At 40.8% G+C, this 57,671-nt stretch carries 55 protein-coding genes and 1 tRNA gene (2 of these 56 cut by a window edge); 19 read left to right on the top strand and 37 right to left on the bottom strand.

The features are described from left to right. From H9X96_RS09415 to H9X96_RS09395, 5 genes are all read left to right on the top strand, one after another. Positions 1-66, top strand: the 3' portion of a protein-coding gene (locus tag H9X96_RS09415) for a 3'-5' exonuclease (RefSeq protein ID WP_187666043.1). It extends 480 nt beyond the left edge of the window; the window shows 66 of its 546 coding nt (coding positions 481-546); its start codon lies beyond the left edge, outside the window; its stop codon occupies positions 64-66. Positions 67-138: 72 nt separating this feature from the next. Further along, a complete protein-coding gene (locus H9X96_RS09410; RefSeq protein ID WP_187666042.1) occupies positions 139-783 on the top strand; it encodes a hypothetical protein in 645 nt (214 codons plus the stop codon). Between the two features lie 154 nt (positions 784-937). Then, the gene (locus H9X96_RS09405; protein ID WP_187666322.1) at positions 938-1,288 is read left to right on the top strand and encodes an NAD(P)H-dependent oxidoreductase; all 351 of its coding nucleotides are present in this window, start codon (positions 938-940) and stop codon (positions 1,286-1,288) included. A gap of 131 nt (positions 1,289-1,419) precedes the next feature. Then, positions 1,420-2,310 carry a pirin family protein gene (locus H9X96_RS09400; RefSeq protein ID WP_187666041.1) on the top strand — a complete coding sequence of 297 codons (891 nt, stop codon included), beginning with the start codon at positions 1,420-1,422 and terminating at the stop codon, positions 2,308-2,310. A gap of 16 nt (positions 2,311-2,326) precedes the next feature. Beyond that, positions 2,327-2,608 (top strand): GNAT family N-acetyltransferase, encoded by a 282-nt coding sequence (locus H9X96_RS09395; protein WP_187666040.1) that lies wholly within the window; start codon positions 2,327-2,329, stop codon positions 2,606-2,608. Positions 2,609-2,689: 81 nt separating this feature from the next. On the opposite strand, the gene H9X96_RS09390 is transcribed toward H9X96_RS09395, so the two are convergent. From H9X96_RS09390 to H9X96_RS09360, 7 genes are all read right to left on the bottom strand, one after another. Further along, positions 2,690-3,970 carry an acetyl-CoA hydrolase/transferase family protein gene (locus tag H9X96_RS09390; RefSeq protein WP_187666039.1) on the bottom strand — a complete coding sequence of 427 codons (1,281 nt, stop codon included), beginning with the start codon at positions 3,968-3,970 and terminating at the stop codon, positions 2,690-2,692. 137 nt (positions 3,971-4,107) lie between these two features. Then, positions 4,108-4,932: a sterol desaturase family protein gene (locus H9X96_RS09385; protein ID WP_255431065.1), complete on the bottom strand. Its 825-nt coding sequence runs from the start codon at positions 4,930-4,932 to the stop codon at positions 4,108-4,110. A 76-nt stretch (positions 4,933-5,008) separates the two neighbouring features. Continuing rightward, positions 5,009-5,803 (bottom strand): DUF4249 domain-containing protein, encoded by a 795-nt coding sequence (locus H9X96_RS09380; RefSeq protein WP_187666037.1) that lies wholly within the window; start codon positions 5,801-5,803, stop codon positions 5,009-5,011. Positions 5,804-5,824: 21 nt separating this feature from the next. Next, complete coding sequence (locus H9X96_RS09375; protein ID WP_187666036.1) at positions 5,825-8,470, bottom strand: TonB-dependent receptor; 2,646 nt, start codon at positions 8,468-8,470, stop codon at positions 5,825-5,827. 106 nt (positions 8,471-8,576) lie between these two features. Then, positions 8,577-9,581 (bottom strand): FecR family protein, encoded by a 1,005-nt coding sequence (locus H9X96_RS09370; protein ID WP_187666035.1) that lies wholly within the window; start codon positions 9,579-9,581, stop codon positions 8,577-8,579. A 35-nt stretch (positions 9,582-9,616) separates the two neighbouring features. Continuing rightward, entirely contained in the window at positions 9,617-10,225 is a 609-nt protein-coding gene (locus H9X96_RS09365) for an RNA polymerase sigma factor (protein WP_187666034.1), read from the bottom strand. Between the two features lie 64 nt (positions 10,226-10,289). Further along, the gene (locus tag H9X96_RS09360) at positions 10,290-11,420 is read right to left on the bottom strand and encodes a metallophosphoesterase (RefSeq protein WP_187666033.1); all 1,131 of its coding nucleotides are present in this window, start codon (positions 11,418-11,420) and stop codon (positions 10,290-10,292) included. A 221-nt stretch (positions 11,421-11,641) separates the two neighbouring features. Between H9X96_RS09360 and H9X96_RS09355 the strand changes: the two genes are divergently transcribed. After that, the gene (locus H9X96_RS09355; RefSeq protein ID WP_187666032.1) at positions 11,642-12,100 is read left to right on the top strand and encodes a GyrI-like domain-containing protein; all 459 of its coding nucleotides are present in this window, start codon (positions 11,642-11,644) and stop codon (positions 12,098-12,100) included. A 67-nt stretch (positions 12,101-12,167) separates the two neighbouring features. Continuing rightward, positions 12,168-14,210, top strand: coding sequence for a M13 family metallopeptidase (locus H9X96_RS09350; RefSeq protein WP_187666031.1), 2,043 nt, complete (start codon positions 12,168-12,170; stop codon positions 14,208-14,210). A gap of 110 nt (positions 14,211-14,320) precedes the next feature. On the opposite strand, the gene H9X96_RS09345 is transcribed toward H9X96_RS09350, so the two are convergent. The 4 genes from H9X96_RS09345 to recJ form a co-directional block, all read right to left on the bottom strand. Next, a complete protein-coding gene (locus tag H9X96_RS09345; protein WP_187666030.1) occupies positions 14,321-14,749 on the bottom strand; it encodes a CBS domain-containing protein in 429 nt (142 codons plus the stop codon). Between the two features lie 75 nt (positions 14,750-14,824). Continuing rightward, positions 14,825-16,336 (bottom strand): GH3 auxin-responsive promoter family protein, encoded by a 1,512-nt coding sequence (locus H9X96_RS09340; protein ID WP_187666029.1) that lies wholly within the window; start codon positions 16,334-16,336, stop codon positions 14,825-14,827. Between the two features lie 20 nt (positions 16,337-16,356). Then, positions 16,357-17,091 carry an LPS export ABC transporter ATP-binding protein gene (gene lptB / locus H9X96_RS09335; protein ID WP_062546839.1) on the bottom strand — a complete coding sequence of 245 codons (735 nt, stop codon included), beginning with the start codon at positions 17,089-17,091 and terminating at the stop codon, positions 16,357-16,359. Positions 17,092-17,132: 41 nt separating this feature from the next. Then, entirely contained in the window at positions 17,133-18,833 is a 1,701-nt protein-coding gene (recJ, locus tag H9X96_RS09330) for a single-stranded-DNA-specific exonuclease RecJ (protein ID WP_187666028.1), read from the bottom strand. 174 nt (positions 18,834-19,007) lie between these two features. On the opposite strand from recJ, the gene H9X96_RS09325 reads away from it, so the two are divergent. After that, positions 19,008-19,772, top strand: coding sequence for an MBL fold metallo-hydrolase (locus tag H9X96_RS09325; protein ID WP_187666027.1), 765 nt, complete (start codon positions 19,008-19,010; stop codon positions 19,770-19,772). On the opposite strand, the gene H9X96_RS09320 is transcribed toward H9X96_RS09325, so the two are convergent. The 5 genes from H9X96_RS09320 to H9X96_RS09300 form a co-directional block, all read right to left on the bottom strand. Then, positions 19,759-20,175: a response regulator gene (locus H9X96_RS09320; RefSeq protein WP_187666026.1), complete on the bottom strand. Its 417-nt coding sequence runs from the start codon at positions 20,173-20,175 to the stop codon at positions 19,759-19,761. The genes H9X96_RS09325 and H9X96_RS09320 overlap by 14 nt on opposite strands. A 143-nt stretch (positions 20,176-20,318) precedes the next feature. Beyond that, on the bottom strand, positions 20,319-20,909 hold the full coding sequence (locus H9X96_RS09315) for a YceI family protein (RefSeq protein WP_187666025.1): 591 nt from the start codon (positions 20,907-20,909) through the stop codon (positions 20,319-20,321). Between the two features lie 95 nt (positions 20,910-21,004). Then, on the bottom strand, positions 21,005-23,884 hold the full coding sequence (gcvP, locus tag H9X96_RS09310) for an aminomethyl-transferring glycine dehydrogenase (RefSeq protein WP_187666024.1): 2,880 nt from the start codon (positions 23,882-23,884) through the stop codon (positions 21,005-21,007). A 75-nt stretch (positions 23,885-23,959) separates the two neighbouring features. Continuing rightward, positions 23,960-24,532, bottom strand: coding sequence for a hypothetical protein (locus H9X96_RS09305; protein ID WP_187666023.1), 573 nt, complete (start codon positions 24,530-24,532; stop codon positions 23,960-23,962). Between the two features lie 12 nt (positions 24,533-24,544). After that, positions 24,545-25,264: a pyridoxine 5'-phosphate synthase gene (locus H9X96_RS09300; protein ID WP_187666022.1), complete on the bottom strand. Its 720-nt coding sequence runs from the start codon at positions 25,262-25,264 to the stop codon at positions 24,545-24,547. A gap of 70 nt (positions 25,265-25,334) precedes the next feature. Between H9X96_RS09300 and H9X96_RS09295 the strand changes: the two genes are divergently transcribed. Continuing rightward, positions 25,335-26,936, top strand: coding sequence for a mechanosensitive ion channel family protein (locus tag H9X96_RS09295; protein ID WP_187666021.1), 1,602 nt, complete (start codon positions 25,335-25,337; stop codon positions 26,934-26,936). A gap of 70 nt (positions 26,937-27,006) precedes the next feature. Here the strand turns inward: H9X96_RS09295 and ahcY are convergent, their stop codons facing one another. Then, positions 27,007-28,323 carry an adenosylhomocysteinase gene (gene ahcY / locus H9X96_RS09290; RefSeq protein ID WP_187666020.1) on the bottom strand — a complete coding sequence of 439 codons (1,317 nt, stop codon included), beginning with the start codon at positions 28,321-28,323 and terminating at the stop codon, positions 27,007-27,009. A gap of 582 nt (positions 28,324-28,905) precedes the next feature. On the opposite strand from ahcY, the gene H9X96_RS09285 reads away from it, so the two are divergent. Next, positions 28,906-31,290: a TonB-dependent receptor gene (locus H9X96_RS09285; protein ID WP_187666019.1), complete on the top strand. Its 2,385-nt coding sequence runs from the start codon at positions 28,906-28,908 to the stop codon at positions 31,288-31,290. Between the two features lie 227 nt (positions 31,291-31,517). Here the strand turns inward: H9X96_RS09285 and H9X96_RS09280 are convergent, their stop codons facing one another. Together H9X96_RS09280 and H9X96_RS09275 are read right to left on the bottom strand one after the other, a co-directional pair. Continuing rightward, the gene (locus H9X96_RS09280) at positions 31,518-32,438 is read right to left on the bottom strand and encodes a cation diffusion facilitator family transporter (RefSeq protein ID WP_255431064.1); all 921 of its coding nucleotides are present in this window, start codon (positions 32,436-32,438) and stop codon (positions 31,518-31,520) included. Between the two features lie 34 nt (positions 32,439-32,472). Next, entirely contained in the window at positions 32,473-32,874 is a 402-nt protein-coding gene (locus tag H9X96_RS09275; protein ID WP_187666018.1) for a hypothetical protein, read from the bottom strand. A 399-nt stretch (positions 32,875-33,273) separates the two neighbouring features. On the opposite strand from H9X96_RS09275, the gene H9X96_RS09270 reads away from it, so the two are divergent. Both H9X96_RS09270 and H9X96_RS09265 read left to right on the top strand, forming a co-directional pair. Then, a complete protein-coding gene (locus H9X96_RS09270; protein WP_187666017.1) occupies positions 33,274-33,609 on the top strand; it encodes a hypothetical protein in 336 nt (111 codons plus the stop codon). Positions 33,610-33,652: 43 nt separating this feature from the next. Beyond that, on the top strand, positions 33,653-34,018 hold the full coding sequence (locus H9X96_RS09265; protein ID WP_187666016.1) for a transposase: 366 nt from the start codon (positions 33,653-33,655) through the stop codon (positions 34,016-34,018). Between the two features lie 189 nt (positions 34,019-34,207). Here H9X96_RS09265 and H9X96_RS09260 read toward each other — a convergent pair whose 3' ends face one another. Then, entirely contained in the window at positions 34,208-35,176 is a 969-nt protein-coding gene (locus H9X96_RS09260) for an IS110 family transposase (protein ID WP_187666015.1), read from the bottom strand. Between the two features lie 102 nt (positions 35,177-35,278). Between H9X96_RS09260 and H9X96_RS09255 the strand changes: the two genes are divergently transcribed. Continuing rightward, positions 35,279-36,193: a transposase gene (locus tag H9X96_RS09255; protein WP_222943864.1), complete on the top strand. Its 915-nt coding sequence runs from the start codon at positions 35,279-35,281 to the stop codon at positions 36,191-36,193. A gap of 114 nt (positions 36,194-36,307) precedes the next feature. Here H9X96_RS09255 and H9X96_RS09250 read toward each other — a convergent pair. Continuing rightward, positions 36,308-36,381, bottom strand: a tRNA-Asn gene (locus tag H9X96_RS09250). A 327-nt stretch (positions 36,382-36,708) separates the two neighbouring features. On the opposite strand from H9X96_RS09250, the gene H9X96_RS09245 reads away from it, so the two are divergent. Continuing rightward, on the top strand, positions 36,709-37,119 hold the full coding sequence (locus H9X96_RS09245) for a BrxA/BrxB family bacilliredoxin (RefSeq protein WP_187666014.1): 411 nt from the start codon (positions 36,709-36,711) through the stop codon (positions 37,117-37,119). A 104-nt stretch (positions 37,120-37,223) separates the two neighbouring features. On the opposite strand, the gene cdaA is transcribed toward H9X96_RS09245, so the two are convergent. Both cdaA and folP read right to left on the bottom strand, forming a co-directional pair. Next, complete coding sequence (gene cdaA / locus H9X96_RS09240) at positions 37,224-38,015, bottom strand: diadenylate cyclase CdaA (protein ID WP_062546853.1); 792 nt, start codon at positions 38,013-38,015, stop codon at positions 37,224-37,226. A 46-nt stretch (positions 38,016-38,061) separates the two neighbouring features. Continuing rightward, the gene (folP, locus tag H9X96_RS09235; RefSeq protein ID WP_187666013.1) at positions 38,062-38,919 is read right to left on the bottom strand and encodes a dihydropteroate synthase; all 858 of its coding nucleotides are present in this window, start codon (positions 38,917-38,919) and stop codon (positions 38,062-38,064) included. A 56-nt stretch (positions 38,920-38,975) separates the two neighbouring features. Between folP and H9X96_RS09230 the strand changes: the two genes are divergently transcribed. From H9X96_RS09230 to H9X96_RS09215, 4 genes are read left to right on the top strand one after another with little or no spacing between them, the layout of a single operon-like run. Next, positions 38,976-39,518 (top strand): DUF1599 domain-containing protein, encoded by a 543-nt coding sequence (locus tag H9X96_RS09230; RefSeq protein WP_187666012.1) that lies wholly within the window; start codon positions 38,976-38,978, stop codon positions 39,516-39,518. Next, positions 39,518-40,669 (top strand): BT_3928 family protein, encoded by a 1,152-nt coding sequence (locus tag H9X96_RS09225; RefSeq protein WP_187666011.1) that lies wholly within the window; start codon positions 39,518-39,520, stop codon positions 40,667-40,669. Before H9X96_RS09230 ends, H9X96_RS09225 begins: the two co-directional genes overlap by 1 nt. Positions 40,670-40,672: 3 nt before the next feature. Continuing rightward, positions 40,673-41,731: an ABC transporter permease gene (locus H9X96_RS09220; RefSeq protein ID WP_187666010.1), complete on the top strand. Its 1,059-nt coding sequence runs from the start codon at positions 40,673-40,675 to the stop codon at positions 41,729-41,731. Positions 41,732-41,733: 2 nt separating this feature from the next. Beyond that, the gene (locus H9X96_RS09215; protein WP_187666009.1) at positions 41,734-42,240 is read left to right on the top strand and encodes a shikimate kinase; all 507 of its coding nucleotides are present in this window, start codon (positions 41,734-41,736) and stop codon (positions 42,238-42,240) included. A gap of 6 nt (positions 42,241-42,246) precedes the next feature. Here the strand turns inward: H9X96_RS09215 and H9X96_RS09210 are convergent, their stop codons facing one another. Beyond that, positions 42,247-42,645 (bottom strand): acyl-CoA thioesterase, encoded by a 399-nt coding sequence (locus H9X96_RS09210; RefSeq protein ID WP_062546859.1) that lies wholly within the window; start codon positions 42,643-42,645, stop codon positions 42,247-42,249. Positions 42,646-42,735: 90 nt separating this feature from the next. Next, positions 42,736-43,185 (bottom strand): DoxX family protein, encoded by a 450-nt coding sequence (locus H9X96_RS09205; RefSeq protein ID WP_187666008.1) that lies wholly within the window; start codon positions 43,183-43,185, stop codon positions 42,736-42,738. 808 nt (positions 43,186-43,993) lie between these two features. Here H9X96_RS09205 and H9X96_RS09200 point away from each other — a divergent pair. Next, positions 43,994-44,653, top strand: coding sequence for a TetR/AcrR family transcriptional regulator (locus H9X96_RS09200; protein WP_187666007.1), 660 nt, complete (start codon positions 43,994-43,996; stop codon positions 44,651-44,653). Here the strand turns inward: H9X96_RS09200 and H9X96_RS09195 are convergent. From H9X96_RS09195 to H9X96_RS09140, 12 genes are all read right to left on the bottom strand, one after another. Then, complete coding sequence (locus H9X96_RS09195; RefSeq protein WP_255431063.1) at positions 44,646-45,377, bottom strand: tRNA pseudouridine(38-40) synthase TruA; 732 nt, start codon at positions 45,375-45,377, stop codon at positions 44,646-44,648. The genes H9X96_RS09200 and H9X96_RS09195 overlap by 8 nt on opposite strands. A 73-nt stretch (positions 45,378-45,450) precedes the next feature. Next, positions 45,451-47,415, bottom strand: a complete 1,965-nt coding sequence (locus H9X96_RS09190; protein WP_187666005.1) for a beta-N-acetylhexosaminidase — start codon at positions 47,413-47,415, stop codon at positions 45,451-45,453. A gap of 79 nt (positions 47,416-47,494) precedes the next feature. Further along, a complete protein-coding gene (gene dacB, locus H9X96_RS09185; protein WP_187666004.1) occupies positions 47,495-48,910 on the bottom strand; it encodes a D-alanyl-D-alanine carboxypeptidase/D-alanyl-D-alanine-endopeptidase in 1,416 nt (471 codons plus the stop codon). A 92-nt stretch (positions 48,911-49,002) separates the two neighbouring features. Next, on the bottom strand, positions 49,003-49,995 hold the full coding sequence (locus H9X96_RS09180) for an aspartate-semialdehyde dehydrogenase (RefSeq protein WP_187666003.1): 993 nt from the start codon (positions 49,993-49,995) through the stop codon (positions 49,003-49,005). Positions 49,996-50,286: 291 nt separating this feature from the next. After that, positions 50,287-51,159, bottom strand: coding sequence for a sugar phosphate isomerase/epimerase (locus H9X96_RS09175; protein ID WP_187666002.1), 873 nt, complete (start codon positions 51,157-51,159; stop codon positions 50,287-50,289). A gap of 10 nt (positions 51,160-51,169) precedes the next feature. Further along, positions 51,170-52,051, bottom strand: a complete 882-nt coding sequence (locus tag H9X96_RS09170; protein ID WP_187666001.1) for a hydroxypyruvate isomerase family protein — start codon at positions 52,049-52,051, stop codon at positions 51,170-51,172. Further along, complete coding sequence (locus tag H9X96_RS09165; RefSeq protein WP_187666000.1) at positions 52,051-53,289, bottom strand: nucleoside permease; 1,239 nt, start codon at positions 53,287-53,289, stop codon at positions 52,051-52,053. The genes H9X96_RS09170 and H9X96_RS09165 overlap by 1 nt, the downstream gene beginning before the upstream one ends. Before the next feature lie 56 nt (positions 53,290-53,345). Next, entirely contained in the window at positions 53,346-54,041 is a 696-nt protein-coding gene (locus H9X96_RS09160) for a DUF1080 domain-containing protein (protein ID WP_187665999.1), read from the bottom strand. A 35-nt stretch (positions 54,042-54,076) separates the two neighbouring features. Next, positions 54,077-55,522 carry a Gfo/Idh/MocA family protein gene (locus H9X96_RS09155; RefSeq protein WP_187665998.1) on the bottom strand — a complete coding sequence of 482 codons (1,446 nt, stop codon included), beginning with the start codon at positions 55,520-55,522 and terminating at the stop codon, positions 54,077-54,079. A gap of 27 nt (positions 55,523-55,549) precedes the next feature. Next, complete coding sequence (locus H9X96_RS09150) at positions 55,550-55,939, bottom strand: c-type cytochrome (protein ID WP_187665997.1); 390 nt, start codon at positions 55,937-55,939, stop codon at positions 55,550-55,552. Positions 55,940-55,959: 20 nt separating this feature from the next. After that, the gene (locus H9X96_RS09145; protein ID WP_187665996.1) at positions 55,960-57,012 is read right to left on the bottom strand and encodes a sugar phosphate isomerase/epimerase; all 1,053 of its coding nucleotides are present in this window, start codon (positions 57,010-57,012) and stop codon (positions 55,960-55,962) included. A gap of 5 nt (positions 57,013-57,017) precedes the next feature. Further along, on the bottom strand, positions 57,018-57,671 hold the 3' portion of the coding sequence (locus H9X96_RS09140; RefSeq protein WP_187665995.1) for a Gfo/Idh/MocA family protein. 507 nt of this gene lie beyond the right edge of the window; only the last 654 of its 1,161 coding nucleotides appear in the window; its start codon lies beyond the right edge, outside the window — the gene reads right to left on this strand; its stop codon occupies positions 57,018-57,020.

The raw sequence follows: 57,671 nt of genomic DNA, 5'->3' as shown, positions 1-57,671 counted from the left end.
ACCCATCACCGCGGCGTTGATGATGCAAATAATATCGCCAAAATACTACACTGGATTTTAAGTTAAACCCATCCTTACTTATCAAGAAATCAGTTTTAATTATGGATTTGCCGTTAATTTGCATCTTCTTATTAAATTATGAAATATAGCCTCTTCCTTTTTATCGCTTTCCTCTTCCATTTCTCTGCATTCGGACAAGCCAAAAAAATTCAGCCACTACATCAGTTTATGCAGGCAAACGCAGATTCCACCTTGGTTTTAGAGTTTACCAGCAGTTGGCTTCATTTCCCGGCGTATTACCTGCTCAGTAGAAAAGACAATATCATCAGCTGCTATACCTATGAATTAACTGAAAAACCTGGTGCTTTTGGACCTACGCCAGCAAAGATCTCTGAGGCGATGTTTAAGCTGCAAATGAAAATACTTTCCGAACCAATGGATGTCAATTACTATTTTAGGAGTTACCTGGGAAGGCTTGCAGAACGAAAGGAGTTCTGGAATCAGATATCCTCGCTTCAGCCATGGCAGCTAAAAGATGATGCTATGGAAGGCGATCGTTGTCCGGCAGCTCCCCATACCAAAGCTGAGCGCGGTGCTCCGGTGGTTTATGATGGAGCTGGGATACAACTCTACCTGATCACAAAAGCGGAAATCAAAATACTTGATTTTGATGCGCCTCAATTTTATGAAGAAAGTTGTCCGGGAAGACCAAGCAGAATTGCAATCAACAAAATGGCTACCTTATTTAAAGCTCATTTCTTACCGGAAACAACTAAACGCTGATGATGTGCATTGGTGGCTTCGATGATTCATCCTGGTGATTTACGCTATCCTGAGCAGCTTTATCTGCGCTCATCCCCAAAATCACGACAGTCCTGTACTTTATCTTTTTTATTGTGATTAATTCCGTTGATTTACTGTAGGGCACAATAGAGGGATTTATAAAAGTGATGGCCGTTCTGCAGAAAATCCAGCCATTAACTATGGTACAGGTGGATTGTTAATCGGTAAAAATTACTTGTTAACGACTTCCTGGAATGCGCCAAAAGAAGCTTTTACAACTCCCGGTGAATTTTTTGACCAAAAAAGTGTAGATGATGGGCCATTATTTGGATTCCATCGCATGAATGCTTTTACAGGGATGAAACCAATGCCAAGCCTGCATTTTCACGATGTGGAGAAGAATGCGGATGTGGAAAAGGACCTGAAAAGATACCGCGCACATTTATCCGTACTTTTTTTTCCGGAGGTTACTGCAGAGACTGAATCTCAAATTCATTCATTTTAGAACGAAGTGCCCGACTTGTAAAGGCCCATTTCCACCGCGAAATGGGCCTTTTCTTAGTGATAGGTTAAAATTTAATTATTTCTTTATTTGGCACCCTTTTAATGGTAACTTAGGATAACAGATAATTCCTTATGTCGAATATTAAACTGATTATTGAAGAGAGAGCAAGTAATATTGGCAATTTTATGGTCGGTAGATTGTTGCCATTCCGGGAAAAAAGAATGGTAGGCCCATTTGCTTTTATTGACCACATGGGGCCTGTTTGCTTAAGTGATCATGAAAACCTTGACGTTCCTCCACATCCACATATCGGTCTTTCTACGCTGACCTATCTTTTTGAAGGCAGTATTATGCATAAAGACAGTCTGGCAAATGAAATAGAGATTAAACCCGGACAAGTTAACTGGATGACCGCCGGAAAAGGAATTGTACATTCTGAGCGTACGCCTGCATACCTGCGTCATTCTGATAAAATGCTTCATGGATTGCAAATTTGGGTGGCTTTACCCAAAGATCTAGAGCAGATAGAACCTGAATTTTTCCATGTAGATGCTGAAGATATTCCAGTATGGGAACAGGATGGTGTCTCTTTTAAACTGATTGCTGGTGCTGCTTTTGGCAAGGAGTCTCCGGTACCTGTTTACAGTCCGCTCTACTTCCTGGAATTGAAAACAAAAACGCGTAAAACAGTTAAAATCGGCGATGACTTATTTGGAGAAAGTGGCTTGTACATCTTAGAAGGAGCCATTGAAAGTGAAGGATTTACTTACGAGCCGAAACAGCTGCTGGTAGCAAACGATACTAAGCTCTGTGAATTTGTGATGCTGGAAAATACGACGGTCTATATTTTTGGTGGTAATCCTTTTCCAGAAGAGCGTTTCATCTATTGGAATTTTGTAGCTACCGCTAAAGAAATTATTGAACAAGCTAAAAATAAATGGCTGGAGCAGTCTTTTGAAAGGGTGCCTGGAGAAACAGATTTTGTGCCTTTGCCGGAACAGGGAGGGACTATAAAAAATTAGATTTAAATTTATTCTTATGAAAATTGAACATCTAAACGAAAATAAGGGTGGCTATTTTAAAGCCCTGAATGAAGGGAAGACCGCGGCAATTATGAATTATGCCTGGGCTGGCCCAGGAAAAATTGTCATCGAACATACAGAGGTCAAGCCTGATTACTCCGGACAAGGTTTAGGAAAGGATTTAGTATTCGCAGCCGTAGACTATGCCCGGCTGCAGAAAGTGAAGATTCTTCCACTGTGTCCATTTGCCAAAAGTATCTTCAATAAAAATGAATCACTGAATGATGTGCTTTTTTAAAAGTTGAACCGGCAACCCTCGCAATGGTGCCGGCTCCCCCTAATTAATGTTGATGATTTTAATAGCTGAAGCTTCGCTGTATTAATGGTTAAAGCGTTCATGAAAGGCGCGATCCAATTCCTCTCTGTGCATGGGATGCGCAAGGCTGATCAAAGCCTTTGCTCTTTGCTTCAGGCTCATTCCAAACAAGTTTACCTTGCCATATTCTGTCACAATCCAGTGTACATGTCCTCTGGTCGTCACTACACCAGCTCCTTGTTTTAAGAAAGGGACAATTCTGGAAATGCCTTTTGAAGTGATCGAAGGCAGCGCAATAATCGGCTTTCCACCTTCAGAAAGAGAGGCACCATGGATGAAATCCATTTGTCCGCCAATCCCGGAGTACTGATAAGTACCCATCGAATCTGCGCAGATTTGACCGGTTAAGTCTAGCTCAATCGCTGAATTTATGGCGGTTACTTTAGGGTTTTTTCTAATGATACTGGTATCATTCGCATAAGAAATATCCATCACGCGAATAATAGGGTTGTCATTTACAAAATCATATAATTTTCTGGTGCCGATCATAAAAGAGGTGATGGATTTGCCGCGGTTTATCTTTTTAAGGCTATTATTGATCACCCCGCTCTGAATCAATGGAATTACGCCATCGGAAAGCATCTCTGTGTGTAAGCCCAGGTTTTTATGACCGGTTAGGTTTTTCAATACCTGATCCGGAATACCGCCAATTCCCAGCTGGAGGGTAGCGCCATCTTCTACCAGAGAGGCGATATGTGCACCGATGGTAATCGTTGCTTCACTGGTTTTTGCAGAATAATCTACCTCCGGTAATTCCTGTTCAAAATAAACCAGGGAGTTGATGGCAGAGATGTGCACAAAACCATCTCCATGTGTTCTCGGCATTTTCGGATTTACCTGAGCAATGATGTGTTTTGCAGTATCTACCGCTGCTCTGGCAATGTCTACAGAAGTTCCCAAGGAGCAGTAGCCATGGGCATCCGGCTCTGAAACCTGAATCAGGGCTACATCAATAGGTAAAAATCCTTCTTTAAACAGTTTTGGAATCTGACTTAGAAAAATGGGAATGTAATCTCCATTCCTGCTATTGGCTACCGCCCTGGTATTTGCCGATACGAATAAGGAATTAAAGAAAAAGCTTTCGCGATAAGGACTTTGGTTGAAATCAACATCTCCAAGTGTAGTGATGCTGGTGATTTCTACATTTTTAAGTTCCTGATGTCTTTTTTGAAGTGTTTTAATCAGGTGGACCGGTGTAGCGGCACTGCCATGAATAAATACGCGATCACCTGATTTAATCGCTTGCAGGGCTTGTTCTGCGGTAGTATAGTTTGGAACATTCATAGATTTTGATACTGCTTTAAGGAAATTTGGAGTTCAACTCCTTACCTAACAAAATGATAAGGATTTTGTGCTAAATCTCTTTATAAATCCCCGTAAAGCAGGTGATCTAAATCATAGAAATAACTGACTATCGTCAGCTATGCTCCCGCTTGATCCTGGAGCTCTTTTTGGAGTATTTTTGAAGTTTTACCATTTCCGTCATGGCTCCATCCTGGTGGATTAAAAAGGTATTTCAGTTTATTCTTCCATCCCGGTGCTTTTTTAACATCATCTGAAAGGGCAATCAGTTCATGAAAAATGATATTTACTGCGCCCTGGCCTTCTGGTTGCGCGGTTAAGCCATAGTGAATCTCCTCTTCCGGCATTTCTTCCTGAAAAGTTCCAAACCAGCGGTCCCACAAAATCAGCACCATGCCCATGTTTTTATCCAAGTAACGAACGTTACTGGCATGGTGAACCCGGTGATGTGAGGGCGTCACAAAGATATATTCGATCCATGGATGAAGTTTTCTGATCGCCTGTGTATGTACCAGGTTGCCATAGATCTGAGTAATCAGGTAGGCGAAAAGTATGTCAAAGGCATTGAAGCCCATAAAAGCCAATGGCAAATAGAAAAATACGCGGTATAAAGGTTCAAATACGGTAGACCTGAAGCCGGTAGTCAGGTTGAAAAATTCCGAAGAGTGGTGGGTCACATGCATGGCCCAGAAAAGGCGTACATAATGGCCTGTAGTATGCAGCAACCAATAAAGCAGATCCTGCGCCAGGATCAATACGATCCAATACAGCCATACATTAGAAATTTCAAACAGGCGATAATGCTCATAACAATAATCCAGCAGGAAGAAAGTGGCAGTTTTCATGGTCAGGTTAACGATAAACGCCACTGCCATCAGGTACACATTGGTTAAAGTATCACGTCCATGATACACTTTTTTATCATGGACGTAACTAAAGTACATTTCTACTAGAGTAAAGATTATAACAAACCCAAAGAGGGCAACAATACTCAGGTTTTTGTCTACTAATTCATTCATCTTATGGAATCACTAACGTTCTTTTTTCTGTGGTATGTGCACTGAAAAAGCCGAGTGCGCCACCTGTTAAATTGCTCAGTGGATTGGCAGGGGCAGCTCCATTATCAGAGCCTTCCGCAGCGGATAGACTGAAAAGATAAAGGTAAACAGAAGGATCAATACTGTGCATTTCAAGGGCTAATTTGTCTCCTTTTTTAAAGTGCCTTGACAAATCATCGGTTCTGTTTTCAAAAATGACAGGCGTAGTTACTTCCTGACCAGGAGTGAATTGATCGTTCATCAGGCTGTAATTCCTTTGTCGTCTACCATTGTGAAACAGCTCAAACCAGTAAAAGTTTGTGACGTTTGCCGGATCTTTATATTTCACATAAGTAGTCACTTTTAAACTGTCAAAATCTTTAGCTTTCAGGTAAAAATCATCGAAAGGAACCACTAAAGGCATGGTGCTAGTTGCTTTGAAAGTTTCACCTTCTACCAAAACCGTCAAATGGTACGTCTGACCAGGAATCCCGATCAACGTCGATAATTTATAGACCCCCGGACTGTCTTCCAGCAGGGTATAAGCCGTACCATTGTTCTCAATTTTCACTACAGCTCCACTCAGTCCGCTAAAAGGATTGGTATCCTTAAAGTTTCTGGTTTTGCTTAGCAATACGGTGCAAGAGCCGGGTTCATTGGTAATGCTGCCTTCAATCACGTATTTTACTTCATTATCCTTGTATTTTAAGTCGATTACCTTTTCACAGGAACCGAATAATATAGGGAAAAGCAGGAGTAAGTAAGCTATATTTTTCATGTGGGTATTTTTGTAGGGTCTTTAAAATTTGAAATCGTAAGAAATGGAAGGAACAAACCTAAATAAACTGGTTTTTACAGCTTCTGTCACATTTGGCTGATTTTCATTCTCACCGAAGCCGATTTTGTAAGCATTTGCACGGCCATAGGCATTGTATAAGCTAAAGCTCAGCTCAGAAGAGAAGTTTTTTCTCTTTTTCAGGATATGGGTGGCGCCAACATCCAGTCGGTGGTAAGCAGGCATACGGTCTGCATTTCTCTCGGAGTAATAAAAATAACTTTCTCCAAGTAAGGTGTATTTCGCATTCGGGAAGGTCACAGCATTTCCGGTGGCAAATACCCAGTTGGCAGAGAAGGACCATTTCTTGTTTAGCTCATATAATGCGACAATAGAAATGTCGTGCGTGCGGTCTTGTCGGGTATTGTACCAGTCATTGTTGTTGATGCCGTCCACCTGTCTTTCCGAATTGGAAAGGGTATAGGCCAGCCAGCCGGTTAGTTTTCCCGTTTTCTTTTTCAACAGCCATTCTACACCATAAGCACGTCCTTTTCCGAAAAGCAATTGCGTTTCTATTGGTTTATTGGTGTAAATATCTGCTCCATTTCGGTAGTCAATCTGGTTTTTTAAGTCTTTGTAATAAGTTTCTATCGTTAGCTCATAACGGTCTCCGTTCAAGTTTTTATAGTACCCTAAAGACACTTGATCGCTGAGTTCTGGCTTAATGATGTTCGTACTGGCCGTCCAGCGATCTACAGGCGATGCAGAGTTGGAGTTCGAAATCAAGTGTAAATTCTGGGCATTACGTACATAAGAAGCTTTAATGGCCGCAGATTCAGACAGCTGGAAGGAGGCGGCAATTCTAGGTTCTAGATTCACATAAGTTTTCACCACTTCTCCACTTTTGTAGGTGGTTTCTGAAGTCACCTGACCCGCAGTATTGATATCATAGTAAGTGCCTTTACCCAGGATGCTGAACGCCGATAAACGCAATCCATAAGTTAAGCTCACACCATCAGAAACTTTCCAGGAATTGCTGGCATAAATCGCGTTTTCTAAAGAGTAGCGGTTTTCCAGGTCTTGAGAAACCATGCCTGAATTACCTTCTGCACGTACTTCTCCTGGTTTAATCGTATGGAAAATAGAGTTTAAACCAAAGCTTAGTGTATTGTTCCCATTGATATACCATTGCAGGTCTTCTTTGAAATTCCAGTCTCTGATTTGAGAAAACAGGGATAAAGAACTTTCATCTTCTTCCGCGTTGATTTTATAGTTGTAATTGCTGAAAATCAGGGAAGTATTAGAGAATAGTTTGCTGTTGAACAAGTGATTCCAGCGCACAGTAGCTGTGGCATTTCCCCAGTTAATCCCGGCCAGCTGATCGGCAGCTAGAACATCTCTTCCAAAATAACCCGATACAAAGATCCTGTCTTTCTCCCCGAGAATATAATTCGCCTTTGCATTTATATCATAAAAATAAAGGCTACTGCGGTTGATTGTGGAGTCATTTGAAAGTTTCAAGAAAGCATCCAGATAAGTTCTGCGGGCAGAAACGAGGAAGGAAGATTTTTCTTTTTGTATCGGTCCTTCTACATTTAATCTGGCAGCAATCATTCCGACACCACCGCTAACACCGAATTTCTGAAGATTTCCATCGTTCATCTTTACATCCATTACAGATGATAATCCTCCACCATATTGTGCTGGCATACCACTTTTATAAAGTGTTACATTTTTAATGGCGTCTGAATTGAAGGTAGAAAAGAAGCCTAAAAGGTGAGAAGCGCCATATACCGGTGCTTCATCCAGCAGGATCATATTTTGATCCGCACTGCCTCCGCGGACAAAAAATCCTCCAGAGCCTTCTCCTGATGATTTTACACCTGGTAAAAGCTGCAGGGTTTTGATCACATCACGTTCTCCAAGTACCATTGGGATGTTCTTTGTTTCAGTCAGGTTAATGCGTTCCATCCCCATCTGAGGGTTTTCAATATTTCTCCTTGCGGAAGTAGCGGTGATGCTCACTGTTTCCAGTTCATTGGCGTCTTCTTCTAAAAGAATATTCAGACGCATAGGACTATTCAGCTCAATGGTTTTCGTCTGGCTGCGGAAGCCAATGGCCGAAACTTCTATTTGCTGTGTTCCTTTTGGCAGGCTGATGGAGTAAAAGCCATATTCATTACTTAAGGTTGCCACTTTGGTTCCAGCTAATCTTATGGTAGCTGCAATGAGTGTTTCTCCTGTTTTAGAAGAAGAGATCGTACCACTTAAACTGTACTTGTCTGCGCTCTTTGCCGGATTTGCCGCCGGATCGGCCATCGGCTTTTTTGCTTTCGTCGCGTCATATTGCAGGTGAATCTCCTGATCCAGGGCATTAAATTTAAACGGCTGACCAGTCAGGGCTATCGTCAGTACCTGATTTATTGTCTTATTTCTAGCCTCTACCGAGATCTTTACCTTACTATTGGCAACTTGCTCATTGTAAGTGAATTTTACCTGTGTCAGTTTACTGATCTTGTCTAAAGCGGTTTTTAAAGGTTCTTCTTTAAGACTGATGCTCAATCGCTTTTCCAATGGCGCTTGTGCATGAGCCTGCATTTGTATTAGGAGTAGGAATAATAACATCAAGGCAACAACTGCCAGGAACCCTTTAGGTCCATATTTTTTCATAACTTTATATTAAATGTTGATTTTATTTGCCCTTAAGTTCTCAAGGCTCGGGCATTTGAAATTGATTGAGGTACTTGTCCGGTCTTCTTTTCTAGAAGCCGGACATTTATTTTGTGATTACATATTGCCCTCCATCTTTTTCCCAATTCGTTTCCATGACCGTACAAAGCTTTTTCAAGGTCTGTACCAGGTCTGTGTTCATATTTAAATGACCATAGAAATGGTGGTTTTGTAATTCCGGAGCGAGGATGATCTGTACTTTATACTGCATTTCCAGGTCCTCAGCCACTTCAGAAAGCGGCGTTCCTTTATAATCGAAGCGTCCAATTCGCCTGTTCAGGAAATCTTTCGCATCCGGGAAGTTTTCCGTACTCATTTTTTCTTTTTTCTTATTCACAGATACACGCTGATTGGCGGTAATGATCGCTTCTGTAGTTTTTCCATTTGCATCAAAAGAGACGGCTACTTTTCCGGTTACCAAGGTCACATTTACATCTTCCTGCTCGGCATATGCCGAAAAGTTGAAACTTGTACCCAGTACGCGGGTGCTGACTTTTCCTGATTTGATGAGGAAAGGATGCTCGCTGTCATGAGCGACTTCAAAAAAGGCTTCACCATCCAGGCTGACCAAACGCTGTGCTCCTTCAAAAGCAGCGGGATAGGTTAATTTACTATGTGGACTCAGCCATACTTTTGTGCCATCTGGAAGCTGTATTTGTCGGCGGCTACTGGTTACACTGGCTATTTCCATTTTTGCTCCAGCTCCAATACTTTGCTGCAATTCAGATCGGTAAAAGTAAATTCCGAAAAATAGGAGCAGTATTGCTGCAATTGCAGCTGCATACCTGAACATTGGATATAATTTTCGCGGAGCAGAAGCTTTAGTCATTGCTGCGGTTTTCTGCAGGTTTTCCTGAGGCAGGAAATAAGGAATTAGACCAGTTTCCGGTGCCATTGGGGTTTGATCCCAGGTTCCAGACAATAGATTTTGGAGCTGGTCCTCCTCTTTTCCTTTTTGGATAAGGGTAAAAAAACGATTCAGTTCACCCGCAGTACAGCGGTTGCTTAAATACAGTTGATATAGACGGGCTAACTCTTCTTTTTCTTCCATGACTACTTACTATACAACTGTAAGCGCAGGTAGGACTAGTTGGAATGAAAATAATTTGAAGAAGCAAGAATAAAACAGATGATACCGCCATTTTTACGGACATAGTCTCGCACAAATTTGCTGGCTTCCACCATGTGGTTTTTTACGGTGTTCTTGGAAATACTCAGTTTTATGGCAATTTCTTCATGGCTCAATTCTTCTGTACGCACCATTTGATAGATGAGTTTCTTCTGCACAGGTAGCTGTGCAATGGCCTCTTCATATACCTTTCTCAGCTCTTTCTCGAGCAATTTATCTTCCGCCCGACTGGTATTTCCAGTAATGTGTAGGAATACTTCTTCCTGTAAAGCCTTTTCACGGGCAATCTTTTTCAGGTGATTCAGCACATGGTTTAACGTGATTTTTTTAATGTAGCCCTGAAAAGAGAAATCTGTATTGATTTGTGCGCGTTTTTGCCAGATTCTGATAAATACTTCTTGAACAATCTCCTCGGCAGTATCAGCTGATTTACTCAGCTGATACGCATAATTATACACTTTATTTCGATACTGATTGTAGATTCTTACAAATGCGAGCTCATCTCCCTCCTTCAATTTAGTGAGTAGTTTCTTGTCCTCCAGTTGCTCCGATCTTTGTATCCCCATAAATATCCGGCTCAATGTTATAAAAAATAAACAAGAAAACAGAAGGGAGATCCTTAATCGCTGTTTACCTGCCGGTCAGATCTACTATGAATTCATCGAATAATCTAGCTTCATGGTCGTTATTTTCAGCGTTTTTGCCAGAAAGGGTATAGTATTCACCTTTGATGGTAAATTTAAAAGGTGTTTTTTCAATGGCAATTTTCAGGAAACCATGCTTGTTGTCGCAATAGTTTTCCAATGCCACCTGATCTAGTAATTCGTTCTCCGTCTGGTAATCTTGTTCCTCCGGATCCGCTAAGGCATGAAGTTCGTCGAAACCACCAGCACCTGCCACCACAAAAGGAAGGATTTTTCCATCCGGATATTGCTTGGTAAAGCGCTGGTAGTTGTGCACATGTCCGCTGAAGATTAAGTCGGGCTTTACACCCGTTGCTTCAAAAGAAGCTTCCAGAAATTCTACCATTGGCATGCTGGAGCCATGATTTACATCCGCCGAATAAGGCGCATGGTGCATACATACAATAATGGCTTTTTCCGAACTGTATTTAGCCGCATGTTTCAGTTCTTTTATAAACCAATCCTGCTGCTCTTTTTTAATGCAGCCAAACTTAGGTACATTGGTGTGGAGGCCGATAATGGTGGCCAATGGGCTTTCCATCGTCCAATATACATTGGGTTGCACCTGGCTTTTTCTGCTGATGCCAGATCCGAAATGAAGCGTAGCAGGACAGGTATTGCAAAATGCAGTGTAAAAGGCTTCAAGAGGCTCGTAACGCTCGCTTGAGTTGGGATTTACATCCGTATCGTGGTTTCCGGCAATCGCATATATCGGGCCTGGATAGCTTTCATAAGGTTTCAAAAACTGGTCTTCATACTGATCTGCTTCTCCATAATGGTAAACAAGGTCTCCCAAATGGTATAAAAATGCAGGGCGTTCTTCTGGACATACCGCTTGCAGGTACTGCTGGGCCATTTGGCCGGCGATCTGTTTTTGCAGGTCAGGCTGTTTAAATCCACCGGTGTCGCCCACCATGTGGAACACCATTGCCTGTGGACTAGGATTATCCGATTTTGCCTCCAGAGTTAAGCGGTAAGGATAGCTTCCTGTTGGTGATGGCAATGGCTGGAAAGTGTGACTGTCATCTACCGGATTTTTTTTAAAAACTGCTTTATAAAGAATCTTTGTACTGATCATCGTCCTATATTTTTGATTTACTATGAAGTTATGGGGCTCATGTTAACTGAGCATTAAGGATTAAATATTTAACGTAAATTTAAACGGGAGGTCATATCAGGGGCTATATTTCTATCAATTGATGACATTGCGATGTTAAAAATCAAATGGCTCTGACATACTGTTGTCACAAGCTCCTTTAAATTTGCAGCATCAATCATTAACGCATTAAAAATTTGAAAATGGAAAACGTAACATTAGCCCCCTTTTTTGTGGTGGGTATTTCAGTGAGAACCAGTAATGATCCCGGTAAAGCAGCTATTGATATTCCAGCATTATGGGCTAGGTTTATTGGCGAAAATATTGGGGCAAAAATTGCGAATAAACTTCGCGATGAAGTATATAGCATTTATACAGACTACGAAGGCGATTATAGCCAGCCTTATACCACGGTAATCGGTTATGCAGTTCAAGATCTGGATGAAGTTCCTGAAGGAATGCGTGGAGTAACCATTACAGGCGGTGCTTATCAAAAATATGCGCTGAAAGGCAATATGCAGGAGGGATTGGTTTTTAATGCTTGGCTAGACATTTGGAAATCAGGAATATCACGTGCTTATACCACAGATTTCGAGGTCTACGGTGCTAAGGCACAAAATCCTGAAGTGGCAGAAGTTGATATTTTTATCGCGTTGAGCTAATTTCATCAAGCTAACCACCGATTCCATATCTTTTGTTAAATTTGATACATACCTATATTATTTTTATATGATAAATATCAAAAAATCGATTGGAATCCAAGTGGTTGCAGGGTCTATGCTGCTGCTTTCTGCCTGCAGCAGCTCCGATAAAAGCAAGGAATTGCATTCCGGAATCGTTCTTAAAAACATGGATACTACTGTTGCTCCTGGTAACAATTTCATGGAATACGTCAATGGCACCTGGATTAAAAACACCAAGATTCCTGCTGATAAATCTTCTTATGGGGCCGGTGCTATTGTGAATGATAAAGCTCAGGAAGATGTGAAAGCTATCATCGAGAATGCGGCTAAAGACAAGGCTTCAGAAGGATCTGATCAGCAAAAGATCGGTGATTTTTATGAGTCTTATATGAACATGAAAGTGCGTGATTCTATTGGATTAGCGCCAATGCAAGCGGAATTTAAAAAGATTGACGGCATTGCTTCCAATAAAGACCTTTCTGCTTATTTCGCTTATGCGAACAAAATCGGTAACTATATTCCTTTTAGTGTAGGGATCATTGAAGATTTTAAAGATCCTAAAAAATATATGCTTTACACCTGGCAAGGCGGTTTAGGATTACCAGAAAGAGAGTATTACCTGCTTCAGGATGCCAAGTCAAAAGAAACACGTGCTAAATATGTACTGCACATCGAAAAGATGTTAGGACTTGCAGGTGTTCCCGATGGAAAAGCAAAAGCAGCTCAGATCATGGCATTAGAGACTTTATTGGCTTCTAAACACATGAAAAAAGAGGAAACCAGAAACATGGCTGGGCTTTATAATAAGTATGCCATCCAAGATCTGGGTAAATTGACTCCTGATTTTGACTGGACAACTTTATTGACGGAAGCTGGTGTGAAAGGTCAGGACAGTTTGGTGATCACGCAGGTAGCTTATACAAAAGACCTGAATACGATCTTTAAAAACACCCCTTTAGATACCTGGAAAACGTATTTGAAATGGAGTGCGTTGACAGGAGCAGGTTCTGCGCTGACCACTGCAATTGACGAAGAGAACTTCGATTTCTATGCAAAAACACTCTATGGTGTAAAAGAACAAAAACCAAGATGGCGCAGAGCTGTAGATGTGGTGAACGGCAGCCTTGGCGAAATGGTAGGTAAATTATATGTAGAGAAGCATTTCCCGCCTGCAGCAAAAGAACGTATGCTGAAGCTTGTAGATAATTTGTTGAAATCTTATGAAACCAGCATTAAAGAATTAGACTGGATGAGTCCAGAGACTAAAAAACAAGCTTTAGTGAAAATCAGTAAATTCACTCCGAAAATCGGATACCCTGATAAATGGAGAAATTATTCTTCTTTGAAAGTAGTGAAACATGATCTTTACGGAAATGAGAAACGTGCTGCTGAGTTTGAATACAACCGTAACCTGAACAAATTAGGTAAACCGGTAGATCGTTCAGAGTGGGGTATGACGCCACAAACGGTGAATGCTTATTACAACCCGACATTAAACGAAATCGTATTCCCCGCAGCAATCTTACAGCCTCCTTTCTTTGATATGGACGCTGAAGATGCGGTAAATTATGGTGGTATTGGTGCGGTAATCGGACACGAAGTAGGGCATGGTTTTGATGATCAAGGCAGTACTTTTGACGGAGATGGCGTGATGCGCAACTGGTGGACTCCAAAAGATAACGAAGAATTTAAAAAGAGAACTCAGGCGCTGATTGCACAATACAGTGCATTTCAGGTGTTCCCAGACCTGAAAGTGAATGGTGCGTTTACTTTGGGGGAGAACATCGGTGACCTTGGTGGTTTAAGTATCGCTTTAAAAGCTTACAAAGCTAGCTTAAATGGTAAACCAGCACCAGTAATGGATGGTTTCACAGGTGAACAAAGGGTATTTATCGGTTGGGGTCAGGTTTGGCTGAACAAATCAAATAATGAATCTTTAAGAAATCAGGTCGGTACAGACCCGCATTCTCCTGCTAAATTCAGAGTGAATGGTGTGGTAAGAAATATCCCGGACTGGTATACCGCGTTTAAGGTAACTGCGAAAGATTCTTTATACCTGGCACCGGAAAAACGTGTTAAAATCTGGTAAGCTAAATTGAAAATTTGGTCAGCTGGAAATAGAATATCAACAAAGAAGCCGATGCTGTACAGCATCGGCTTCTTTGTTTAAAATATGATTTGTTTAATGCTTTCCGGGATCTAGCTGCTGATATAGCTTTCGAGCTGAGAAATCGTTTGTTTTTGATCTTCTATGATAAATTTCACCACATCACCAATAGAGACCATGCCCATTAATTCCCCCCCCTGAATCACCGGTAAATGTCGGATGTGTTTATCGGTCATCGTTTGCATACAATGGTCCAGGCTATCTCCTGTGGACACTGTAATTGGTGAAGCTGTCATGACTTCATGGATTGGCGTATCTACAGAGGTTTTTCCTTGAAGAATAATCTTTCGGGCATAATCCCTTTCCGTAAAAATTCCTAATAATTTACGCTCCTCCATAATGAGCAGCGCGCTGATATTTTTCTCCATCATTAACTGAAGCCCATCTAACACCGATGCATCGGTGGAAATGGAAAAAATTTCAGATGATTTAGTGCTGAGTAATTGTTTTACGGTTTTCATAACGCATTAGTAATTAGCTAATTAAATTTAACGAAATAAATGCTAATTTCCAATAGGTCTCGCCGAAATATTTATTTACCGCATCATTGGCAAAATTTCTTCCACATAGGTACGTTCATTTGCCAATCGCGGAACCTTATGCTGTCCACCTAATTTGCCTTTAGACTTTAACCAGTTGTAAAAGGTGTTATAAGGCGCGTTGTGGACTTTCGGTCTGCGGAGTGCCATGTCTTTAAAACGCTTGGCATCATAGTCGGAATTGACTTCACGAAGTGTGGCATCCAAAATATCGACAAATCTTTCAAAATTATTTGGCTGCTGATCGAATTCTATGATCCATTCATGGCCTCCAACCTCTTCTCCTTTAAAATAAATAGGGCAGGCGGTATAATCCTTAAAGACCGCACCGGTTTCGGTACAAGCCTTACAAATGGCCTGTTCTGCATTGTCGATGATGACCTCTTCGCCAAAAGCATTGATGAAATGTTTAGTCCTTCCGGTAATTTTAATGCGGTAAGGAGATAGACTGGTAAATTGCACCGTATCACCAATCATATATCGCCAAAGGCCGCCGTTGGTAGAGATGATGATGGCGTAATTCTTATTGAGCTGTACCTGATCTAAGGATAAGGTATCTGGGTTTTCGGAATCCAGCAGTTCAATCGGTAAAAATTCATAGTAAATGCCGTAATCCAGCATCAGCAGCAGCTCGTCGGAATTTACTTCATCCTGAATCCCGAAGAATCCTTCCGATGCATTATAAGTTTCCAGATAATACATCTCATTACTAGGAATCAATTCTTTGAATTGTTCTCTGTAAGGTTTAAAATTTACCGCACCGTGGATGTAAAGTTCCAGGTTTGGCCATACTTCCAGCAGGTTTTTCTTACCAGTAATTTCCAATACCTTTTTCGCTAAAACGAGCGTCCAGGTAGGTACACCGGCGATATTGGTGACATTTTCTTTGATGGTAGCCTCTGCCATCTTTTCCATTTTTTCCTCATAGTTGTCCATCAGGGCAATGGAAATGTTTGGCGTCCGGTAATATTCGGCCCACATGGGTAGATTTTTGATCAGTACGGCCGATAAATCACCATAAAAGGAATCTTCATTGAGCTGATTGATCTGGTGACTGCCACCCAATACCAATCCTTTTCCTGTTAAAATCTGATTGTCCGGGCGGTTGTTGCAAAAGATTGATAATAAATCTTTTCCACCTTTGAAATGGCACTCCTGTAATGACTCTTCGGATACCGGAATGAACTTACTCCGGTCGCTGGTAGTGCCTGAAGACTTGGCAAACCACTTAATTTCTGTAGGCCAAAGGATATTTTGCTCGCCTTTGAGCATCCTTTCTATGTATGGTTTTAAGGTATCGTAGTTTTGTATGGGTACCCTTTGCTTAAACTGTCTGGGGGATAGAATAGAGCGGTACTCATATTTGGTTCCCCATTCTGTATCAGCAGCACTGGAAATCAGTTTCTGAAACCATTCCTCCTGTACATCATGCGGATATTTCATGAAAAGCTCAATCTGATGGACGCGCTTTTTCATATACCAGGTAAAAATTGAATTTACTATAGCCATGTGTGGGGGTAAATAAAGGGTTATAATTTTTTAGTACGGAGCACGAAGTTTGAACCTAGATATACACGTCTTACCATTTCATTGGCAGCGAGTACTTCTGGTGTTCCGGATTCTAATATTTTACCTTCAAATAGTAAATAGGCCCTATCGGTGATGGAAAGTGTTTCCTGCACGTTATGGTCGGTAATTAAGATACCTATATTTTTCTGTTTTAATTTATGAACGATGCCTTGAATTTCTTCAACGGCAATGGGATCGACCCCTGCAAATGGCTCATCGAGCAGGATAAAATTCGGACTTGCGGCTAATGCCCTTGCAATTTCCGTTCTACGACGCTCTCCACCGGAAAGTAAATCGCCCCGGTTTTTACGTACTTTATGTAAGCTGAATTCATTGATGAGCTCATCTAGTTTTTCATGACGTTCTTCTTTACCCATTTTAGTCATCTCCAGGATGGCCATAATGTTATCTTCTACAGATAGTTTTCGGAAAACAGAAGCTTCCTGAGCCAGATAACCGATCCCTTTCTGTGCCCTTTTGTACATGGCATCAGAAGTGATGTCTTCGTCATCTAAAAAAATAGTGCCTTCGTTAGGTTTGATCAAACCTACAATCATATAAAATGAGGTGGTTTTTCCCGCTCCGTTAGGCCCAAGTAAACCCACAATTTCTCCCTGGCTCACAGAAAATGAAACGTCATTTACAACGGTTCTCTGTTTGTACTTTTTGATTAGATTCTCAGCTCTTAATATCATTTATATCTTAATCTCAAATGTTTATATGGTACGAATGATCGCTAATTAATTTTTATTCCTTTGATATTTAACTGCAAACGTCGCTGGTCTCTCCAAATGTTTTCTTCAATAGTATAACAAATAGAAAAAGGTTTGTTTGATTGCAACAGGCCTTCGTATTCTGCCAGTCCAAATCCGATGCTTTCAAAAATAACTGAATTTTGTTGTTTTATACTCAATTTTAAATGTTTTGTCGCAACAACCTGTGGCTTTGCCGCCAAACTCAGTCCATGGCTCACAAAAACAGGCGCTGGATTGTGTGGTCCGAAGGGGGCCATTTGTGAAATAATGCGTTGAAACTTACCATCAATTTGTGTAAACTGAAGTTCAGTATCAATCTTGATTTTCGGCGACAGCATATCTTCAGTAATGCTGGAAGATACAATTTGTTCAAATCGATCGGCAAAAGCATCAATATTTTCCGGCCTCATTGTGAGGCCCGCCGCAAACTTATGTCCGCCAAATTGAATCAGTAAATCCTGACATCCCAATAAGGCTTCATAAAGGTCGAATCCCGGTACGGACCTTGCCGATCCGGTCAATAGACCATTCGATAAAGTAAGAACGATGGTTGGGCGGAAATATTTTTCCGTCAGGCGCGAGGCCACAATCCCAATCACCCCTTTGTTCCAGCTTTCATGGAAAATTACTGTGGTTTTTTTATGAATTAAAATATCACAGTCGGCAATTCTTGCGAGTGCTTCAGTAGTAATCGTATGGTCGGTTGTTTTACGATCTGTATTTTGAAGGTTGATAAATTCACTTTGTTCCAGTGCCAGATCGTCTTCTTTGCAAAGCAGCATTTTTACGGCTTGGTTGGCATGGTCCATTCTGCCGGCAGCATTAATTCTTGGTGCCAGAGAAAATATCACGTCAGTCAAGGTATAATCTTTATTTTTTCCGGAGATTTTCATCAATGCCCGCAATCCCATGGAAGGATTGGTATTCAATTTAACCAGGCCATGATAAGCCAATATCCGGTTTTCATCTTCAATAGGAACGATGTCTGCACCGATGCTCACCATCACCAGATCCAGGTATTGTTCATAACCTGCTTTCGGCAATTGGTGCTGGATACTATAAGCCTGTGCCAGTTTAAAACCAATACCGCAGCCGGCAAGTTCTTTAAATGGGTAGGGACAATCCAGACGTTTAGGGTCTAAAACGGCGATGGCTGCGGGTAATTCATCACCCGGTAAATGGTGGTCACAAATGATAAAATCTACGCCTAAGCTATTGGCATAATCGATTTTATCTACAGATTTAATCCCGCAATCCAGGGCGATGATCAGGGTAATTCCCTGCTGTTTCGCATAATCAATACCCTGTGTGGAGATTCCATAGCCTTCCTTATGGCGGTCGGGAATGTAATATTCAATATTTCCTGTAAACTGGCTGAAGAAGCTGTAGGTCAACGCTACAGAAGTGGTGCCATCGACGTCATAATCGCCATAAATCATGATTTTCTCTTGATTGCTTAGGGCAAGGTCGATCCTGCTGATGGCCTTGTCCATGTCTTTCATTAGGAAAGGATCATGTAATTTGGTCATATCCGGCCGGAAATAATCCTTTGCAGCATCAAAAGAAGCGATGCCTCTTTGTACTAAAACTTCGGCCAAACTCTGATCTATATTTAGTTGCTGTGCAAGTGTGTCTATGGTTTCAAAATCATCATTTACTGCCTGCACCCATATTTTTTCCATTACTGTCTCTCGTGTTTTTTTCGAATTATCGATTCCTGCAAAGAAGATTTATGAATTGCGCCAAGCGCTATTGGTTTTGACGCTGGTATGAAACGGATTTCAGCCAGGTTCCCTATCTTTGCAATGAATCGTAAATATATCATTTAATTATTTCTTCTTAAAATAACTACGCCATTGCAAGTATTCACTTTGTTCGAAGGCACCTATTCTGTAGATGCCACTAAAAAATTTCTGCCATTTAACCCTGCTGTGGATCAGCCAAAAGACCGTCCGGCTTCTTTGTTTATCAATGTACAGCCATTTTTAGTAAAAATGGAAGATCAGTTGATTTTGCTGGATACCGGATTGGGCTATAGCAATGAAAATGGGCAATTGATTTTGCATGAAAACATTAAAAAAGCGGGTTTTAATCCGGAAGATGTAACTTTGGTATTGATGTCTCATCTACATTTCGACCATTCAGGCGGGATGATTCATCATGTTGGCGACAAGATGGAGCTGAGTTTTCCGAACGCAGTATATGTGATTCAGCGTGGAGAATGGGAGGGTGCTTTTACCAATCCTTCTTCTTCTTACCATACCGAAATTTTTGAATTCCTGCAGCGCAATGCACAATTGGTATTTATTGAGGGATCCGGACAATTTACAGCGGAGATTAGTTACGAATTAACGGGTGCACATACCCCTTTTCATCAGACCTTTTTACTGGATGACGGAACGGATAAAGTTTTTTTTGGGGGTGATGTTTTGCCTGATCCGGAAGAGTTACTCAGGAAGTTCATTGCCAAATATGACTTTGATGGCAGAAAAGCAATGGAACTTCGGGAAATTTTCGGGGAGAAAGCAGCTGCAGAAAACTGGAACTGTTTATTTTACCATGGCAAATCCCGGGCCTTAGGTTTCGTGACTTTAACAGATGGGCAGTTTAAGATTCATTAGACTCTTGGACGATGATTTTAAATAACTCTGTCAGGCGTTCAATAGAAAGGGGTTTAGAGATAAACCCTTTTACAGTCTGATAAGTCTTTGCCTTCTCAATGTCATTCTCATAGACGGAAGAAGAGAGCATATACATGTCTATTCCTTTGTCGACATTTAACGTTCCATAAGCATCCAGAAATTCCCATCCATTCAGTACAGGCATATTAATGTCAATTAGGACGAGATGCGGCAATGATTCCTGTAACGAAAGCGTCATGGTGATATAATCAATCGCCATTTGTCCATTTGTTTTGGCGATCATTTCTACGTTGTACCCCGTTTTTTCTACTATTTTTTTTATAATGAAGATGTTAATGTCGTCATCATCAATAACAAGTAGCTTAATTTTTGAGGTCATCATAGATTTCAAAGGGTAACTGTAAAATTGTTGTGTGTAATATATAAAGTTATGAAATATGTAGCTATGGTAGAAGTGGTATCTGTTATGTTACAAAAAAAAGGCCACTATACTATAATGGCCTTTTTTTTATGAAATAAATATAATTATTTTTTTGCTACTAATTTAACCGAAAGCTCAAATTCATCATTGATCATTTTGTTTCCAATTTCCGGGAAAATAGTTTTTGATCTGAATTTGATGTCATATTTAGTTCTGTCTACAATGATTTTTTCAGCAGTTGCAGTCACTGATCCGTCAGCATTCCAGGCTAAAGTAGCAGGGAAACTAATTGGTTTCGTAATGCCTTTGATGGTTAAGTCTCCATTTACAGTTACTGATTGACCATTTCCTGTTACATTTTTGATCACAAATGTAGAGGTCGGATACTTGTCTGCACCAAAGAAATCTGCATCCTTCAAATGTTTTTCTAAATTGGCACTATTATCGGCATCCTTGATGCTGTTCATGTCCAATACAAAGTTGCCAGCAGTTAACTTTTTTCCATTGAAGGATAAAGCACCCGATTGTAAATTGATCGTGCCATTGTGACCGCCAGTCAGTTTTTTTCCAATCCAGGTGATCGAAGATTTCGAAGCGTCTACTTTATAGGTGTCTGCTTTGAACACTGGTGCAATGAATGCAGAAGTAGTCATCACTACTAAAAGTAGTGCTAATGAGGTTAATTTTAGTTTCATGTCTTTGTTTAATGGTTGAGTTACAGGCCGGTTTAGACCTTTTAATACATTTATGACTTAAATATATTAAAAGGTTTAACCAGACCTATAAATTTTTAAACAGTTTCTTCTTCCATATAGCTTTCAATCGGAGGGCAAGCGCAAACCAATGACCTATCGCCAAAGGAATCGTTTACTCTGCCTACGGAAGGCCAGAATTTGAAAGCCGCAACATATGGAAGTGGGAAAGCAGCCGTCTGTCTGCTGTAGCCATGGATCCATTCATCAGCTGTTACAACAGAAGCGGTGTGAGGTGCATTTTTTAATGGGTTATCAGTTTTGTCTAATTGACCATTTTCTACTGCAGTTACTTCTTTTCTTATCGCAATTAAAGCATCGCAGAATCTGTCTAACTCATGTTTCGGCTCACTTTCAGTTGGCTCTACCATCAGCGTTCCTGCTACTGGGAAAGATACTGTTGGGGCATGGAAACCATAATCCATTAAACGTTTTGCAAGGTCAACTACTTCAATGCCGAAGTTTTTGAAGCCTCTACAATCCAGGATCATTTCGTGTGCACAACGACCATTTGCACCAGAGTACAATACTGGGTAATGTGTTTCTAAACGCGCCTTCATATAGTTGGCGTTAAGAATGGCATTTTTCGTTGCATTCATTAATCCGTCTCCACCCATCATTGCGATGTATGCATGAGAGATCACTAAGATCGAAGCGGAACCCCATGGAGCTGAAGCTACTGCAGGGATAGATTTTTCTTTGTTGATGTCGACTACCGCATGAGCTGGAAGGTAAGGAACCAGGTGTTTAGCCACACCAATTGGACCCATACCAGGACCACCACCACCGTGAGGGATACAGAAAGTTTTATGTAAGTTAAGGTGACAAACGTCAGCACCGATATTACCTGGGCTGGTCAATCCTACCTGAGCATTCATGTTTGCGCCATCCATGTAAACTTGTCCGCCATTTTCATGGATGATGTTACAGATGTCAATGATGCTTTCCTCAAATACACCATGTGTAGATGGATAAGTTACCATTAAACAAGAAAGGTTTTCTTTGTGCTCTTCTGCTTTGATTTTTAAATCGGCAACGTCAATGTTTCCGTTCTCCAGAGATTTAACGATGATGATTTTCATTCCAGCCATTGCTGCAGAAGCCGGGTTGGTTCCATGTGCAGAAGAAGGAATTAAAGCTACGTTACGGTGATGGTCACCACGATCCTGGTGGTAAGCTCGGATCACCATTAAACCTGCATATTCACCTTGAGCACCAGAGTTTGGCTGTAAGCTCATTGCTGCAAATCCAGTGATTTCGCTCAACCATTTATCTAGCTCATTGAAAACAGTATAGTAACCCGCAACCTGATCTGCCGGAGCAAATGGGTGGATTCTACCGAATTCTGGCCAGGTTACCGGAATCATTTCTGTGGTTGCATTTAGTTTCATTGTACATGAACCTAAAGCGATCATCGAGTGACAAAGAGAAAGGTCTTTTGCCTCTAATGATTTAATGTAGCGCAGCATTTCATGCTCTGAATGGTGCGAGTTAAATAGTGGATGCGTTAAGTAAGTAGAAGTACGTTGCAAAGCAGCTGGAATTACTGTTGCCGGATTTTCTTCAGACATTTCAACGCTATCCGCAGCGATACCTTTTACTTTAGCGAAGATTTTCACTAATAACTTCACATCTTCCAGGTCTGTAGTCTCATCTAAAGAGATGGTCACTACGCTACCATTGTAGTTTAAGTTGATCTCATTGTCTACACATTCTCTGTGGATAGAATCAACAAGGTTGCCTAAGTCTAACTGGATGGTATCGAAGTAAGATTTATTCAATTGTGTATAACCTGCTTTTTCTAATGATTCAGCTAAAGTTACCGTCAAGCCATGTGTGCGTTCTGCAATCAGTTTTAATCCTTTTGGACCGTGATAAACTGCGTAGAAACTCGCCATAATCGCTAATAATGCTTGTGCAGTACAGATATTGGAAGTTGCTTTATCTCTACGGATATGCTGTTCCCTGGTTTGCAAAGCCATACGTAAGGCGTAGTTGTTGTTGCTGTCGATCGTTACCCCGATGATACGGCCTGGAATAGAGCGTTTGTACTCATCTTTAGTGGCGAAATAAGCAGCATGTGGGCCACCGAAGCCCATTGGTACTCCAAAACGCTGTGTTGTACCTACCACTACATCAGCACCCCATTCACCTGGAGGCGTCAATAATGTTAAGCTTAAAAGATCCGCAATTACGGTCACTTTTACATTTACACCATGAGCAGTTTTAGCGAAACCAGTATAGTCGAAAACCTCGCCATTACCAGCTGGGTATTGAATCACTGCACCGAAAAATTCTTCGTTCAGCTCAACCGTTTGGTGATCACCGATCACTAACTCAATTCCAAAAGGATTGGCACGGGTTTTTAAAATGTCAATAGTTTGTGGGAAGATCAATTCCGAAACGAAAAATTTCTTCGCATTTGAGTTTTTGCGCAAGCTGAATTGCATGAACATCGCCTCAGCAGCAGCAGTACCTTCATCCAATAGAGAAGCATTTGCGATTTCCATTCCTGTAAGGTCAATTACTAAAGTCTGGAAATTTAACAGGGCTTGTAAACGGCCTTGTGCAATCTCTGCCTGGTAAGGTGTATATTGAGTATACCATCCTGGATTTTCCATCACGTTACGCAAGATTACTCCTGGCGTAGTGGTGTCATAATATCCCTGACCGATATAAGACTTAAATACTTTATTTAAGGAAGCAGTTTTCTTTAAGCTGCTCAGGTAATCCTTTTCAGATTTCGCCTTTGGCAGGTTTAATGGCTGTTTTAACCGGATCGATTGAGGAACCGTCTGTTCAATTAATTCGTCAACAGAACCCAAACCAAGGGTATCTAACATGGCATTGGTATCCTCTGTATTAGGAGCAATGTGACGATCTTTAAAGTCTTCTTTGTAATGAATATTTAAGCTCATGAAATCTATATATAAAAAGTTCCGCAAAGGTAATAAAAAATACACTTAGCTCTAAGCGGAATTGATCATATATCGCTATTCTCCAACGAGTATCCAACCGCTATCTTTTTTATACTTTAATTTATAAGATTTAGTGATATAGTTACTGGCTGTGCCTTTGTTTTTCAGCCAGATAGAAAAATCATTAGGCTCTTTTTTTAAGGATACTGTAACACGTGCAACTTTTGAATCCCCTTTGATCATTGTGATTGGTTTATCTACATCCATCACATAGTCTAATGCACGAAGGCTTGCCTGAGAAGCGGTCTGTTTCAAAATGTAGGGTTTGCTCTTGTCTGTTAAGACAATTTTATAGATAAAAACGCTATCTTTCGACAAGAACTTCTTTTTCTGATCCTGCAGGTTAAGGACTACCCAGCCTTTTTCCTGAAGGCTCTTGTATTTTTCTAATGCTAATTTATCATTTTTACTTTTAAACCTGATTTCTCCAACCTCCATTTTTATCTCTTCATAAACCGGGTTGGCTTTAAGGTAGCCGGCAATGACATCGGTTGCGGTGCTTTCATCTAAATTTTCAGCAGCGCCTTTACAGCCTGCGATCAACAAAAGAAACAATGCGGAAAGGGTCAGTAAATTCAGGTTTTTCATAAGTGTGATAGGTTAATTTTGTAATTGACGGAGGTACATTTGAATGGTGTTTTCCAGGCCAAGGTATAGGGCATCGCTGATTAAGGCATGTCCGATACTGACTTCCAGTAATCCCGGGATATTTGCTGCGAAATATTTCAGGTTTTGTAAGTCCAGGTCATGACCGGCATTGATGCCTAGGCCCAGTTCATTGGCTATTTTTGCAGCGGCGATATAAGGTTTGATGGATTGTTCTCGGTTTTCCTGATAATGACGGGCATAATCTTCGGTGTACAATTCAATGCGATCAGTACCACTTTCTGCGGCTGCTTTTACCATTTCTTCTACTGGATCTACGAAGATCGAAACGCGGATGCCTGCCGTTTGAAATAGCTGCACCATTTCCTTCAGGTAATCCTGGTGTTTGATGGTATTCCATCCATGGTTTGAAGTGATTTGTCCTTCTGTATCTGGTACCAAAGTAACCTGAGCTGGTTTATTGGCCAAAACCAGGTCTACAAATTTCTGCTCTTTACAATTGCCTTCAATGTTAAATTCTGTAGCAATGACTGCTTTTAAATCGAATACATCCTGGTAACGGATATGTCTTTCGTCTGGACGCGGGTGAACCGTAATACCCTCTGCTCCAAAGCGCTCACAGTCTAACGCTACCTTTACTAAATCCGGATTATTTCCCCCGCGACTGTTTCTTAAAGTCGCAATCTTATTGATGTTTACAGATAAATTTGCCATGAGGTAAAAATAGCAGATTATTTCCTTATTTTGTTCTAAGCAATGATCCTAATTTATTAAGCCATTCTCCATGAAGTTTCTTTTTACTTTTCTATGCCTGTTGAGTTTTCAAAGCCTGGTGCATGGACAGGATACCAAAGCAGATCCTAAAGGTTTTCCTGTAATTGCACACCAGGACACGCTGTTTTATATTCAGAATAGGTTAGGTTCGTTACCGGCAAAAGAGCGTGCGGAAAGAACTTCAGATAAAGTCGCTAAATTGGCAGACGATCTGCTGTTTGTGCCGGATTCGGTGAAGGTACAGAAGGATTCGCTCGTGGTAGATATTGCCTATAAAGGTGATATTTTGATGAGCTTATCTAAGCTGGACGCGGATTCCGTTCGGATGAATATCGATGTGCTGGCCAAAACTTATCAGCAGATCATCGTGGATAATGTGATGGCATATAAAAAGGAAACCGATGTAGTGGAGCTGCTAAAACGTGCCGCTCTGGGTATTTTGATACTTTCCATACTGGGTGCCTGTCTGTTTTACCTGAATAAGTATTTCAATCGCTTCCGCGGCTGGATCAGCAAAAGACTCCATCAAAAGCTGAGCAAGCTTAAAATCAAAGATTATGAGCTGATCAACCGGAAAAATGAACTGTTATTGATCAATAAGGCCTTACATCTGGTTAAATTTTTACTGATGTTTTTACTAGTATACCTAACCTTGCCATTGGTATTCCGCCTTTTTCCATGGACCAAACCTTTGGGTGATCATTTGATGAATTTTGTACTCAATCCGCTGAAAAATATCTTTTCAGCGCTGATCAATTTCATTCCTAACCTGATTACGATCCTGGTGATTTTCTTTGTTTTTCATTATGTAAAAAAATTGATTAGGTTTTTAGCTGGAGAGATTGAATCGGAGAAGTTAAAGATCAATGGTTTTTATCCGGATTGGGCAAAACCGACCTACAATATCATCCGGCTTGTGCTAAACGCCTTTATGCTGGTCGTGATCTGGCCATCTATTCCAGGCTCCAATTCAGAAATCTTTAAAGGGGTATCGGTATTTTTAGGACTGTTGATTTCTTTTGGGTCTTCTTCTGCGATTAGTAATGGAGTAGCGGGAATGGTGATTACTTATATGCGTCCTTTTAAAGTAGGAGATGTAGTGAAAATAGGAGATATTACTGGTTCGGTATTGGAAAAGTCTTTGTTAGTGACCCGTTTGAAAACCATCAAAAATGAGATCATTACCATTCCGAATAGCGCCATTCTGAATGGTAATACAGTCAATTATACGAGTTTATCTGTGGCAGATGGCTTGATTATACACACAACTCTGACTTTAGGTTATGATATTCCATGGAATAAAATTCATGAATTATTGATCGGTGCGGCCTTAGCTACAGAGGGAGTGATTAAAGAAAAACAGCCCTTTGTACTACAAACCAGTCTGGACGATTGGTATGTTTCTTATCAGCTGAATGCGTATGTATCAAGGCCGGATATAATGGCGGTGATTTATTCAGAGCTCCATAAAAATATTCATGAGGCTTTTGATGCAGCAGAAGTAGAGATCATGTCGCCACATTACCAGGCGATGAGAGATGGGAATGCAAGTACTTTGCCCAATAAAGCAGAGGCAGATGCGGAGCAGGTATTACCGGATTCAAAAAGTTAATCCTGGAGGATTTGCAATAATAAAAAGGGATGCTGACTGAACAGCATCCCTTTTATATTTAATTACTTACCTAGTATCTGTAAGCTTCAGGTTTGAATGGACCTTCTACAGGAACACCAATATAATCTGCCTGGTGCTGATCTAGAACGTCCAATTCTACACCGATTTTAGCTAAGTGTAAACGTGCTACTTTCTCATCTAAGAATTTAGGAAGCACATAAACTTTGTTCTCGTAATTAGCGGTGTTCGTCCACAATTCTAATTGCGCTAAAGTCTGGTTAGTAAAAGAATTAGACATTACAAAACTTGGGTGGCCAGTAGCACAGCCTAAATTTACCAAACGTCCTTCAGCCAATAGGATGATATCTTTACCGTCAATAGTATATTTATCAACCTGCGGTTTGATTTCCACTTTAGTATTACCATAATTGGTATTTAACCAAGCTACGTCAATCTCATTGTCAAAGTGACCAATGTTACAAACGATTGCTTTGTCTTTCATTACTTTGAAATGTTCTGCACGAACAATATCACAGTTACCAGTAGTCGTTACAATAATATCAGCTTCTTTAACAGCAGTAGCGAATTTCTTCACTTCATAACCTTCCATTGCCGCTTGTAATGCACAGATCGGATCAATTTCAGAAACAATTACACGTACACCTTGTGAGCTCAATGATTCCGCAGAACCTTTACCCACATCACCGTAACCAGCAACAACAGCAACTTTACCAGCCATCATTACGTCAGTTGCACGACGGATCGCATCAACTAATGACTCACGGCAGCCGTATTTATTGTCGAATTTAGATTTAGTTACTGAATCGTTCACATTGATCGCAGGTAAATGTAAAGTACCATTTTTCATGCGTTCATATAAACGGTGAACACCTGTAGTTGTTTCTTCAGAAAGACCTTTGATGCCTGCGATCAGCTCAGGGAATCTATCGAAAACCATGTTGGTTAAATCACCACCATCATCTAAGATCATGTTTAATGGCTGACGGTCTGGACCGAAGTGTAAAGTTTGCTCAATGCACCAATCGAAATCTGGTTCGTTAAGACCTTTCCAGGCATAAACCTGAATTCCTGCAGCAGCAATTGCAGCAGCAGCGTGATCTTGTGTAGAAAAGATATTACATGATGACCAGGTCACTTCTGCACCAAGTTCTACCAATGTTTCGATTAAAACAGCAGTTTGAATCGTCATGTGTAAGCATCCTGCGATGCGTGCACCTTTTAATGGTTTCGAAGGACCGAATTCTTCGCGTAATGACATTAGTCCTGGCATTTCTGCTTCGGCTAATCCAATTTCTTTACGACCCCATTCCGCCAGTGAAATGTCCTTAACTTTATAAGGGACATAAGTTGTCTCTACTGATGACATATTTCTATATTTAAATGATTAAATGCGAACTAGTTACCTTGTTTTTGATAGGTTCAGCATAGTTTTGCTTAGACTTTTTTGAAAACAGGCTAATTACGCCACAAAATTACACAATAGTTTGGCCAATTTCAAAACCGTTTCATGAGCAATCAGATAGGGGAAGTGCTTATGACATAAGAAAGATAAGGGACACTAGGTCAGAAGTCTAATCAGAGCTGGATTGGCGGAGCATTTGATGTTGAAGTTCGGGAAATACCAGATCGAAAGCTACGCCTAACACTGGTCGGGAAGAGATCTGCGTCTCGCAAGAGGCTGGATGGGGTTCAGATAGGGTCTGGATGCCAAACACTAAGTCAAACCTACGTGGACCCTACGCGAACCCTACGCCGGCTCTACACCAATGCCCTTCTCTTCCCGAACACTACCAGACCACTATCAGGGCAAAAATTGCTTTTTTAAGCCGGACGATTATCGGCCTTATTTTCCACCTTGAAATTAGAGGTTCACCTTAATTAGATTAATTATAAATAATAAATCTATATTTGCGGCTGTAATTTCTACACCAGAAACAATGAATTATAAATGAAATCGTTACGCATTATACTACTAAGCATATTTATGTTTGGTTATCAGCTTGCTTCTGCTCAAGCTACAGGAGGGATCTCCGGAAAAGTCAGTTTATTCGACGGACAGCCTTACGCCTCGGCTTCGGTTACCTTACTGGAAACCATAAAAACGACATTAACAGATGAGCAGGGGAGATATTCATTCCAAACTTTAAACCCAGGTAATTATACGGTAAGAATTCAGATCCTTGGGACGGCTCAAAAGGACATTTCAGTTCAGGTGCTTGCCGGACAAACGGCAATGGCCGATTATCAATTGACAAAAGAAAACGTACTGGCTTTGCAAGAGGTTACCATTCCTGGAAATGTAAACAAATTTTCAAGGAAAGAGAGTGTGTATGTGGCCAGACTTCCATTGAAGAATCTCGAAAACCCACAGGTATATTCTTCAATTCCAAAGGAGTTATTTCAGGAGCAAATGGCGACGGATCTTGGAAGTATTGCTAAAAATGTTCCCGGAGCAGGTATTCCGATGATCGCCAACCAAGGTAGGGTAACTTTCAGATCCAGAGGATTTGATACCGAACCAAATGCCAGGAATGGAGTTGCAGGTGCTGCTTTTGCCTCTATTGACCCTGCAAATATCGAACGTGTAGAGGTGATTAAAGGACCTTCAACAACGTTATTTGGGACCAGTATTGCCAGTAGTTATGGTGGTTTATATAACCGGGTAACGAAAAAACCTTACAATGGTTTCGGAGGAGAACTGAGTTATTTTGCTGGAAGCTGGGATTTTAATCGCATTGCAGTAGACGTAAATACGCCGGTGAATGCAGATAAAACAGCTTTGTTCCGTTTAAATGCTGCTACAAGTTTTGAGAAAACATTCCAGGATCAAGGCTTTACAAACAGCCTGAGCATCGCTCCAAGTTTTTCTTATCAGATCACCGACAAGCTATCACTATTGTTAGATGTGGAGTTTGGCCAGGCAAAGGGAACATCTGTAGTCCGTTTTAATCCTTATATCAGTCCGACGGTGGCCTCTGAAAAATCAATTAAAGAGCTTGGTTTTCCTTACAACAAGACTTTTATCGGAAACGATTTGCCTTATCAAACACAAATGATGAATATTTTTGCTCAGGCAAACTATAAGATGTCGGCAGATTGGACTTCACAGACCATCATTTCCCGTGCACGTTCTTCTATAAATGGTTACATCACTGCGTTGAGAGGGACAGCAGAGACAAAAATCAGCCCCCAAATCATTACAGGCTCTACTGCTTTTATTGCGACAAATATTCAACAGAATTTTATCGGTGATTTTAAGATAGCAAACCTGCGTAACAGATTGGTGGTAGGCCTGGATTACTATAATAACTCAAATGATTTTGATCGGGTAACGGTTAATTTTCCAGCGGTAGACTTTACCAATACCCCAGTTTCTTATCGCGTCAGCCGTTTTAAAGTGGATTCGTTAACGAGCAAAGGAGCACTTCGCAGGGAAAGCAATGGCGATAATACTTATTCTGCGTATTTCTCTGACGTGATTAATATTACCGAACGCTTACTGGCGATGGTGAGTCTTCGTATGAATCATTTTGAAAATAAAGGAGTCTATAACATTACTACAGGCGAGACCTCAGGCGGTTTAACTGCTGCCGGAAAGCAGAATGGCCCTTATAAACAAACATCACTGTCTCAAAAATTCGGAATGGTGTATGAGGTGTCTAAAGATCATGTCTCCTTATTCGGTAACTATATGGGCGGATTTTTTAATAAAAGCGGGGTTACTGCCAGTGGTGCAGCTGTCAAACCAGAACAAGCCAATCAGTTAGAGTTCGGAGTTAAAGGAGATGTGTTTGATCATAAACTGGTTGGAACGATTAGCTATTACGACATTAAAGTAAAAGATGTGCTGCGAAATGACCCTGATAACCTAGATAATTATCAGATTCAGGATGGTACCCAGTTGAGCAGAGGAGTAGAAGTTGAGTTGACTGCTAATCCTTTTGCAGGATTTAATATGGTAGCAGGTTATGCCTATAATGATAGTAAACTGACTAAATCGAGTCCTTCAACCAATGGTCTGCGCCCGGGTTTATCTGGTCCGCCGCATAGTTTTAACTTCTGGATGAGTTACCGTGTGCCTCAGGGAGAACTGAAAGGACTAGGTATAGGTTTTGGTGGTAATGCCGGAAGTTCAGCTTACCATACAAATACGACGACTACAAAAATTATTATTCCTGCTTACACAATGTTGGATGCCAGTATATTTTATGATCAGCCAAAATACCGTGTTGGTTTTAAAGTAGATAACCTGACCAGCGAAAAAGCTTGGTCGGTGAGGTTAACGCCGCAAGCGCCTGCCAGGTTTATTGGTAATGTGACGCTTAAGTTTTAATGATGGAGCGGTTTTAAGGAGCAGCCGTTTTAATAATGAAGCGCTAAATAAATCATCTTTTCCATATGATTTATTTAGCGCTTTGTAGGTTATACAAAAGCAATTAATTGCTTTCGTCGGCGCTGATCATTTTGGAAAAGTTCCTTTCTCTTTTCCCATATCAGCAAGTAGTACCTCCGATATGCAAATAATAAAGACCAGCATATAATAGATCGATTTTACATAATCTAGTTGTTTAAATAAGGTTCAACGTGTATAAGGGTGTCTTTAATCTGAAGGTTTGAGGATCGCAATTCGTCTTTCACCTGATGGGCAATTTCATGTGCATCAAATACATTCTTATTTCGATCTACTTCGATGTGCATATCTACATAATAATCTATTCCCATCTTTCTTACATAACATTTCTCTACTTTTTTAACTTCAATATGTAAAGAGGCGATATGGGTAATTGCGGAGATTAATTCGTCGGAAGGTGCTTTGTCCATGATTTCTTCAAATGCCGGACGGATGATTTTGAAGGCATTGTATATGATAAAAAAACAAGCGAAAAGTGCTGCCCAGTCGTCTGCGCCTTCATAACCTTTACCCAAAAAAAACGCAATTGAAATACCAATAAAAGCGGCAATTGAGGTAATGGCATCGCTCCTGTGGTGGTAAGCATCGGCAATAACTGCCTGGCTGTTGATTCGTTTTCCTACCGCATAAACGTATCGGAAAAGAAATTCTTTTGTTGCAATGACCAGCAGCAGTACCACTAAAGTGTATCGCTTGGGAAGTTCATGAGGAGTTTTTATAAAACCGATCGAATGGTAGGCAATCCATCCTGCAGCAGCTAGCAGGAAAAATCCGATGAGAATTGCGGCTAGGGGCTCTGCCTTTCCATGGCCATAAGGATGGCCTTTGTCTGGCGGGCGCTGAGCATACATCAGGGCAACCCAAAGCAATCCTGAACTGATGACGTCTGCTCCTGATTCTGTAGCATCGGCAATCAGGGCATAAGATTGACCAAGATAACCGGAAATCCCTTTTACAAAAATTAAAATAATACTGATGATGATACCCAATTGGGTAGTGCGAATGGCTTCCGAGGAAGGGCTTCTTTTTGCCTGCTCCATAAAAAAATAAAAACGTATAAATGACCCCATTTTAAAATTTGAGGAGTCAGCCTGGACAATTGATCTAAACTAAAAAGGCGGCTTGTGGTGGTTTGTAGGGTTTCCCGGAAAACCTGTAGATTTCTTTTTTCCAGTAGAAAAAACATAATTCATTGGGTATACAAGATTGATCTGAGCTAAGCTCAAAAAATGGCTCCTGACAGAACAGCAATTGATGATGTCCGTATAAGATCTTTTTAAATGGAAGCTTGCTGTCCTGATTTCCATCATTGTCCACAATATCCTTTCCCCAGTAATGCATGGAAAGAAAATCAATAAAGTTGATATTGGGATTGCGGGAGGTATGATCAATGTAATGAGATACGAGTATGGGGCCTTTGAAAAGCTCAGTTATCGCCGAACCAGATAAAATACAGGTAACCAGAAAGTAGATCATCACCCTTTTCATGGGGGCAAATATACTCATTTCATCACAATTTAGGCTTTTGAATCTGATTCATTAAACGAGTGAATTGTTTGGCAAAACGGCAGTCCTAATTGTCCCTTAAGGAAAATAGAAGCATTTTTTTTCTATTGGATGAATTGCCCTTAGCATGGATTTAGCTTAGATGCTATCAACATCACCTTACTATATTTTCTATTAACCTTAGTAGTTGGAAAACAGCAAGTTGCGATCAAAGTATTCCCCCTTGCTGGTCAGAAGTTTTTACACCCAAGCGCTCAGTTTAAATACAATATCAAAGTTTTTGATGCAGCTAATGACCTAAATTTTAAAGAGCAGCTTCCTGGAGAATATGAGATAGCTAAAGTTGATCCTGCGAAGAAACAGACAGTACTTACACAAACTGCTGATTTTAAGGCGGAGGTGCCTTACACCATAACAGCTTATCAAAATGCTACTGATCTCAGCTCCGTAATTGGGTTAAAAGATAAACCCAATGCGGCTTACCAGCAGCTCTCAAATTTGATCAAAAAAGCTGATGTGGAACAAATTAAAAAATTGATAGCCAATAGGGAAAGTGTAGCTGCGGTTACCGTGTACCTGAGTAAAGAAGAGTCAGATGATCGGATGGAAGGTATTGTCAGCAATCTAAAATCAGGGTATAAATTAGTACCTATTCCTGCAGATGCCATTGTAAAGATTTTTGGTAGTGGAAAACTTGCTACTTTAATCGGATCAATCCCAAAAGTTGTGGAGTAGGCGATAAAAATATAGATTTTTATTTCCATACAGTTTTATATTTATGCCATCAGCTACTGCATCCTTGCTCAGATTATTTGTGCCAGATTTTATACTAGAGAATTTTCAATTCAAAGGGGTTATTGAGGATAGTGAAACCTTCCACATCGAACTTGAAGAATTGAATAATCCTCCCTCAGAGTGGGATGGGATCAAAGTTTTGTCCAAAGGCTTTTTCCCTCAGATTGTAATTCAAGACTTTCCTATCCGTGGGCATAAAGTGTTTTTTCATATCCGCAGACGCCGATGGCTCCATACAGAAACGTCCAAGGTGATTTATCGGAATTGGACTTTAGTAGAAAAGGGAACGCGAATGACTGGAGATTTCGCGGTTTTTTTAAAAGAAATCAATCGATACAGCGCCGAGTAGCGTTGATGCCATCAGTTCATTCTATGGTGTAAAAGCTAAGAATCTACTTCGTCAATATCGTGATTACCTCAGTGACTTTAAAAGCTGGGATCAAAAATCACATGCAAAAAAGTTGCTGTTATATCCGGAAAATCTTGGTGAACAGCTTTCTATGGACGAACTATATTAATATCCAAATATTTTTTTGATTTATTCAGTTCTCGAGCATGCATAATTATCAATGTAGTCTGTGTTGGAGATAATGACTCCAAATGCCTGTCTTAAAAGCTTATTTATGACCGCCATCAAAGCTACTTTACTCGGTTTTCCTTTACTTTTTAGTCGCTCGTACAATTCCTTACAAGAGGTGTTAAAGCGTATTGCTGACCAGGAAGCAATGTAAAGTAGCGAGCGAAGCTCTGGGTCACCATGACGAGTGATAACCCCTTTTGTTTTAATTGACGTTCCTGATTGCTGGTAACTTGGGCATACACCTATGTATTTTGCAAATTTCTTCGCTGAATCAAAATAAGTAAAACCACCAGTGGCCATAATGAGTGCTGTAGCAACTCCGTTTCCTATACCCTTAATGGATGTCAAATGCTCAAGTTGTCTAGAAAATTCACTTCGGGTAACTGCAATCATATCAAGATTCAGTTCCTCTATTTGTTTTTTAATAAAACTAATGCTCTTTTTTAGGCCTTTATTTACTTTGTCATCGATTTTTGGCAGGACTGAAAATGACTCCTGAATATTCAAAAGCATGCGTAATTGCTTTTTAAATTGCCGAAGTAACGTTCGTTTTTGACGTAATTTTTGAATGGTTAAACTGGGAATCTTATAGATAGCAGGGTTCATTTTTTCTCCATACATCGCAATCAACTTGGCATCCAGATTATCTGTCTTTGTTACACTTAGCATCATCTTAGAAAAGTGATTAATCTGTTTAGGATTCACCATAGAGACCGCTATTTGTGCCTCTTGGATCATATAAACTAACAGCGTGCTATAAGTGCCTGTGGCTTCAAGGATACAATGATAGTCGCCATCACAGATTGATTTGATGAACTTTTTAATTCCCTTAATATCGTTGTTGAAGATTTCCAAACGATAAACACTTTCTGTTGGGTAAGCAACCGTAAAATTGATCTTGCTTACATCAATTCCAATACATTTCATAACTAATGATTTAAGAATTATAATGACATCTTTAGAACTATCGTCGTAAATGCGGATTCTAAGATCCATCGAACTATCCAGTTTTAAGATGATAGAAAGCGTGTGGCGGAACGTCCTGAACGGTATCCAAGTACCAACGAGACAGCGGCCTTAACCACGCTTTCTTCAAATGTAACTAATCATTTTATTAGATCGATTCAAACATACGACGAGACAAGTCTATCCCATGGTGAACTTTACACCATCCTTACCAACAAAGGCGCAAAAGGTAAGAAAGGGGCTATCGTTGCCATTGTAGCAGGCACGAAAGCGGAAACCGTCATTTCCGTATTGAAAAGAATCCCGGAAAGGGCAAGAAAAAAGGTCATTGAAGTCACCTTGGATATGGCTGGTAACATGGAATTGATCTGCAAACGTTGTTTTCCGCAAGCAACCAGAGTGACCGATCGGTTTCATGTACAGAAACTGGCTACCGAGGCACTACAGGAAATGAGGATCAAATACAGATGGGAAGCTATGGATCAGGAAAATGAAGCTATAGAAAGATCAAAAAAGACAGGTAGGCCATTTCAAGCGGAAGTACTCCATAATGGAGATACCATCAAGCAGTTGCTTGCCCGTAGCAGATATGTATTGTATAAAAAGCCTTCTGCCTGGATAGAAAGTCAAAAGGACCGTGCAGAGCTCTTATTCGAGAGGTTTCCCGATCTTAAAACTGCCTATGGCCTCAGTTTTGGGCTTAGTCAAATCTTTGAAAATACAACGGACAAAATCTTTGCATTGGCCAGACTGGCCAAATGGCATGAAAAAGTAAGGCAAACAGGATTTAAAGCCTTCAATACAGTTGCAAGATCTATACAGAACCATTATCAGACTATATTGAATTACTTTGACAACAGATCTACTAATGCTTCCGCAGAATCTTTTAATGCAAAAATAAAGGCTTTTAGAAATCTGTTTAGAGGTGTGAAAAACATAGAATTCTTCCTGTACAGACTAACTCAATTGTATGCTTAACAACAGAAAAATCGGTCTTGCTCCACAACTTTTAGGATTGATCCTAAAAAATGTTTTTTTGTATAAAAACAAAGAAGCCTTTCAGTTTTTACTGAAAGGCTTCTTGCTATTTTGCTCCCTCTGCTGGGCTCGAACCAGCGACCCTCTGATTAACAGTCAGATGCTCTAACCAGCTGAGCTAAGAAGGAGTACTGGTTGCCAAAATAAACGGCTTTTTGAAGCTTAAAGCAACATTAAGTTTCGTTCGTTTTGGGAATGCAATATTAGGAGTTTTTCGCCGATTATAAAAGTACTATCACAAGTTTTTTCTAGATTTTAAATTAAGCCCTTAGTTTAGTGCGAATTAAAATTCGTTTTTTATTTCCTAAAACCCATCGAAACGGGGTTAAGTACCAGTAAATGGGTAAAATCAAAGTAATTTAAAGGTAAAATCAAGGGCTAAACGGATGTATTTCTTTGATGGTAATGCATGTTGCTGTACATTTGTATGGATTAACGAATTAAAGAAAGAACATATGTATCCTGAATATTTAGTAGAACCAATGCGTGCAGAACTTACTAAAGTAGGTTTCGAAGAGATGAAAACTGCAGCAGATGTAGATAATGCAATCGGCACTGAGGGTACCGTTTTTGTAGTGGTAAACTCTGTTTGTGGTTGTGCAGCAGCAAATGCTCGTCCTGCAGCAAGATTGGCCGCAGCAAATGAAAAACATCCTGATAAATTGATTACTGTATTTGCAGGTATGGAAAAAGAAGCAGTAGACAGAGCTAGAGGTTATATGATGCCTTTCCCTCCATCTTCTCCAGCAATGGCTTTATTCAAAGACGGTAAATTGGTTCATATGATTGAACGACACCAGATTGAAGGCAGACCAGCACAAATGATTGCTGATAGCTTGATCGGTGCTTTTAATGAATACTGCTAATTACTGCCAAATATTAGGCGATAAAATATATTAAAACAGGGGCTGGTTGTTATAAAACCAGCCCCTGTTTTGTTTTAGGGAATACTTTCTGTTTTTTGCTGGAGTTAAAAATCCTTATTCAATAATTTTTCCAATTCTCCAAAAGAGACGTTCATGCGGACTCTTCCTTGTTTTGCGTAAGCAATTTCTCCGGTTTCTTCAGAAATGATCACGGCAACCGCATCCGTCGTTTCGGAAACGCCAATCCCAGCTCTGTGGCGTAAACCGAATTGAGGAGGGAGCTTGTCGTTGTCTGTTAATGGCAAAATACAGCTGGCACTTTTGATTTTATTTTCTGCAATGACTACCGCACCATCGTGCAGCGGACTGTATTTTTGAAAGATACTTTCCAACAGTCTTTTCGATATTTTGGAATCAATCACCTCACAGCTATTGGCGAAAAGCTGGTCGTCATAAAATTTGACAAACACAATTAAAGCCCCTGTCCGCGATTTCTTCATGCTTTTGCAAGCATCAATGATCGGTTTAATACGCACCAGATTGTCTCTTTCAATGTTTTTACTGCCGAAAATATAACCCCACCAGGCTTTATTTTGCTGTAGGAAGGTGTTCTTTCCAATCAATAGCAGAAAACGTCGGATCTCCGGCTGAAAGATCACAATCAAGGCAATGATCCCCACACTCATGAATTTGTTGATAATGGTAGAAAGTAACCTCATGTTGAGCTGATCTACCGCAAACCAGATGATCAGAATGATCAGCATGCCCAGCAGTAAGTTTACCGCCAGTGTGTTTTTTATCAGGTTGTAGATATAGTAAATAAGGAGTGCGACAAATATAATGTCTACCACATCCGTTAATGATACTCTTAAAAAATCGAAATCAAATCCTTTCATTATGCCCAAGTTAGGTATTTTTTGATATTAATAGCGAGCGTGGGTTTTAGTGAGACCTGGTTTTCTCTACCAGCGCAATACATTCCGCCGCTGCTTTCACATCATGCACCCTCAGGATGCCTGCACCCTTCATCAAGGCGATGGTATTTAGAATAGTGGTTCCGTTTAAAGCCTCTTGTGGATCATTCCCCAGGAAATTATAAATCATCGATTTTCTGGAGAAACCTACCAATAATGGCAATTCGAAAATATCCAGCTCTTCCAGTTGGTTCAGCAATTGATAATTTTCATCGGTAGTTTTGGCAAAACCAAAACCCGGATCAAGGATGATGTCTTTTACCCCCAACTTTCTTAACACTGCTATTTTCTGAGAAAAGTAATCCACCAGATCCAGGCCAATATTCGAATAACCGGTTTGCTGCTGCATATTTTGTGGGGTGCCGCGCATGTGCATCAGGATATAAGGAACCTGCAAATCCGCCACAGTTTGGAACATGTCCGCATCCAATTCTCCTCCAGAAATGTCATTGATCAGGTGTGCTCCGGCCTCCACACTTTCCTTCGCTACTTTCGCACGGAAGGTGTCAATAGAAAGCCAGGCTTCAGGGAATTTTTTACTGATGATTTCTACAATGGGTACCATCCGGCTCAATTCTTCAGTTTCACTGACTTCCGACGCACCTGGACGGGAAGAATAAGCACCAATATCTATGAACTTAGCGCCCTCATTAAGAAAAGTTTCCGTTCGCCTTAAAGCGTCATCGGCACTATCAATTCTGCTGTTATTGTAAAATGAATCCGGGGTCAAGTTGAGGATTCCCATCACCGTTGGCTTGCTGATATCTACAAGCCTGCCTTGCAGGTTTAGTGTGGTCTTTCGGTTTAAAAATGTATCTTTAGCCATCGTATAAAACAAAAATACGGTATTTAAATAGCTTTAAACTAAATATTTTAATTGTTTTGGCAACAAACACCTCACAAGAATTCGATTCAGTAATTGCGGTTTGTAAATCGCTTTTTATAAAGAAAACAAAGGACTATGGAACAGCATGGCGCATACTTAGGCCATCCTCCATTACCGATCAGATTTTCATCAAGGCACAGCGTATCCGTACCCTGGAAGATAAAAAAGTTTCCATGGTAGATGAGGGGGTTATTCCCGAATATATCGGTATTATCAATTATTGCGTGATGGGGATGCTGCAGCTGGAATTGACGGAAAATGACCCTTATGATTTGGATCCTGCTTCTGTAGAACAGCTTTATGACGAAAAAGTAACCCTCACCAAAGACCTGATGTTCGCTAAGAACCATGATTATGGAGAAGCTTGGAGAGATATGCGGGTGAGTTCTTTAACAGATCTCATCCTAATGAAAATTTTAAGAGTGAAACAAATAGAAGACAATTCCGGGAAAACATTAGCCTCAGAAGGGATAGATGCCAATTATCAGGACATGCTCAACTATTCTGTTTTTGCATTAATTAAACTTGGTCTGAAATAATGAAGAAAATCGCCCTAAATTTTGCCAGAATATTTGTTGGTGTCCTGTTTATATTCTCGGGATTGATCAAAGCGAATGACCCATTGGGCTTCGGTTATAAACTACAGGAATATTTTGAGGTCTTTCACCTGCCTTTTTTAAGTGGGATTGCTACCGGAATTGCTATTTTACTTTGTGTGATGGAAATCGTGCTCGGGGCATTACTGCTTTTTGGCTTCTGGGCTAAAAAGGTGACTGCAGGATTGTTGGCGGTGATTATCTTCTTTACCTTTCTAACTTTCGTTTCCGCATTTTTCAAAGTAGTGACCTCTTGCGGTTGTTTTGGAGACGCCATTCCCTTAACGCCATGGCAGTCTTTCTCTAAAGATTTAGTGTTGCTGGTGTTGATCATTTACCTTTTCATCCATAAGGATTTAATCCGCCCAATTACCACCAATCGCAGCTGGCAAAGTGCTTCACTGGCCATTGTATTATGTGCTTCGCTGTTGTTCAGCCAATATACTTACAGCAGATTGCCGATTTTAGACTTCCTGCCTTATAAAGTTGGAGCGAGTATTCCTCAACTGATGGCTATCCCTCCGGGTGCTCAGCCTGATGAGTTTCTGATCATGTATAACCTGAGTAATAAGAAAACAAAAGAGCAAAAGGTGATGAGCGACAAAGATTACCTGAAAACGGAAATCTGGAAAGATGAAAACTGGGAAATTGTAGGTACACCTGAAAAGAAACTGATTAAAAAAGGTTATGAACCTAAAATTAAAGATCTGCTGATCAGTGATGCTTCAGGTACAGATTATACGAAAGAGCTGATCGAAAATCCTTACTATAATCTGATATATGTGGCCTATAATCTGAACGATACAGATGAAGAAGCTGTGGCTAAATTAAACGCATTGGCATTGAATGCTGCGGAACAATTTAACATCAGAACTGTATTGCTAACTTCTAATTCTGCACAGGATGCGCTTGCTTTCAGTAAGAAAATGAAACTGTTTACAGAAGTTTTTTACGCGGATGCTGTTCCTTTGAAAAGTATGGTCAGGGCGAATCCAGGTGTATTGCTGCTTAAAAACGGCGTCATTATCGATAAATGGCATTACAATGCAGTACCTTCCTTCGAGGTGCTTTCAGAAAAATATTTCAGTAAATAGCCGATGTTTGCTTATGCCCTCAAGAAGTCTTGCTATGGACTGGCGGTAATGCTGGGGGTGCTGACCGTGGTCTTTTTACTTTTTAATGTATTGCCAGGTGATCCGGCCAGAATGACGATGGGGCAACGCTCCGATGTACAGTCGCTGGAAGCCGTCCGTAAAGAATTTGGCCTGGATAAATCCAGGCCAGTTCAGTTTTTTCTATACCTGAACGACCTTTCTCCAATTAGTATTCATGAAGACAATGCCGAGAACAATAGCAAATATCATTACGTGAAATTGCTGGATGTCGGAAATGACGTACTGGTGTTGAAGTGGCCTTATCTCCGCAGGTCTTACCAGACTAAACGCGAGGTCACCATGATCTTAAAAGAAACAGTTCCGAATACTTTCATACTCGCCTTATCGGCAATGATTTTTGCCACAGTGATTGGGCTGCTGCTAGGCGTCGTTTCGGCCGTACATAAGGATACCTGGATTGATAAGGCGGCAAATTCATTTGCCATTCTGGGGATTTCTGCTCCTTCTTTTTTTGCAGGAATTATCATTGCCTGGTTGTTTGGTTTTGTCTGGAGCGATTATACAGGGTTAAATATGTCGGGCAGTCTTTATAGTTATGATCCTTTTAAAGGGGAAATCATGACCTGGAAAAACCTTTTGCTGCCCATGCTAACGCTAGGCTTGAGGCCGCTGGCAATTATCGTACAGCTCACCAGAAGCGCTATGCTCGATGTACTGGCTCAGGATTACATCAGAACTGCAAAAGCAAAAGGCTTAAGCAGACATGCCATTATTTACAAACATGCTTTAAAGAATGCATTAAACCCAGTGATCACCGCGATTTCGGGTTGGTTTGCGGGATTATTGGCGGGTTCTTTTTTTGTAGAATATATTTTTGGATACAATGGTTTAGGAAGAACCACCGTTACCGCCCTGGAAATGTCAGATTTTCCGGTAGTGATGGGCTCAATTCTTTTTATTGCCTTTATATTTGTGGTGATCAATATTCTGGTAGATTTATTATATGCCGCCGTTGATCCCAGAGTTAAACTTGCTGAATAAAAATGAAGATATTTCTGATAGGATTTATGGGTTGTGGTAAAAGTACGCTGGGTAGAAAACTGGCGACTAAACTAGGATATGATTTTATTGATCTGGACCACCAGATTGAAAAACTCGTAGGGATGTCTATTGGCGCTTATTTTGCAGAAAATGGGGAATCTGCCTTCAGGATCTTTGAAAGCAAAACGCTAAAGGAGTTTAATTACCCTGACAACTGTGTGGTGGCCACGGGTGGGGGAGCGCCTTGCTATTTTGATAATATGCAATGGATCAATGAAAACGGACTTTCTGTCTATATTGAAATGCCTCCTGTGGCATTAGCTAAAAGGTTGGAAAGTGGAAAAGATAAACGCCCTTTACTAAAAGACATGAATGAAGAAGAATTGATTGCCTTTATTGCCAATAAACTGGAAGAACGTAATCCTTTCTATCAACAAGCGAATCAGATTGTAAATGGCATCAGCCTTACGCCTGATGCTTTAAGAGTATTGGTTTTATCAGGCGTTTAAATTCCTCTAAAGGTCTTCTTTCTCAAATTGTTCTTCGATAAATTTAATGTGGGTCCTGCCATGCGGCGCAGGGTTGCCATCTTCATCTACATTCACAAATACCATTTTATCAATGGTGAGGATACTTTTCCTCGTGATCTTGTTTCTAACTTCGCAGCGCATCGTTAAAGAGGTATTTCCGAAATCTGTCGCAGTAATTCCCATTTCTATGATGTCGCCCTGTTTTGCAGAACTGACAAAATTGATTTCTGAGATGTATTTGGTGACTACCCTTGGATTGCTGAGCTGTACAATCGCATAAATTGCCGCCTCCTCGTCGATCCAACGGAGCAAGCTACCGCCAAACAAAGTCCCGTTAGGATTTAGATCTTCTGGTTTTACCCATTTTCTAGTGTGAAAATTCATAAGCCTTATTTTGTTCAAAATTAATCATTTAAGGCTTCATGAATCTCAGATCGGTGTAAAAGAATCAATTGGTGTAAATGAATAATGCTTTTACCACCTCGGCTTTTTCTTCATTTGATAGTCTACAGAATAAGGACCTGAACCGACCACCCAGAATAGGACCAGCAACATCAGCACGATGATGGAAAGCCATAGTTCTGAATTTAGGAAGGAAAATCCCCTGGATAAGTTAACGAAAAGTACTGCACATACCAGAATTGGAATCTGGATTACTACCGCAAACCTGGTGAGCAGGCCAAGTACAATCAGTAAGCCTCCTACCAGATGGACAAAACCAATCACATGTACCGCCACACTTGCCATCATCCCCGAAAAACTAAACACATTATTTTGCAGCAGTAAATCCTGTAAGGCCGCTGTATTGCTCACAATCGCAATGCCTTTACCAAAAATGAGTAAACCTAAAACAATCCGTACCGCATCCAGCCATTTGGCATGGTGCAGGTCTCCCCAGTGCTCAATCCTTTGAATAACAGTCATGATATACCTCCTTGTTTTTAAAAATGCTACTTGAAGTTAAGGAGAATTAACAAGATTATCAAGTCTTTTTTAGGGTTAATTTACTGCTGTTCAGCTGCTTATTTGCCCTGTGAATTGGGGATTCCAAGAGCTGAAGGACATTAGATAATTTATGCGCTAAAATTGTGTTTTTACACAAAATCTGTTTTATTGTTGCTTAAGAATTATTTAATAAACTGAAGATCACTGGTTAATGAACCTTAAAATAATTTTCCATGTCACCACTTCCATAGGTTTTGTAGGTTATATTTGCCATGTAGGAATTAAAATATAATCCCCTATTATATTTAGATTCTAATACATTGATCAACGTTCTCATTTTTTTGTTGATTACCCCCTTGCATTTAGGCGTTATTGCAAGACGGATTTATAAAACGCATTAATAACATTCAATATGTCCCCCCTATATTGAATTATCCCTCTTCATGGCATTCGGTAGGAATGCCATGAAGTTTATTTTTTTCAGTATTTTCTTAATTTCTATCTATGATCTCTTAACAAATTTTTTAAAAATAAATATACCCTAATGAAAATCAATCAATTGATGCTTCAGACTATGTTTTTGCGTAATTTTACTTCTTGTTTTAACTCAAAAAATAATTAATTATTGTTATTTTTCCAGGAAATTCAAATTAATTTTAAATAAATTCCTTTTTATTGCATGGTTTTTGTATTTGCGCCTAAAATTTATTTATTGTGTTAAAATTTTCTTCCAAAACATTCGTTAGCACTATTGTCTAGTTGTACTTTATAAGAATCCAGTATTGATATGGTTAAAAAAGAACCCACCGAAGCCATTAAAAGCCGTTTACTAACGGAACGTAAGCTGATAGATGCAGTTGGTACGATTATTAAAGCTAAAGGTTACCGCGCATTGGGCGTCAATGAAATCGCCAGGGAGGCCAAGGTCAGTAAGAAACTGATTTACCGGTACTTTGAAAATGTAAACCGCTTGATTGAAACTTATGTAATAGAAAAAGATTACTGGTTATCCTACAAGAAAAGCATCTCCAATGATATTGAAGGCATTAATAAAAAAAGCGCCCTAATAGATACCATATCCTCTCTTCTTGAAAAGCAGTTTGAGTATTTCTGGAATGAAGAAGAAATGCAAAAGATTATTTTGTGGGAAATCTCAGAAAGAACCATCTTGCTGGATAGCTTGTGTAAGGTGAGGGCAGAACAGGGAGATGTATTGCTGGAGATGTCTGATCCTTATTTCAAGAATTCACCGGTGAGCTTAAGGGGGGTATCAGCACTGCTGGTTTCTGGAATTTACTATATGGTGCTTCATGCTAAGAAAAATGAAAGTACCATCTGCGGATTGGATATTAACTCAGCAGCGGGAAGAGCTGAAGTGAAGAAGTCCATCCGACACATTATCGAATGGGCATTTCAGGCAGGAAAAATTAAAAATAAGACTACTTAAAAGTATCGAACTGAGGTTGCAGAATGGCCGAAAAGGTCGTCCTTGGCGGCAAATTTAGGTATGGATAGGTGACTTTCGATAAATACAGCCCTTGCGGATGTGCAGGGGTAATCAGTCTAGGTGTTTCTTTACTGATCAGATGATGCTCAAATTCATCCACACTCAATTCCCCTTTGCCGACTTTCAGTAATTGCCCCATGATGATTCGAATCATTTTGCCTAGAAAGCGATTAGAAGAGATTTGGAAGCGTAAACGGTCTCCACTGCTATCCACGGTCAGTTCTGCGGATTTCACATAACAGAGCGTATGTTCGTATTTGTCCGGACTGGTGCAGAAAGCACGATAATCCTGGTATTGAGGCAGCAATGCTGCGGCCTGTTTCATTTGTTCGAATTTTAGGTCAGGTAAAAGGTAATAAGCACTATGTCCGTTAAGAAAAGGGCTTTTATAAGTATGCACAAAATAATCATAGCTGCGCTGCACGGCATCAAAACGCGCATGGGGTAAGCCTTCCATCGGAATGATGTCAAAAACGGCAATACTGGCCGGCAAGAGTTTGTTTAAGCGAAACATCAGATCAAAATCCCAGGGCTGTTCTATGTCCATGTGAAAAAAGAACTGACTGGCATGAACATGAGCATCGGTACGGCCACATCCATTGATAAATATGGGGGTTTTCAGGATTTGTGTCAATGCATGTTCTATCACGCCCTGTACGTTCATTACCCCTGGTTGTCTCTGCCATCCATTAAAATGAAGGCCATGGTAGCCTATATGTACGAAATACCTCAATGTCTTATCTTCTTGCTCTCTTATTTAATTCGTCTATTGGCATGTTCATCATTCTTCCAATCGGCTGCTTACCTCTGTAAGTGATTACTCTTAACATGGTTGCATCTTTTTGGGGGGTCAGTTTTTCCGTATACTTCGGATAAAAATGATCCGGGAACGAATTGTCGAAGCTATAATAAATATCCAGTCCTGTGATTTCTGTGCTCAACTCAATGATCAGCTGCTTATCGGCAGAGCGGCTCACTTTAAAAATCGGGTCGTATACACTTGGTGCATATTTAGTTTCTGCAACATCCAGACGCTGAAAATGCTGTTCTACTCTTACAAAAAAGGTTTCCCAGTTTTTCTTTTCTTTAGGTGACCATACAGATTCCGCAATCGCCATTCCTCTTGGCCAGGTCATGTATTCGGCCTGACGGATATTGGTGACTTGCTCCGTCCATAGATTTGCTTGTCCACCTTTAATGTATTTTGGATCCACACCTGCTGGGATCGGATCGAATTCGTAAGCTTTATTCAAACGCAGGGAAGCATATACCCTTGGTTCTGTAATCTGATCGGCCTGCATATAATCCAGGTAAGCATAAGTACTGGGACTCATCACTACTTCATGTTTTTTCATCGCGGCATCCACTCCGTTTTTTACACCTCTCCAGCTCATGACTGCAGCGCTTGGGGAAAGATCCCCATCCATGATTTCATCCCAACCCATGAACTTTTTTCCTTTGGATTCGACAATTGCCTGTACCCGTTTTTCAAAATATCCCTGTACCTGGTGCATGTTCTTTAATCCTTCTTTCTGCATCAATGCTTTAACGGCATCGCTCTTTTGCCAGAAGTTAAATGGCGCTTCATCACCACCCATGTGGATGTATTCGAAAGGGAACAATGCGGCTACCTGAGTAATCACGCTGTCCAAAAAGCTGTATACTTTTTCATTCGCCGGACAAAGGGTATTGTCTACCAATGCCGTTGGCGGTGCTCCTCTGGACCAGTCCATGATTCTTTCGCCAGAGCGAACACGGTAATTTTCTGCGCCTGGCGTACAGGAAAGCTCCGGGTATGAAGCAATGGCGGCCAAACTATGACCTGGAACGTCAATTTCCGGCATGATATTGACAAAGCGGTCCTGTGCATATTGAATGAGTTCTTTTAAATCTTCCTGGGTATAGAAACCGCCGTAAGTACGGGGCTCATCTGGTGTAGGAGGGATAAAATTCCCGAATTCTCCGGTTTTTTTCACGTTCCATGCGCCAACTTCTGTCAGTTTTGGAAAACCTTTGATTTCTATTCTCCAGCCTTCATCATCAGTAAGGTGTAAATGAAGGATGTTATATTTATAGCGAACCATCGCATTGATGTATTGCTTTACTTCTTCTTTTGTGAAGAAATGACGGGCTACATCCAGCATTAGTCCCCGCCAGCCTACACGAGGGTAATCAGTAATGTCTACACATGGTGCAGACCAGCGTATATGTGATCCTGGTTCTTTACTTTCTATTTCTTTAGGGAACAGCTGTACCAAACTTTGCACACCATAATATAAGCCTGCTGCTTTATTAGCCCTGATCAGAATTTGATTGGGTTTAACGGTCAATTGATAACCTTCTGTTCCTAACTGCGGGTTTTGCTTGTCGTTTAAAATTAACCTGATTTGTGCGTGCTCTCCAGTATGGCCGCTAACTACAGAAACATAGCTGCCCGTAGGAATGGACAGTCTTTCCTGTAGGAAACGGGTCACTTGCTTCATTTCCGGACTTGCCGGAGCATAGATGGTTACATTTTCGGGTAGAATGAAATGGCCAGCTTGTTTGATCACAGAAACAGGTTCTGGAATGATGGCAATTTCGGTAGGAAGCAGGTTTGATGTTGCCGGCTCAGTCATCGTTGTGGTCGTTGATAGGGGAGCCTGGCTATAACCAGCAGTGCTGATCATACCGCTCAATACCAACAGAAATAATCTCTTCATAGCAAAGGTTAACCGTATTTCTTATGTTTAAAAACTGTCGCAATTTATCAATAAAAAGGCAGATAATGAGTCGATCCCTTTATTTTAAAGCATCCAGTACCTTGAATAGCTTCTTGTTAATCCCCGATCCGTTGTAGTTATTGATGTTGATTACAATGATGTATTTGTTGCCTGCTTTATCAGTATAATATCCGGCATAAGCAGAAACATCGGCAATGCTGCCACTTTTTAACTTCATGCCGTTGTTGTCAGGAAGTGACTTATAGAAGTCTGGAAACCAGGTTTCTTTTTGCGATTGAAAGAGGATTTCGGCCATGGCCATTGGAGTCACTCTGGTGGCTGGCGATAGTCCGCTGCCATCTACAATGTTCAAAGCACGTTTGTCCATCCCCTTTTGCACCCAGAAATTGATTTCCGTTTGCGCGCCATTGGCAGTGGTTGGTACTTTTCCGGATTTCCAGGCCAGTGTTTTTAGCAGGTGCTCTCCGTATAAATTGACACTTTTTTTATTAAACCAATACACCATTTCTGATAAAGTAGGGGAGGTGATGGTAATCAGTTTCTGTTGAACAGCAGGTACGGTTTGCTGATCCACAGCCATTAGTCTTGCTGTAGTTGGGGGTAATGGTGTGGCAATTCCAATGCGTTTCAGGGTGTCCTGTAAACGAAATGCAGCATCAAAAGCCGGGTTAGGTACCGCAGTAGAGACTCCTGGCTTAGAAATTCCTAAAGCCCAGGTTCCGCGAAGGTAAGCCAGATTGCCATCAGGAGGCAGGTAGGAATAAGCATGGTCTCCACTGCCTACAGCACCTGCTTTTAGCTCATTTATAATTTTTAGGTAAGGCATTTCCGGAACTACTTTGAGGATGGATACCGGTTTATCTTTGGAGGTACTGGCTTTCAGGTGGATGTCGAACTGGTTTTCGCGCCAGCTGAGTGCTGATGGGCCAGCTCCGTAATAATTGCCAATGTCTTGCCAGATCCAGCCATCAGGTGTGCTTTGCGTTCCCCAGATGCCATCGTCGCCAATAATTTTACCTTCAATTTTTTTAATCCCTGCGCGCTGTATGGCCGTTACCCATTGCTGCAGGATGTAATTTTCTTTAGTGTTTTCGTAGCGCCAGGAGCCTAAGGTCGGATCTCCACCACCAACGATGATGAGGTCTCCTTGTAATGTGCCATCTGGAGTAATCTGGCCGCTATAAGCAAGCGTAGTTTGGTATTGAAAATCTTTACCCAGCATACTGAATGCGGTGGCAGAAGTAATGGTTTTTAAGGTAGAAGCTGTGGCCAGGCCCAGTTCTTCATTTTTGCCCAGCAATAACTTTCCGGTATTCGCGTCCAATATGCAAAGGCCGATGATCGCATGTTTTGCCTGGCCATCGTCTTTTAATACCTGGTAGGCTTGTTCCAGTTTCTCTAGTGGAGTTTGGGCATGGGCAAGCTGCTGTAAAAGGATCAGGGATAAAAAGGCAATGTTTCTGACAATCTTCATAATTGGAGGCAATGTAGCTATTAACGAAAAATTGAGGTACAGGTTGCCTTTTAGAGCGTTCCATACCTCAATCATTTTTTATAGGGGGATAATTAAACTAGGTCGTTAGTCACCAGGTATTCGGCAATCTGAACCGCGTTGGTTGCTGCACCTTTACGAAGGTTATCTGCAACGATCCAAAGGTTCACTGTGTTTGGCATAGATTCATCACGTCTGATTCTTCCAACAAATACTTCATCTTTTTCATGAGCATCTTTAGGCATTGGATATTTCAGATTGGCGATATCATCCACTACAACGATTCCTGGAGTTTTAGCTAATAATTCTCTCAGTTCAATCAAATCAAATTCGGTTTCAAACTCGATGTTGACCGACTCAGAGTGTCCACCCATTACTGGAATACGAACGGTAGTAGCCGTCACACGGATGCTGTCGTCGCCCATAATTTTATTGGTTTCCTTGATCATTTTCATCTCCTCTTTTGTGTATCCGTTTTCTTCGAAAACATCAATCTGAGGGATTACATTTAAATCGATAGGGTAAGTATAAGCCATTGGGCCATCCATGATGCCTTTACGCTCATTCATCATTTGCTCTACTGCTTTAACGCCAGTACCGGTTACAGACTGGTAAGTAGAAACTACCACACGTTTGATCTTATATTTATCATGTAATGGTTTTAAGGCCACTACCATTTGAATAGTTGAACAATTTGGATTTGCAATAATCTTATCATCAAGTGATAATTCATGAGCATTCACTTCTGGTACCACTAATTTCTTAGAGGGGTCCATGCGCCATGCCGATGAGTTGTCAATTACTGTGGTTCCTGCTTCAGCGAAACGTGGAGCATGTTCTAATGAGGTGCTGCCACCCGCAGAGAATAAAGCAATATCAGGTTTCATTGAAATTGCAGTATCCATGTTTACAATCGCATACTTCTTACCCTTAAAAGTGATTTCTTTACCAACACTTTTTTCAGATGCAACCGGAATTAACTCGGTCAACGGGAAGTTACGCTCTTCTAACACTTTTAACATTACGGTACCTACCAGACCGGTGGCGCCTACAACTGCAATTTTCATTTCTTTAATTGGTTTTTTATAGTTCTTATTAATTTATAGTATTCAGTTTTTGGTAATAAGTTCTTTTTATCATTGGCTGATTTCGGCCATATTTTTCAAATATGGTGATTTTTTTGTGCTTTGTGATGCTAAAGTACTCAAAACTTGCATTTTAATGCGCTTTAAAGATCATTGAAGAGTTAATGCCTCCAGGCGCTGATCTTTAGCATTTGGTCAAAGATTCATGCTCATAAAAAAAGGGAAGTAGTTTTCGTAAACCACTTCCCTTGATATTTTAAGATTTTATTTTTCTTAAACCAATTCGCGACTTACGTAATCAAAGCTTTGCTTAATGCTGATAAATGGATCCTTGGAGAAATTCTCTTGTTCCACGATAGCATACTTCAATCCTGCCTGTTTGGCATGTTTAAAGAAAGGTTTAAAATCGATCGCGCCAGTTCCAACCTCTGTATTTTTACCATGGTTTGCTTTGTCCATATCCTTCACGTGCCACATTGGGAAACGTCCAGGGTATTTGTTAAAGAAAGCAATCGGGTCATTACCCGATCTTACCACCCAGTATAAGTCCATTTCGAACTTGACTAAATTTTTGTCGGTTTCAGCCAGCATCACCTCATATCCGGTTTTGCCATCATATTTCTTGAATTCAAAATCGTGGTTATGGTAAGCCAGTTTCAATCCTGCTTTTTTACAGATTAGGGCAGCCTGGTTTAGGCGTTCCGCAACTTTTTTGTAATCATCAAGGCTTGATCTTAAGTTTTCGCCCATCCATGGAATGGTTAGGAAGTCCATCTTAAGTGCGTTTGCGCCTTCGATAGCGATTTTCAGATCGTCCTGTTTTCCGTCTTTTAAGAAAGAATCCAAACCGAAGTGGCCGCTAGGTGCAATTAGCCCGTTGTTATCCAATAGGATTTTGAAAGCTTTCGCCTCCATACCAAAGAAACCGTCTTTTGCAGAGTAACCGTAAGTTTCCACTTGTTTGTAGCCCGCTTTAGCCACTTGCTCAATTACCCCTTTAGGGTCTTTACCGATTACTTCTCTCAAAGTGTACAGTTGAAGTCCAACAGGTTTTACTTTAGCAAAGGCGTGTGCAAATGAAGGAAACAACAGGGCTCCTGCTGCAGCCATACCTGCGTTTTTTATAAATGTTCTTCTAGAGTTCATAAGTTTTGATTTATACGTCACAAATATTTACGGCGTCTCTCAGAGATTTGATTTTATCTTTATACCTAGGAATAAATTCCTGTGCCAGATAACCTTTAAATCCCGTTGCTAATATAGCTTTTATAATTGCGGGATAAAACAACTCTTGAGTATCGTCTATTTCATTTCTTCCGGGAACGCCGGCAGTATGATAATGAGAGATGTAAGGATGGTATTTTTTGATGTTGCTGATGACGTTACCTTCATCGATCTGCATGTGGTAAATATCATACAGCAATTTGAAGTTTTCTGAGCCCAGTCTTTTAGCCAGTTCAGCACCCCATTTCGTTGTATCACACTGATAGTCAGAATGGTCAACTTTGCTATTTAGCAATTCCATCACTAAAACCACATTGTGTTTTTCGGCAATGCCGATCACTTTTTTCAAGCCTTCTACGCAATTGTTCAGACCGGTTTCGTCATCTTTTCCGCGGCGGTTTCCACTGAAACAGATCAGTTGTTTGTAACCTGCTGCGGCAACTTTCGGAATCATTTCTGAGTAATTTTTAATTAATGTTGCATGAAATTTAGGGTCATTCCATCCATCCACAAGGTTAATTTCTGCGCCATTACACATGGAAGAGTCCAAACCATGCTTCTTTAAGGTGGGCCAGCCGGAGGGACCAACAAGGTCGATCGCCTTAATTCCGATCTTTTTGGCTTCGATACACAAGGCATCTAATTCCATATCACCGAAACACCATTGACATACCGAATGGTTCACATTCCCTTTTAATGCAGTAGATTGATCAGGCTCTATAGCAAAACTTGGCAATGCTGCCGAAACACCTAAGGCGGCGGTTCCGGCAACTATGTTTTTCAATGCAGATCTCCTGCTTAATTCTTCAGCCATTATAGGTTTACCTGAGTTTCTACTTTTTCCTTGTCCCTGAAGAAAATAGCAAACAATAAGAATACCACTAATGCAATACCTGAAGGAATGATCCATACCATTTTCCAATCGAATGAGCCATCGGCAAGTTTATAGGTATCTGTAATGTATCCAGCTACTTCAAAACCGATCAGCATCCCTACACCATAAGTCGCTAAAGTGATCAGTCCCTGTGCAGAACTTTTGTATTTATCACCCGCAATAGAGTTGGTATAAATCTGTCCTGATACAAAGAAGAAGTCATAGCAAATGCCATGAAGCGCAATACCAATGATTAGCATAAAGCCTAAATCACCTGCATTTCCGAACGCAAAAAGGGCATAACGTAAGCACCATGCCAGCATACCTACCAAAATCGTTTTCTTAAAGCCAAATTTGGTAAAGAATACCGGTAGCAATAACAGGAACAATACTTCAGAAATTTGTCCGATCGTCATCTTTCCTGTTGGATCTTCCACGCCTACATTAGATAGGAAAGGGTGTGCATTCTGGTAATAGAAAGCCAGAGGGATACAAATCAGGATAGAAGAGATAAAGAATATTGCGAAGTTTTTATCTTTTAGTAGTTTTAACGCATCTAAACCAAGGATGTCTGAGATCTTTACTTTCTCACCAGCAACAGCTTTTGGCGGTGTTTTTGGTAAAGCAAAACTAAACAGACCCATCACTAAGGAAGCAATACCTGCCATTAGGAAGGTATTTTTAAGCAAACCTGCTTTCGCACCTTCTGCAGTATCCCAGTGGAAGTAGAAACTGATCAATAAGCCTGCAATAATCCATCCGATCGTTCCAAATACCCTAATGGTAGAGAATTCTTTTTCAGGATCTTTCATTTGATTGAAGGAAACTGAGTTGACTAAGGCCAGGGTAGGCATAAACAGAATCATATAAGCCAGTACATACGGGTAGAAAATACTGATGTCTGTAGCATTATACATTTGATACATGAGTACGGCACCGATTAAGTGTAGCACACCCAGGATCTTTTCTGCGTTAAAATAGCGGTCAGCAATCAATCCAATGATGAAGGGAGCAATGATTGCGCCCCAGCTTTGGGTAGAGAATACTGAAGCCGACTGGCCACCTGTAGCATTGAGGTTGTTCCCAAGGAAGGTACCTAGTGTCACAAACCATGCGCCCCAGATGAAAAACTCCAGGAACATCATGAATGACAGTTTGATGCGGTTGTTAAGGTTCATTGTTTATTTCGTTTTTTTATTTGGTGTAATATTTTAGCGTTTCTTACGCCTTTTGGTTAAAGCTCTTTAATCAGGATGTTGCGGAACCATACCTCATCACCATGATCTTGCAAAGCAATTTTTCCGGTCTTGAATGTAGCAAAACCTTCCCAATTTGCAAACTTACTGCCGGCAACTAATGCTTTAAACTGATCGTCCCAAAGGGTAGTCTGCACTACTTTTACGCCGTTTAACTTTAATTCCAGTTTACCGTTTTTGCTAATGACTTCTGCAGTATTCCATTCTCCAACAGGTTTAACTGGCTCTGAACTGCTCTTAATCAGGTCATAAAGATCTCCTGAACGGTGTTTTGTAATTTTTCCATCCGGGTGACCGTCATTGTCTAATACTTGCATTTCCAAACCTGTGCGGTAGGTGGCACCATATTTCGGTTTGTCTTCATGAACATAAAAAATAATTCCACTATTTGCTTTTGGTGCTACTTTCCAATCGATTTTCAAGTGGAAGTTGCTATATTCTTTATCGGTCACTAAATCGCCACCACCTTTATTTCCAGCTTTAGGGTTAAAATGAAGGGTGCCATCTGTCGCTTGCCATTTTTCGCCTGCGGTATCCTGGCCATAGGTATGCCATCCTTTAGTGGTTTTACCATCAAAAAGTTTGGTAAATCCTTTGTTTTTGGATTGCGCATTACTATTGCTTGCAGCGAATACCGCAGTAAGCAGTATCGCTGAGAAGATATATGGTTTCATAATTATTCTTTTTAGATTAAAAAGGTGCTGGTAATTTACCAGCCTTTACGGTAGTCGCGTTTCACGAACTGGTTCACGGCATCAAAATTGGTCACTTTCATGTTGTTATTGTCCCAAAGTAATTTGATGTCTCTTCCAGGGAAGGTTGCTCTTCCTTTATCATTTTTCACTTGAACATCCGTTCCTCTGATGGCTAAGTTTGCCATCAATAAAGCTTCTGTCAGCGGGCCGGCAATTTCGAAAGGAGAGCTCAGCTCTTTCTTACCATATCCAGCGATACAACCTTCTACCCACTGGGCATAATGGCCTTCTGCACCACCAGGAACACGCGCAAATTTCGCAGGAACTTTGATGTCTTTATTTTTACTCAATGGCAATAAACGAGGGTCTGCACTATACGTACTGGCCATCATTTTTCCTTTGGTACCGATAAATAGCGTACCATTTCCACCATCACCAAAAACCTCATTTGCTTCCAGTTCTTCTGGTCTTTCCGGCTGAATACCGCCGTCCATCCAGTGCACTACAACGTCACCTTTAGTTTTATTGGTTTTAGGGAATTTCAAGGTTACATGACTTGAAGGAGGACAGCTATCAGGGAAATATCCGCGTTTAAATTCATCCACATAGACAGAGCCTACACTGGCTTGAACTTCTGTTGCATATTTCAGGTTCAGCATGCTGAATGGGGCTTCTAATAAGTGACAACCCATATCGCCCAATGCGCCTGTTCCATAATCCCACCAGCCTCTCCAGTTAAATGGAACTAGTTTATTTACGTAATCTTTGTAAGGAGCGGTACCTAACCATAAATCCCAATCCAGGTCTGCAGGCACTGCTGCTTTATTTGCCGACCATGGAATACCCTGAGGCCATACCGGACGGTCTGTCCAGGCATAAACCGTATGAACATCACCAATTAAACCTGCATCATACCATTCTTTCATTTGTCTAGGACCATCATTTGAAGCACCTTGGTTTCCCATTTGAGTCACCACTTTGTATTTCTGTGCTGCTGCGGTTAAAGCACGTGCTTCGTAAATGTCGTGGGCCAATGGCTTTTGAACATACACGTGTTTACCCAATTGCATGGCGCCTAAAGCAATGATCGCATGACTATGATCAGGGGTTGAAACAGACACTGCATCGAAGTTCTTATGCTCTTTATCGAACAATTCACGGTAATCCCTATAGTATTTTGCTTTCGGGAATGCCTTTACACTGGCCGCAGCCCTTGAATCGTGGACATCGCAAAGAAAGCCGATGTCGGCTTTTCCGCTTTTGTAAAAGCTGGCAATATCTGATTGTCCTTTACCTCCTGCACCGATACCGGCGATAATCAGGCGGTCACTAGGCGCTATAAATCCTGGTCCGCCCAAAACATGACGGGGAACAATCATAAATGCTGAAGCAGCAATTGCAGTGGTTTTTAGGAAACTTCGTCGTGACGAAGTCTCCTGGTTTTTTTTGGTTTCTTCCATGGTTTATATTTGGTTCTGTGGTTCAGGTTATTTTTTCAGGGATAAAATGTAACGTACCATTTCTTTGGCATCGTCTTTTGATAGGGTAGCATGTGGTGTCATTGGAACTTCACCCCAAACACCTTTACCTCCTTCAATGATTTTTGCAGCCAGTTTTTCAATTGTTGCATCATCATTTGCATATTTAGCCGCAATTTCTTCGTAAGTTGGGCCGATTACTTTGGTTACTTTATTATGGCAGCCGATACAGTCAGAAGTTGCAATTAATCTTTCTCCCGGATGTTTTTCTGTGGATGAACTCGTTGCTGCAGGTGTACTCTCAGTGGTTGCTGTGGTACTGGTAGAACTTGATTCCGGACTTCCGCAGGAAGCTAGAACCGAAATAAAGCAGGCAAGGATAAATAGTGTGTTTTTCATCTTAATCGTGTGTTAATATATTATATTCCTAAAATTTTATTGTTGAAGTCGTCATTTCCACCGGAAGCAGCGAAGTCGTCGAATGCCCTATCTGTTACCGGAATGATCAGTTTGCTGATCAGTTCTGCACCTTCTCTGGCACCAACTTGTGCGTCTTTAATCACGCATTCCCATTCCATTACTGCCCAGCCGCTGTAATCGTACTGCGCTAATTTACTGAAAATGGTTTTGAAATCTACCTGTCCATCACCTGGAGAACGATACCTTCCGGCACGGTTTGCCCAGCTTTGGTAACCACCAAAAGTACCTTGTTTTCCAGTCGGGTTAAACTCAGAATCTTTAACATGGAAAGCCTTGATGCGCTCATGATAGAAATCGATGTATTGGATGTAATCCAGCTGCTGCAATACAAAATGAGAAGGATCATATAGCAGACAAGCACGTGGGTGATTGTTTACCTTTTCCAGAAACATTTCGTAAGTGATGCCATCAAAAAGATCTTCCCCAGGGTGAATCTCGTAGCAAACATCTACTCCGCAATTGTCGAATTCATTCAAAATCGGCGTCCATCTTTTAGCCAGTTCGGTAAAAGCGGCGTCTACCAATCCTTCCGGGCGCTGCGGCCAAGGGTGGAACATGTGCCATAATAGCGAGCCACTAAACGTGGCATGCGCATTTAAGCCCAGGTTTTGTGAGGCTTTTGCAGCATACTTCAATTGCTGAACGGCCCATTTCGTCCTTTCAGCAGGGTTGTTTTTTAAATGATCTGGAGCAAAGGCATCAAAAGCAAGGTCGTAAGCCGGGTTTACAGCTACCAGCTGCCCTTGCAGGTGCGTAGATAGTTCTGTAATTTCCAATCCATAAGACGCTACTTTTCCTTTTAGTTCATCCGCATAAGTCTTGCTTTCTGCTGCTTTTTGCAAATCGATGAATCGTGGATCAAGCGTTGGCATTTGAATACCTTTAAATCCTAATCCTGCTGCCCATTCACAAATGGCATCCAAAGAATTGAATGGAGCCTGATCACCGATAAACTGAGCCAGAAAAACTCCGGGGCCTTTAATTGTTGTCATGATATTTATATGTTAAAATCAAACCACTTTTGATCAGATGCTGAAGAAGCGACAACATTTTCAATAAATGCCATCCCTCTAACGCCATCTTCCACTCTAGGGAAATCCAGCATAGCTTCAGTAGGTTCCTGACCTTGGCTGATCGCACCGATAGTTAAAGCAAAGTTTCTGTAAATGTTAGCGAAAGCTTCCAGGTATCCTTCCGGGTGACCACCAGGAACACGGGTATTGTGTTTCGCAGCATCAGAAAGGTAAGCTTGTCCGGCACGGTAAATTTGTGCCGGTTCGTTTAACCATTTTACGATTAAAGTATTTGGTTCCATCTGGTGCCATTCCAGGCCTCCTTTTTCACCGTATACTTTGATTTTTAATGCATTCTCTTCACCTGCAGCAATCTGTGAAGCGATTAAAACACCATTCGCACCATTGTCGAATTTTAACAATACGTTTCCGTCATCGTCTAATCCACGTCCTGGTACTACAATGTTTAAATCTGCACAAAGTTTACTGATTTTTAAACCGGAGATGTATTCTGCCAATTGCGCAGCATGTGTACCAATATCGCCCATACAACCGCTTTTCCCACTTTTAGCAGGGTCTGTACGCCATGCAGCGCCAGCATTGCCTTCACGTTCTGTTAAGGTGCTCAGCCATCCCTG

Source organism: Pedobacter sp. N36a, from assembly GCF_014472395.1.
In the GTDB taxonomy this organism is placed as follows: Bacteria; Bacteroidota; Bacteroidia; order Sphingobacteriales; family Sphingobacteriaceae; genus Pedobacter.
Note: the sequence above shows the minus strand (reverse complement) of the source record. Positions and strands in the feature narration are given on the sequence as shown.

Coding starts and splice junctions, on each gene's coding strand:
- H9X96_RS09410 (WP_187666042.1), top strand. CDS start 139: ATGAAATATAGCCTCTTCCTTTTTATCGCTTTCCTCTTCCATTTCTCT.
- H9X96_RS09400 (WP_187666041.1), top strand. CDS start 1,420: ATGTCGAATATTAAACTGATTATTGAAGAGAGAGCAAGTAATATTGGC.
- H9X96_RS09395 (WP_187666040.1), top strand. CDS start 2,327: ATGAAAATTGAACATCTAAACGAAAATAAGGGTGGCTATTTTAAAGCC.
- H9X96_RS09390 (WP_187666039.1), bottom strand. CDS start 3,970: ATGAATGTTCCAAACTATACTACCGCAGAACAAGCCCTGCAAGCGATT.
- H9X96_RS09385 (WP_255431065.1), bottom strand. CDS start 4,932: ATGTACTTTAGTTACGTCCATGATAAAAAAGTGTATCATGGACGTGAT.
- H9X96_RS09380 (WP_187666037.1), bottom strand. CDS start 5,803: ATGAAAAATATAGCTTACTTACTCCTGCTTTTCCCTATATTATTCGGT.
- H9X96_RS09375 (WP_187666036.1), bottom strand. CDS start 8,470: ATGAAAAAATATGGACCTAAAGGGTTCCTGGCAGTTGTTGCCTTGATG.
- H9X96_RS09370 (WP_187666035.1), bottom strand. CDS start 9,581: ATGGAAGAAAAAGAAGAGTTAGCCCGTCTATATCAACTGTATTTAAGC.
- H9X96_RS09365 (WP_187666034.1), bottom strand. CDS start 10,225: ATGGGGATACAAAGATCGGAGCAACTGGAGGACAAGAAACTACTCACT.
- H9X96_RS09360 (WP_187666033.1), bottom strand. CDS start 11,420: ATGATCAGTACAAAGATTCTTTATAAAGCAGTTTTTAAAAAAAATCCG.
- H9X96_RS09355 (WP_187666032.1), top strand. CDS start 11,642: ATGGAAAACGTAACATTAGCCCCCTTTTTTGTGGTGGGTATTTCAGTG.
- H9X96_RS09350 (WP_187666031.1), top strand. CDS start 12,168: ATGATAAATATCAAAAAATCGATTGGAATCCAAGTGGTTGCAGGGTCT.
- H9X96_RS09345 (WP_187666030.1), bottom strand. CDS start 14,749: ATGAAAACCGTAAAACAATTACTCAGCACTAAATCATCTGAAATTTTT.
- H9X96_RS09340 (WP_187666029.1), bottom strand. CDS start 16,336: ATGGCTATAGTAAATTCAATTTTTACCTGGTATATGAAAAAGCGCGTC.
- lptB (WP_062546839.1), bottom strand. CDS start 17,091: ATGATATTAAGAGCTGAGAATCTAATCAAAAAGTACAAACAGAGAACC.
- recJ (WP_187666028.1), bottom strand. CDS start 18,833: ATGGAAAAAATATGGGTGCAGGCAGTAAATGATGATTTTGAAACCATA.
- H9X96_RS09320 (WP_187666026.1), bottom strand. CDS start 20,175: ATGATGACCTCAAAAATTAAGCTACTTGTTATTGATGATGACGACATT.
- H9X96_RS09315 (WP_187666025.1), bottom strand. CDS start 20,909: ATGAAACTAAAATTAACCTCATTAGCACTACTTTTAGTAGTGATGACT.
- gcvP (WP_187666024.1), bottom strand. CDS start 23,884: ATGAGCTTAAATATTCATTACAAAGAAGACTTTAAAGATCGTCACATT.
- H9X96_RS09305 (WP_187666023.1), bottom strand. CDS start 24,532: ATGAAAAACCTGAATTTACTGACCCTTTCCGCATTGTTTCTTTTGTTG.
- H9X96_RS09300 (WP_187666022.1), bottom strand. CDS start 25,264: ATGGCAAATTTATCTGTAAACATCAATAAGATTGCGACTTTAAGAAAC.
- H9X96_RS09295 (WP_187666021.1), top strand. CDS start 25,335: ATGAAGTTTCTTTTTACTTTTCTATGCCTGTTGAGTTTTCAAAGCCTG.
- ahcY (WP_187666020.1), bottom strand. CDS start 28,323: ATGTCATCAGTAGAGACAACTTATGTCCCTTATAAAGTTAAGGACATT.
- H9X96_RS09285 (WP_187666019.1), top strand. CDS start 28,906: ATGAAATCGTTACGCATTATACTACTAAGCATATTTATGTTTGGTTAT.
- H9X96_RS09280 (WP_255431064.1), bottom strand. CDS start 32,438: ATGGGGTCATTTATACGTTTTTATTTTTTTATGGAGCAGGCAAAAAGA.
- H9X96_RS09275 (WP_187666018.1), bottom strand. CDS start 32,874: ATGAGTATATTTGCCCCCATGAAAAGGGTGATGATCTACTTTCTGGTT.
- H9X96_RS09265 (WP_187666016.1), top strand. CDS start 33,653: ATGCCATCAGCTACTGCATCCTTGCTCAGATTATTTGTGCCAGATTTT.
- H9X96_RS09260 (WP_187666015.1), bottom strand. CDS start 35,176: ATGAAATGTATTGGAATTGATGTAAGCAAGATCAATTTTACGGTTGCT.
- H9X96_RS09245 (WP_187666014.1), top strand. CDS start 36,709: ATGTATCCTGAATATTTAGTAGAACCAATGCGTGCAGAACTTACTAAA.
- cdaA (WP_062546853.1), bottom strand. CDS start 38,015: ATGAAAGGATTTGATTTCGATTTTTTAAGAGTATCATTAACGGATGTG.
- folP (WP_187666013.1), bottom strand. CDS start 38,919: ATGGCTAAAGATACATTTTTAAACCGAAAGACCACACTAAACCTGCAA.
- H9X96_RS09225 (WP_187666011.1), top strand. CDS start 39,518: ATGAAGAAAATCGCCCTAAATTTTGCCAGAATATTTGTTGGTGTCCTG.
- H9X96_RS09220 (WP_187666010.1), top strand. CDS start 40,673: ATGTTTGCTTATGCCCTCAAGAAGTCTTGCTATGGACTGGCGGTAATG.
- H9X96_RS09215 (WP_187666009.1), top strand. CDS start 41,734: ATGAAGATATTTCTGATAGGATTTATGGGTTGTGGTAAAAGTACGCTG.
- H9X96_RS09210 (WP_062546859.1), bottom strand. CDS start 42,645: ATGAATTTTCACACTAGAAAATGGGTAAAACCAGAAGATCTAAATCCT.
- H9X96_RS09205 (WP_187666008.1), bottom strand. CDS start 43,185: ATGACTGTTATTCAAAGGATTGAGCACTGGGGAGACCTGCACCATGCC.
- H9X96_RS09200 (WP_187666007.1), top strand. CDS start 43,994: ATGGTTAAAAAAGAACCCACCGAAGCCATTAAAAGCCGTTTACTAACG.
- H9X96_RS09195 (WP_255431063.1), bottom strand. CDS start 45,377: ATGAACGTACAGGGCGTGATAGAACATGCATTGACACAAATCCTGAAA.
- H9X96_RS09190 (WP_187666005.1), bottom strand. CDS start 47,415: ATGAAGAGATTATTTCTGTTGGTATTGAGCGGTATGATCAGCACTGCT.
- dacB (WP_187666004.1), bottom strand. CDS start 48,910: ATGAAGATTGTCAGAAACATTGCCTTTTTATCCCTGATCCTTTTACAG.
- H9X96_RS09180 (WP_187666003.1), bottom strand. CDS start 49,995: ATGAAAATTGCAGTTGTAGGCGCCACCGGTCTGGTAGGTACCGTAATG.
- H9X96_RS09175 (WP_187666002.1), bottom strand. CDS start 51,159: ATGAACTCTAGAAGAACATTTATAAAAAACGCAGGTATGGCTGCAGCA.
- H9X96_RS09170 (WP_187666001.1), bottom strand. CDS start 52,051: ATGGCTGAAGAATTAAGCAGGAGATCTGCATTGAAAAACATAGTTGCC.
- H9X96_RS09165 (WP_187666000.1), bottom strand. CDS start 53,289: ATGAACCTTAACAACCGCATCAAACTGTCATTCATGATGTTCCTGGAG.
- H9X96_RS09160 (WP_187665999.1), bottom strand. CDS start 54,041: ATGAAACCATATATCTTCTCAGCGATACTGCTTACTGCGGTATTCGCT.
- H9X96_RS09155 (WP_187665998.1), bottom strand. CDS start 55,522: ATGGAAGAAACCAAAAAAAACCAGGAGACTTCGTCACGACGAAGTTTC.
- H9X96_RS09150 (WP_187665997.1), bottom strand. CDS start 55,939: ATGAAAAACACACTATTTATCCTTGCCTGCTTTATTTCGGTTCTAGCT.
- H9X96_RS09145 (WP_187665996.1), bottom strand. CDS start 57,012: ATGACAACAATTAAAGGCCCCGGAGTTTTTCTGGCTCAGTTTATCGGT.